The sequence below is a fragment of the Paenirhizobium selenitireducens ATCC BAA-1503 genome (genome assembly GCF_000518785.1).
Lineage (GTDB): Bacteria > Pseudomonadota > Alphaproteobacteria > Rhizobiales > Rhizobiaceae > Allorhizobium > Allorhizobium selenitireducens.
Window position 1 is genome coordinate 1 of sequence record NZ_JAEG01000017.1, and the last position, 57117, is coordinate 57117.

Consider the following 57117-nt stretch of genomic DNA (forward strand, 5'->3'; position numbering starts at 1 on the left):
TCTCATATCAAAACGTGACCGTCTGCGTATCATTCGTAGAAAAGCCCTAAAGCTCTTCCCGCGACGCCGCCGTCCACGTTTCTCTTTCTTCTCATCTTCAATTGTCAAAAAACAGACGACAATCAGCCGTCACAAAAACTCAACACCAAACCATCCGGTCCGGCAATCCATCAGCATCTCAGCCAATTTCTAGAGGTTTCCTTAGAACGAAAGACTTCGTCGCCAGCAGCGCCGCCGCCCTCGTTCAGTGAGCGGGTTATAGTTCGACCCAATATCCCAAGTCAACAGCACCAAAACAAAAAATCCGAAAAATCATGCAAGCCGTTGTTATGTAATGGATATTCAATGTCGAGACATTCCCCCGCCAGGAAATCCCCTCACGCGGCGTGAGGAACGACGCCCGCAGCCCCGCCTCCGCCATGCTTCAGTCCCGGGATCTTCACAATTGCCTGCTTTACAGGACGCGATCCGCGGGTGCTGCGCTTCGGCGCGGGCCGGCCAGCCGCCGTCGAATTGACGGGCGGGGCGGAAACATGCAGATGATGACGCGCCCGCACGCATGACGGACTAAGGGCCTATGGGAAGAACGGATGCCGGACGCATGATGACGGACCGCACCATGTTGCGATCACTGGGAACCGAACCGCCGATCCTGGCGGACGGTCACCGCGCGCCCGACCGGCGCGAGATCTCGCTGCGCTGGCTGTCCGGCACCTTCCTGACCGGCATCACCTCCTGCATCCTGATGGGCGTGGCGCTGTTTGCCGCGCTCGACGGCCGCCAGCAGCTGGCGATCCCCGCCGAGGCCTATGCGGCGACGGGCGATGCGGCCCGCGACGGTGAGGACGCCGAGGAAGTGATGCGCGGCGGCCGGCTGCTCGGCCCGAAGATCGCCGCACGCCCGGTCGACAAGGCGATCCTCGAGGTCTCGACCGTCACCCATGACGGCGAACGCGAGGTGGTGCGCCGCCAGCCGTTTGCCCATGTCAAGATGCGGCTTGCGGCCAACTACAAGACCCAGGACAATTACCCGGCCTTCGATCCGCTGGCGATCTTCGCCGCCGACGAGAAGGTCGCGCCCGCCGCCGTGCGCACGGGTACGATCTATGGTTCGGACGTCGAATCCGAGGTCAGCCTGAAGACCACGCCTTTCCCGGTTTCGGGCAATACCCGGCCCTATGCCGGCGCCATGTCCTTCGACGAGGTCGAGGAGAATGTCCGCACCAACGGCTCGGTGCTGACCGACGGCGCGACCCAGGTCGCCGCCCTCTACTATATCGACCCGCAGCGCTTCGACAGCGATGCGGGCGTCGATATCGGCGCCGGGCTCGCCGCCCGGGTCGTCGAGCAGAACATGAGCGTCGCCGAACCGCAGATCATGACGCCCGAGACGCCGGAATATGCCGACGACGTGCTTCCCGTTCGTCGCCCGCAGCCGATCGAGGCCGTGCTGGTGGCCGCCGGCTACCCGAAATCAAAGGCCGGCGACATGGCCCGCGCGCTCGTGCCCCATGCCGGTTCGCCCGACCTGTCCGAGGGCGACGTGCTGCGCATCGGTATCATCCAGCGCGGCGAGGAGGCACGCGTCGTGCGCCTCAGCCTCTATCGCCAGGGTGGCCACGTGGTGACGCTCGCGGTCAACGATGCCGGCCGCCTCATCAAGGGCGAAGAGCCGCCGCGGCTCGATGCGGTCGCCGGCGCCTTCGACGACAGTGCGCCGCAGGTGCCGAGCTCGGCCCGCGACCTGCCGCGCGTCTATGACGGCATCTACCGCGCCGCCCTCTCCTACGGCATGAACCGCGACATGACGGCACTGGTCGTGAAGCTGCTCGCCGCCAATGTCGACTTCCAGGCGCAGCTGAAGCCGACCGACACGCTCGAAGCCTTCTTCTCGGTCGAGGACGAGGCCGGCCAGGCGACCGACGAGAGCGAACTGCTCTATGTGCGCGCCCGCTTCGGCGACACGGTGACGACCTTCTACCGCTTCCAGAACCCGGACGACAATTCGGTCGACTATTTCGACGAGAACGGCAAGTCGATCCGCCAGTTCCTGCTGCGCAATCCGGTGCCGAACGGCATCTTCAAGGGCGGCTTCGGCATGCGCCGCCACCCGATCCTCGGTTATACCCGCATGCATACCGGCACCGACTGGGCCGCCCCCCGCGGAACCCCGATCATCGCCTCGGGCAACGGCACGGTGGAAAAGGCCGGCTGGGACAGCGGCGGCTACGGCAACCAGACGCTGATCCGCCATGCCAACGGCTATGTCACCTCCTACAACCACCAGAGCGCCATCGCCAAGGGCGTGACGGAGGGCGCCAAGGTGCGCCAGGGCCAGGTGATCGGCTATGTCGGCAATACGGGCCTGTCCACCGGTCCGCACCTGCACTACGAGCTGATCGTCAACGGCACCAAGGTCGATCCCTTGCGCGTCCGCCTGCCCGGCGGCAAGTCGCTGGAGGGCGAAACGCTGGCCAAGTTCGAGGCGGAGCGCCAGCGCATCGACGCCCTGCTGACCGGCGGCAAGCCGGCCGAAGTCGCCAGCAACTGACGCCGGCAGCGGAGGCGGGCCAGCGCGACCGCCCGCGGCGAAGGAAACGCCGTCTCCGATCTTGCCCCTCGAAGTCGACAGGAAAAAAGGCGGCCCCATGGGGACCGCCTTTGTCTTTTCTCGGCCTTTGGTCGCCCGGATCAGGCCGCTTCGCTGACCGTGCGCTCCGTAGCAAACAGCAGGCGGTCGGAACCGGCGCTGACGGTGACGGTCGATCCGTCCGGGATCGTCCCCGACAGGATCTGTTCGGCCATCGGGTCCTGGACGAACTTCTGGATCACCCGCTTCAGCGGCCGGGCGCCATAGACCGGGTCGTAGCCCTTGTCGGCCAGCCATTCACGTGCATCCGGCCGAAGGTCGATGGTGATCTTGCGCTCGGCGAGCAGCGCGACCAGCCGCTTCAGCTGGATGTCGACGATCGTGCCCATTTCCGCCCGGCGCAGCCGGTGGAACAGGATGATCTCGTCGACGCGGTTGAGGAATTCCGGCCGGAACGACGCCTTGACCACGTCCATCACCTGGTCGCGCACCGCCTCGCTGTCCTGGTCGTCGCGAAGACCGGTGAGGTATTCGGCGCCGAGATTCGAGGTCATGATGATGATCGTGTTCTTGAAGTCCACGGTCCGGCCCTGGCCGTCGGTCAGGCGGCCATCGTCGAGCACCTGCAACAGCACGTTGAAGACGTCCGGATGGGCCTTCTCGATCTCGTCGAACAGCACGACCTGATACGGCTTGCGGCGCACGGATTCGGTCAGCGAACCGCCCTCCTCATAGCCGACATAGCCCGGAGGCGCGCCGATCAGGCGGGCGACCGAATGCTTCTCCATGTATTCCGACATGTCGATGCGCACCAGCGCGCTCTCGTCGTCGAACAGGAAGCGGGCGAGCGTCTTGGTGAGCTCGGTCTTGCCGACGCCGGTGGGGCCGAGGAAGATGAACGAGCCGATCGGCCGGTTCGGGTCCTGCAGGCCGGCGCGCGAACGGCGAACCGCACGCGAGACCGCCTGCACGGCGTCGCCCTGGCCGACCACCGACTTCGCCAGTTCGTCTTCCATGCGCAGCAACTTGTCGCGTTCGCCTTCAAGCATCTTGTCGACCGGAATGCCGGTCCAGCGCGACACGACATGGGCGATGTTGTCGGGGGTGACGACCTCCTGCACCATGGAATCGCGGGCATTGCCGTCCTGGGCTTCCGCCTCGACCAGCTGCTTCTCGAGCTTCGGGATCTCGCCATAGGCAAGCTCGCCTGCGCGCTGGAATTCGCCCTTGCGCTGGGCGATCGCCAGTTCGTTGCGGGCCTCGTCGAGCTGCTTCTTCAGGTCGGCGGCAAGGCCGAGCTTCTGCTTTTCCGCCTGCCAGCGGGCGGTCAGCGCATCGGCCTCCTCCTCGAGCGAGGCGAGTTCGGATTCAAGCCGCTTCAGCCGGTCGGCCGAAGACACGTCGGTTTCCTTCTTCAGCGCCTCGCGCTCGATCTTCAGCTGCATGATGCGGCGATCGAGCTCGTCCAGCTCCTCGGGCTTCGAATCCACCTGCATGCGCAACCGCGAGGCGGCCTCGTCCATCAGGTCGATCGCCTTGTCGGGCAGGAAGCGGTCGGTGATGTAGCGGTTCGACAGGGTGGCAGCCGCGACCAGCGCCGAGTCGGAGATCCGCACCTTGTGATGCTGCTCGTATTTTTCCTTGAGGCCGCGCAGGATCGAGATCGTGTCCTCGACATTCGGCTCGTTGACCATGACCGGCTGGAACCGGCGGGCAAGGGCCGCGTCCTTCTCGACATGCTTGCGGTATTCGTCGAGCGTGGTCGCGCCGACGCAGTGCAGCTCGCCGCGGGCAAGCGCCGGCTTCAACAGGTTGGACGCATCCATCGCGCCGTCGGCCTTGCCGGCGCCGACCAGCGTGTGCATCTCGTCGATGAACAGGATGATCTCGCCGCTTTCCGACTGCACTTCGCTGAGAACCGCCTTCAGCCGCTCCTCGAACTCGCCGCGATACTTGGCGCCGGCGATGAGCGAGCCCATGTCGAGCGCCATCAGCTTCTTGTCTTTCAGGCTTTCCGGCACGTCGCCATTGACGATGCGGAGCGCCAGGCCTTCGGCGATCGCCGTCTTGCCGACGCCCGGCTCGCCGATCAGCACCGGATTGTTCTTGGTGCGACGCGACAGAACCTGGATCGTGCGGCGGATTTCGTCGTCACGGCCGATCACCGGATCGAGCTTGCCCTCGCGGGCTTCCGCCGTCAGGTCGCGGGCATATTTCTTCAGCGCGTCGAAACCCGCTTCGGCATTGGCGCCGTCGGCCGTGCGGCCCTTGCGCACCTCGTTGATCACCTGGTTCAGCGCCTGCGCTGTCACGCCGGCCTTCTTCAGCGTCGCAGAGGTCGAGGCCGAGGTCTCGATCGCCAGCGCCAGCAGCAGGCGTTCGACGGTGACGAAGCTGTCGCCGGCCTTCTTGGCCGCGTCTTCGGCTGTGGTGAAGACCTTGGCGAGCGGCTGCGACAGGTAGACCTGGCCGCCGCCGCCGGACACCTTGGGCAGCTTGGCGAGTGCAGCGTCATTGGCGATGCGCGCTTCCTTCGCGTCGCCGCCGGCGCGCGAAATCAGCGACGAGGCCATGCCCTGATCGTCGTCGAGCAGGACCTTCAGCACATGCTCGGGGGTGAATTGCTGGTGCCCTTCGGACAGCGCATGGGTCTGGGCGGATTGCAGAAAGCCGCGGACGCGCTCGGAATATTTTTCGATGTTCATCGTGCCTGTCTCCGGTAGCCGCCCTGCCCGTTCGGCACAGCGCGGCGGTTGAGATGGGGCCCCCTGACAAGGCGAACCCCGTGGGACGTCGCCGTCCCTCTAACCGAGATATGGGGACGGATTTTCGCTGTTTAAAGAGCGATTTGGGGCAAAAGTTCAGGGATTGACGAACGGCAAGACCAGCGGGGGTCGGGCATGAACCCACACGCCGGAACGGAGGGCGATCACCGCCCGTATTCCCGTCCCCTGAAAGCAGAAAACCCCTCCTTCCGGAAGGAAGAAGGGGTCTTTGACGAATGGTCGCCTTTTCCGATCACTCGGAAGGGGCAAGCACCGGTTCCGGCGCATCGGCAGCGGCTTCGCCGCCTTCCGCACCCTCTTCGCCGGCAGCGCGGCGCGGCTGGCGACGCGGGCGACCCGCGGCATTGCGACGGCGTGGCAGGCGCTCGCCCGAACCGTCGGCAGCGCTTTCGGCGGCAGCGACAACGGCTTCGGCGGGCATCTCCTCCAGCACCGGCTGGGGACCGGAACCAGCGATCTCGACTTCGCGGCGCGGCCGCGGCTGAGCCTGGGGCCGCTGCGGTTGCTGCTGCGGTTGCGGCTGGGGCCGCGGTTGCGGCCGCTGCTGTTGCTGCGGCTGGGCAGCCTGGGCACCGACCGTCGGCTCGTCCATGCCGTCCATGTCGTCGCCATCGCGGTCGTTGTAATCGTTGCGGTCGTCCCGCTCGTCGCGGTCGTCGCGCTCGTCACGATCGTCGCGCTGGAAGCGTTCCTGCATCTGCGCCTGGGCGGCCGCGATGATGCGGTTGTAGTGCTCGGCGTGCTGCAGGTAGTTTTCCGCCATGACCCGGTCGCCGGCGCTCTGTGCGTCACGGGCCAGGGTCGTATATTTCTCGGCGATATGCTGGGCCGTGCCGCGGATCTTCACGTCGGGGCCGGAGCTGTCATACGTCCGCGTCAGCGGGTTGGCACCCTTGCGGTTGAAATTACCGCTATTACCGCCACCACCACCGCCGCCGCCACTGTTACGCCCGCGACCACGCTTGTTCTGCTGTCCTGGCCTCATCGATACTTCACCTGAATTCTTCTGTTGTGCTGATAGATGGCAACGCTGTTGGTTCTGGTTTGGACCGGACCAAGGCTGTGCGCGCCGCGGGCATACTGCGCCATCGCTTTCGTGCCGCTGGTGATAGTCAAGTTTACTGAGTTACGCACCGGGGTTTGCTCGTCCCGTGAAGCCCAGTCACGAGCCTAAATCGCGGCAAACCCAGACCCGAACGAATCTCGTTCATTCCCTGCTGCCCGTTGCGTGCCCGCAAACTATTACGCTTCATTGGGAAAACCAAGCCTTTTCTTTCAACAGCCCGAATATCCTGAGCATACGCAGCAAATCGCAGACTAGCCGGCAAATCTGAACAACAGGACCCGATCATTGCCGCCATAGTCGCGATGCTGCTCGAGAAGAGAAAAACCACTGTGTTCAAAGAGTTGCGTGACGCTTTGTCTCTGGTCATAGCCGATTTCGACTCCCACCAGCCCCTCTGCAAGCAGATGTTGCGCTGCATTTTCCGCGATCGCGCGATAGGCGACAAGGCCGCCCTCGCCGCCGTCGAGCGCCGCGCGGGGGTCGTAATCGCGAACGTCGGGCGCCAGAGCATCGACCACTTCTGTGGGTATATAGGGCGGATTTGACACGATGATGTCGAAGCGCTCTTCGATCGCTGCGAACCAGGCGCTTTCGCGCGTGTCGAATCTGTCGGCCACGCCATTGAGATGGGCATTGGCGGCCGCGGTTTTGAGGGCTCCCGGCGAAATATCGCTGCCAAGCGCCTGCGCCTTCGGGCATTCCTTCAGCAAGGCGAGCGCGATCGCCCCGGTCCCCGTGCCCAGGTCGAGGATCCGGGCGCTGCCCTTTTCCGCCACGATGCGCTGCAGGTGCGGGAGAACCGTGTCGACGAGGATTTCGGTATCGGGCCGCGGCTCCAGCGTATCCGGCGACAGCGTGAGATCGAGCCCGTGGAATTCGCGGTGGCCGAGAATGCGGTGCACGGGTTCGTGTCTCAGCCTCCGCGCCACGGCATCGGCAATCTTCGCGCGCTCGCTCTCCGTCACCGGCCGGTCGGCCTGGGTGAACACTTCGGTGGTGGACAGCCCAAGCAGGCCGCCGAGCAGGATCCGCGTCTCGATCGCCGCATCGGCAAAGCCCGCATCATGAAGCGCTGCCCGCGTCTCGGCGACGACCGCACCGAGCGTTAGGGCCCCGCTCACGTCTGCTCGCCGAGCTGGGCGAGCTGGCCCGCCTGGTAGTCGGCGATCAGCGCATCGACCATCTCGTCGATGTCGCCCTCCATCATCCGGTCCAGCTTGTAGAGCGTCAGGTTGATGCGGTGATCGGTAACGCGGCCCTGCGGGAAGTTGTAGGTGCGGATGCGCTCGGAGCGGTCGCCCGAGCCTACCTGGCTCTTGCGGTCGGCCGAACGTTCGCTGTCGGTGCGCTGCCGCTCCATGTCGTAGAGCCTGGAGCGCAGCACCTGCATCGCCTTGGCGCGGTTCTGGTGCTGCGATTTTTCCGACGAGGTGACGACCAGCCCGGTCGGCAGATGGGTGATGCGCACCGCCGAGTCGGTGGTGTTGACGTGCTGGCCGCCGGCGCCCGACGAACGCATGGTGTCGATGCGGATGTCTTCCGCGCGCACCTCGATGTCGATCTCCTCGGCCTCCGGCAGCACGGCGACGGTGGCAGCCGAGGTGTGGATGCGGCCGCTCGCCTCGGTTTCCGGCACGCGCTGCACGCGGTGCACGCCGGATTCGAACTTGAGCTTGGAGAACACGCCGCGCCCGGAAATCGTCGCGATGATTTCCTTGTAGCCGCCGGCCTCCCCTTCGCTGGCCGACAGAACCTCGACCTTCCAGCCCTTGGTCGAGGCGAAGCGCTCGTACATGCGGAACAGGTCGCCGGCGAAAAGGGCCGCTTCCGATCCGCCGGTACCGGCGCGGATTTCCAGGATCGCGCTTTTCTCGTCGGCGGCGTCCTTCGGCAGGAGCAGGATCTGCATGTCCTTTTCCAGGCCCTCGATACGCGCCTCGACCTCCGGCATCTCCATCTCGGCCAGGTCGCGCATCTCGCGGTCGGTGCCCTTGTCGGACAGGAGCGCCTTCAGGCCCGCCAGCTCGGCGATCGCCGCCTCGTATTCGCGGATCTTCTTCACCACCGGCTGCAGCTCGGAATATTCCGAGGCCAGCTTGACATAGACGTCGGCCGCCGGCCCCGCCGACATGCGTGCCTCTATCTCGCCAAACCGGCGTTCGAGTTCACGCATTTTCTCGACAGGAAGCTTCGCCACCCTTTACTCCACATAAGATTCGGTCAGAGGGGAATATTGTTGTCTTCGGCAAAGCCGACCAGGATGTCCCGGAGCGGCAGGTGCGAATGATGATCGTCCAGCGCCGCGTTGAGCTCCCGGCTGAGCTGCTCCACGTCGAGCCCCAGCAGCATCGCCTTGACCGGACCGATCGAGGTCGGCGACATCGAGATCGAGCGGAAGCCGATGCCGAGCAGCGCCATGGCAGGGAGCGGCTTGCCGGCCATCTCGCCACACAGCGTCACCGATGTCTCGTGCCGATCGGCAGCCCTGACGATATCGCGCAGGATCCTGAGGAACGGCCGGCCCAGCACGTCGAAACGATCGGAAACGCGCGCATTGCCGCGATCGACCGCCATGGTGAACTGGAAAAGGTCGTTGGAACCGACGGAAACGAAGTCGACCTCCTGCATCAGCTCGTCGAGCTGCCACATCAGCGCCGGCACTTCCAGCATGGCGCCGAACTGCAGCTTCTTCGGCAGCGGATGGCCGAACTTCGAGAGGTGCTGGACCTCCTTCTGCATCAGCTCGCGCACCGCCCGGATTTCGCCGACCTCGGTTACCATCGGCAGCATCATCTTGAGTTCCGCGCCGGCGGCCGCCTTCAGCAGCGCACGCAGCTGGGTGCGCAACAGGCCGGGCCGGTCGAGCGACAGGCGGATCGCCCGCCAGCCGAGAGCCGGGTTTTCCTCTTCATGACCGCGGAAATAGGAGACCACCTTGTCGCCGCCAATGTCGAGCGTGCGGAAGGTCACCGGGCGCCCGCCGGACTGGCGAAGCACGCTGCGGTAGAAGCTCTCCTGCTCCTCACCCTTGGGCATGGTCGAGGAGATCATGAACTGCAGTTCGGTGCGGAACAGGCCGATACCCTCGGCGCCCGATTCGGCAAGCTGCGGCAGATCGACCAGCAGGCCGGCATTCATCTGCAGGGTGATGCGCTTGCCGTCCTTGGTGATCGGCTCGACGTCGCGCAGCGCGCGGAACTGTTCCTGCCGGCGGGCCCGGAGCTTGACCTTTTCCTCATAGGCCTTCTGCAGGTCGGCCACCGGGCGGACATGCACCTTGCCGTCGTCTCCGTCGATGATCACCGGATCGCCGTTTTCGGCGAGCGCCACGGCACCGGTCGCCTGGCCGACCACGGCAATGCCCATGGCGCGCGCCACGATCACCACATGGCTGGTCACCGCGCCTTCTTCCAGCACCAGACCGCGCAGGTTGGCGCGCGGATAATCGAGCAGCTCGGCCGCCCCCATGGCGCGGGCAAAGACGATCGCGTCGGCCGGAAAGCCCTCGGTCTGGCTGTGCGGCGAAAAGCCGGTCAGCTGGCGCAGCAGGCGGTTGGCCAGGTCGTCGAAATCATGCATCCGCTCGCGCAGATAGGGATCCGTCAGGCGGATCATGCGCGCCTTGGTGTCGCTCTGAACCTTCTCGACCGCGGCTTCCGCAGTAAGCCCGTTGTGGATCGCCTCTTCCATGCGCCGGACCCAGCCCTGGTCGTGGGCAAACATCCGGTAGGTCTCGAGCACGTCGCGGTGCTCGCCCTCCATCGACACTTCACGCCGCGACAGCATGTCGTCGATCGAAATGCGCAGCGAACCGAGCGCGTCGGCAAGCCGGCGGATTTCCGTCTCGGTGTCTTCGTTCAGCAGGTTGGTGACGACGATGCGCGGCTCGTGCAGCACGACATAACCGAGCCCGATGCCTTCATTGTATCCGTCGCCGTCGATCGACACCGCCCGCGTCAGGTCGAGTTCGAGACCGGGACGGGTGATCTTCTTCAGTTCGCCGGTCGCAATCATCTCGGCCAGCACCATGGCGGTGGTTTCGAGCGCTTCAAGCTCGTCCTCCCGATAGTTGCGCTGCGCCTTGTTCTGCACGACGAGAACGCCCAAACTGCGACCGGCGCGCAGGATCGGCACGCCGAGGAAGGAATGATAGATTTCCTCGCCCGTTTCCGGCAGGTAGCGGAAGGCCGGGTGCGCCTGGGCGTCGGAGAGGTTGAGCGGCTGGGCGGAGGCCGCGATGGTGCCGACCAGGCCCTGGCCCATCTTCAGCTGGGCGAGGTGGACGGCATCCTTGTTGAGGCCTTCGGTGGCGTAGAGTTCGAGCACGCCGTCGGCGCGCAGCACGTAGGCCGAGCACACTTCCGCGACCATGTTGCTCGCGATCTGGCGAACGATCTGGTCAAGGCGCTCCTGTGGCTCGAGCGGCTCCGCCATCAATTCGCGCAACCGCTTGAGGAGGACGCGCGGACCCGCGGAAAGGTCTCTCATGCGTGCATTCTCCCGAAGTCGTCATTGGGTCGGGCGGCCTCGCCGCCCGTGTCACAAACGACGAGGAGGGCGAATTCCGCTTTAGAGAATCAATTCTTATCGAGGCCGTAGCAGGAATGCAAAGTCCGAACGGCGAGTTCGGCATAAGGCCCGTCGATCAGGATCGAAATCTTGATTTCCGAGGTGGTGATCGCCTTGATGTTGATGCCCTTCTCGGCGAGCGCCTTGAAGGCCGTGGCAGCGACGCCGGCATGGCTGCGCATGCCGATGCCGATGACCGAGACCTTCACCAGGCCCTTTTCGCTCTGCACGACGTCGTAGCCGATCTTGTCCTTGTTGTCGCCGAGCACGGAAAGCGCCTTGTCGACGTCGCCCGACGGAACGGTAAACGTCATGTCGGTGCGGGTGCCGTCTTCCGAGATGTTCTGGACGATCATGTCGACATTGATATGTGCCTCGGCCAGCGGCCCGAAGATCGCCGCGGAAACGCCCGGCCGGTCGGCGAGCCGACGCAGCGAGATCTGCGCTTCATCCTTGGCATAGGCAATACCGGTGACTACTTCCTGTTCCACGATCTCTTCCTCATCGCAAATCAACGTACCGGGCGGGTTCAACAGATCGCCCATGCCCGGTGCATCGGGATCTTCGAAGCTCGAGCGCACGAAGGTGCGCACCTTGTGGACCATGGCAAGCTCCACCGAGCGCACCTGCAGCACCTTGGCGCCGAGCGAGGCCATTTCCAGCATTTCCTCGAAGGCGATCTTCTTCAGCCGCCGCGCCTTCGGCTCGATGCGCGGGTCGGTCGTGTAGACGCCGTCGACGTCGGTGTAGATGTCGCAGCGGTCGGCCTTGATGCCGGCGGCGATCGCCACGGCCGAAGTGTCGGAGCCGCCGCGGCCGAGCGTGGCGATGCGGTTGTCCGGGCCGATGCCCTGGAAGCCGGCGACGACAGCCACCTGGCCCTCGCCCATGCGGCGGATGATGTCGGCGCCGTCGATTTCCTGGATGCGGGCCGCCCCATGCGCATTGTCCGTCTTGATGGCGATCTGCCAGCCCTGCCAGGAGCGGGCATTGATGCCCATCGACTGCAGCGCGATGGCGAGAAGCCCGGAGGTCACCTGTTCGCCCGAGGCAACGATCGCGTCATATTCGCGCGCGTCATAAAACGGCGAATCCGCGCCGGCCACCTTCGGCATGGTCTGCACCCAGTCGACCAGCTCATTGGTCTTGCCGGACATGGCCGAGACGACGACAGCCACCTCGTGGCCCGCATCGACCTCGCGTTTGACATGCCGGGCAACATTGTAGATGCGTTCGAGATTGGCGACGGAGGTTCCGCCGAATTTCATCACGATGCGAGCCATGCCTTCGATACCGTCACGCTGATGGACGCCCGCCGGCGTCCTTTTTGAGAACCGCCCGAAAACATCTGACCGGGCGAAGTTGCGGTCTCATATCGAAAACGGCGGGCAAGTTCAATGGGCGCGGCGGCATGGCCTTTCGGGGAGCGGCGCGCGGCAGCCATCACCGCTTGTGCGCGCATCGGCAGCGGGCCCGACGCAAATAGCCGGACGCAAGAACGGCGGCCTTACAGCCGCCGTTCGCTCTTCTGACGTCACCCCCGGCTCAGCGCGGCGGCGGGCATTCCCGGCCCTCGGGGCACACGGGCAACCGGCGGAGCGGATTGCGATCGCGATCGGAATCAACCGAACCGGGGCGAAACTGCTCGCGATCTTCGCGACGCGGCGGACGGCGCACTTCCGGATCGCGCGGCGCCGGTGGGCGGCGGATTTCCAGCTCCTGCTCGCGGTCACGGGCCCGGCGGATTTCCCGCTCGCGATCCCGGTCACGGCGCAGCTCGAGTTCCCGCTCGCGCTCCCGGCGCAATTGGATTTCGCGCTCCCGGTCACGATCGCGCCAGCTCGGCTCGGACGGCGGACGGCGCCAGTCGTCAACGTTGTCGCGCACGGGAGGGCGGCGCCACTCGTCATCGGGCTGCGGCCGCGGACGATAATATCCGTCCCGCCAGCTGTCGCGATCCCGGTAGAAATCGCGGTCGCGGTAGTGGCGGTCCCAGTAGCTGCCGATCGAAAACGTGATCGTCGGGATGCCGAGCGGGCGGTAGTATTCCGGATCGACATAGACCTGGCGCTGCGAATAGGTCGTCTGCAGGTAACGGCCGGACACCCAGCCGCGATAGCCGGCATAGGCCACGTCGCACCAGTTGGCCGCCCGCATGCAGCCCTGGATGTCGACACGCACGCCGGCGGGGATGACGAGCACCGGTGGATACTGCGTGCTCGGGCCGGAACGCATGTTCACATTGGCCGTCGAATAGGCGTTCGCCGCGGCTGCAAGGCCTGGAAGCACGGCGACAAACGCCGCGCTCAGGGCGAATATCCTGAGCTTTTTCATAGAGATATCTCCTCGGTATTCCGTTGTGCGCTTTGTCTACGCCTCTGCGAATGAACCGCCCATGAACGTTCGGTTCATGCAAATTGTTCCGTCGCGACGATTTTCATGCGTCCCTCGTTTTCCCCGCGCTCTGCAGCCATGCGATACTTGTCCTGCCCTGCCACGGATACACCGGATAGCGTTGCCGGCGAGGCGGGGACGGTGCTGCGAAGGGTCCTTCTGAAACGCGGGAGGATGTCGCAGGCTGCCCTAAGTCGGTCCCCCTCCCTGAAAAGGGACGTGCCTGTGCGGCACCCAAGGCGTCGGTTTCGATGCTGTAGAGGGACAAGGAACTGGGTGGCAAAAATCATCGAAACGGGGCGCCCTGCGTGTCACTGTTTTCATTTTGTCCGGCATGCCGGGCGCCCCGGCCGGATGGCCGGAAAAGCAAGAAGACAGCAAGACACGGGGTTTCGACCCGCGTGAACGATCACCCATGCGCGAAATGAGGAAAGCCATGGCAAAGAACGACTATCCGGAACTGGAACGCGCCCGCGAGGAGCACCACGAGGCCCGCTGGCGGATCGTGGGCACGCTCACCCTGCGCTATCGCTGCGAAGCGCTCAACCGCCCTTTGTGCCGCTATCGGTCCTGTCGTCGCAACCGCATATGCAGCGGCCCGATGCTCGCCACGCCACGCCAGGGTCCGGCGATCGCCAGGGAGCGCGAACTCGGCCTGAGCGGCGCCGCCGTCGCCTGCCTTCCGCTCTGCATCGTGAATGCCGAAGAGAAAATCTTCGACTATCTCGTCGGGACGACACTGCCGCAGATCGACGCCATGCTGGGCGAGGACGATCCGCTCACCATGGAATACTATCTCAGGAAGCCGAATCGGCGGCAGCGCCGCCTTGACGCACGCTTCGCCCGCGACGAGCCGGACCCTTGACTTTGCGGCCCGATCGGCCGACTTGAACAGCAATATCCGTGCAGAGAGGATCCGATAATGAGCGCTGAAGCACGCACCACGATCGATCAGGTCGAAGTCGACCGTTTTTCCGCCATGGCGGCGGAATGGTGGGACCCGACCGGCAAGTTCAAGCCCCTGCACAAGATCAATCCCGTCCGCCTCGCCTATATCCGCGATCATGTCGCAACCCATTTCGGCCGTGACCCCAAGGCTCATCACCCGCTCGAAGGCCTGCGCATCCTCGACATCGGCTGCGGCGGCGGGCTGCTCTCCGAGCCGGTCGCCCGGATGGGCGCCGACGTGCTCGGCGCGGACGCCTCCGAGCGCAATATCGGCATTGCCAGCACCCATGCCGCCCAGACAGGGGTCAAGGTCGACTATCGCGCCGTGACCGCGGAATCGCTCGCAGCCGCCGGCGAAACCTTCGACGTCGTCCTCAACATGGAAGTCGTCGAGCATGTCGCCGACGTGGAATTCTTCATCTCCACCTGCGCCTCCATGGTGCGGCCCGGTGGCCTGATGCTGGTCTCCACCATCAACCGCACCTTCAAGGCCGCCGCGCTTGCCATCGTCGGCGCCGAATACGTGCTCGGCTGGCTGCCGCGCGGCACGCACCAGTACGAGAAGCTGGTCCGCCCGGAAGAGCTCGAGGCCCCGCTGAAGACGAGCGGCATGGAGGTCGTCGAGATGAAGGGCGTGTTCTTCAATCCGCTCCACAACCAGTGGAATCTCTCGCCCGACATCGACGTCAACTACATGGTGCTGGCCCGCCGGCCGGCAGCCGCCGCATGACGGCCCCTGCGGACGTCGTTTCCTTCTGGCTCGGGGCCGGACCGGAAAAGTGGTTCGCCAAGGACGACGGTTTCGACGCGGCGATCCGCGACGGCTTTCTCGACACGCATTTCGCCGCGGCCCGCGGCGATCTCGCCGACTGGGGCCAGACGGCCGAAGGCACGCCGGCGCTTCTGATCCTGCTTGACCAGTTCCCCCGCAATCTCTTCCGCGACAGCGGCCATGCCTTCGCAACCGACGGCCTTGCCCGCCGGATCGCCCGCGAGGCGCTGGCGCGGGGTTTCGACCGCGCGGTCGAGCCGAAGCTGCGCCCCTTCCTCTATCTGCCCTTCGAGCATTCGGAGGACCCGGCCGACCAGGCGCTGAGCCTGCAACTCTTCACCGCCCATCGCGACGAGACCGGCGATGCCGAGAGCCTGCGCTGGGCGGTCGAGCACCGCGACATCATCGCCAAATTCGGCCGCTTTCCCCACCGCAACGCCGCCCTCGGACGCGAGACGACAGCAGAAGAGCAAACCTATCTCGACGGCGGCGGCTTCAAGGGGTGAGGTCTTGGGTCGGCGGCAGATAAGTCATCCGGCCAGAATCGAGACATTTCCCCCACATCCCCGGTCATGATATGCTGACTTTCTGACGGATGAGGAAGTCGTGATGGCCGGAAAGACAGAGATTGCTGTCCATGTGGACCCGCAGATCGAGGAATTCATCCTCCAGGAAATGAAGCGCGGATCATTCCCCTCCGCCAGTGCCTATGTCGAGGCGCTGCTGCATGAACGCTTCGAGGATGAGCAAGCCCTGCAGACATTGGAGCAGGAACTGGGCCGCGGCCTTTCCGACATCGAGGCCGGACGCGTGACGTCGGCCGAAGAGGCTTTTGACAGCGTTCGCGCCGAGCTCGGCCTAAAACGCCGGCGAGCATGAAGGTTGCGTTCACCCGTTCGGCCCGCGCCGATCTGACCGCCATCGGCCGTTATATCCTCGAACACAATCCGTCGCGCGCCGACGCTTTCTTGGACGAACTGCTGCAGTGCTGTCTTGAGATTGCCGACATGCCGGAGGCTTTCGCGCGTATCCATCTTACGCGCGTCGGCGCCATGAGGCGGCGCGTATTCGACCGCTATCTGATCTTCTACCAAACAGATCAGACCACGGTGACCATTGTCCGCATTCTTCACGGCGCCCGCAACTATGAGCGGATCTTGGCTCGGCAAGCCAAACGCAATTTCTGAGATTCAAACGCCTGAAGCGTCAATTCACGTCGTCCGGCAAAACCGGCAGCGGGGCGATCTCGATGCCCTCGTCGACCAGCGCCTTCACCTCGGCAAGCGACGCCTCGCCGATGATGCCGCGCGCTTCGGCTTCGCCGTAGTGGATCTTGCGGGCCTCCTCGGGAAAGCGCTCGCCGACATCCTCGCTATTGGCCCGGATCGCGGTGATCGCCTCCTTCAGCTTGACCATCGCCGTCTTCTGCGCCTCGGTGACGGCGAGTGCATGCACCGCCTCCTTCTGCCGCGCGGTCGAGACCGAAGGCGCCATCAGCACCTTCGACACCTCGAGCGAACCGCAGGCGGGGCAGCTCAGATACCCGCTCGCCTTCTGGCGGTCGAAGTCTCCGCTCTCCGAGAACCAGCCCTCGAAGTCGTGTCCCTTGTCGCAGATGAGCGAGTAGCGGATCAAACGGTGACGCCCCCTTTCGCCAGTTCGGGCTGCATGCTGAGTTCGAAGTCGCGTGCATTCTTGAGGTTCGGGATCTTGGCGCGCGCCGCAGCCACCGCCCCGACGTCGATGTCGGCCAGCACGATCGCTTCGCCCGTGCCGCCGGCCGCGGCCAGCACCTTGCCCCAGGGGTCGATGATCATCGAGTGGCCGAAGGTTTCGCGGCCGTCCTGGTGCACGCCGGCCTGGGCCGCGGAAATGACGAAGGCGCCGTTCTCGATCGCCCGGGCGCGCAGCAGCACTTCCCAATGCGCCTCGCCGGTCTGGCGGGTAAAGGCCGCGGGCGTCGTCAGGATCTGCGCACCGGCCAGCGCCTCGGCGCGGAAAAGCTGCGGGAAGCGCACGTCGTAGCAGATGCCGAAGCCGAGCTTGGCGAACGGCAGATCGGCGACCATCGCCTTCTCGCCCGGCCGGTAGACGGCGCTCTCGCGCCAGCTTTCGCCATTGTCGAGATCGACGTCGAACATGTGGATCTTGTCGTAAGCGCAGATCTTGCGGCCGTCGGGTCCGAACAGGAAGGCCCGGTTGGCGATCTTGCCGTCCGGCAACAGGATGGCGGTCGAGCCGACATGCAGATGGATGGAAAGTTCGCGCGCCAGATCCCCGGCGGTCTTGACGATGTTATCATGCTCTTCGTCGCGCAGGACGGCCATCAGGCCCGGACGGTCCTTCTGCACGGCACCGGTCATTTCCGGCGTCTGCACATAGATCGCCCCGTGGCCGGCGGCTTCACGCACGAGACGGGCCATGGAAGCGGCGTTCTTTTCCGGGTCCACGCCCGAGCACATCTGGATGGCAGCAGCCTTGAAGGTCATGATCTACTTTTCCTTAAGCCGTCAGAAGGGCGTCGAGCTTGCCGGCCCGGTCGAGTGCATGCAGGTCGTCGCAGCCGCCGACATGGCGCTCGCCGATGAAGATCTGCGGGAAGGTCATGCCGCCGTTGGACTTGGCGATCATTTCCTGGCGTAGCTCCGGATTGCCGGTCGCGTCATGCTCGAGATAGGAAACGCCCTTCGAGGCGAGCAGCGTCTTGGCGCGCGAGCAGTAGCCGCAGCCCTGGCGGGTGTAGATGGTCACGGATGCCATATGTGTCTCCGGTCGGATGGGGCCGGCAAGAGCCGGAAAGAATACGTTTGTCCTTGTCATATAGGACCGGAGAATGCCCTTGCAAAGGTTAAAACTGTGACCTCCCGGGCGCCTGCCCGCTTCAGCGCGCGGGTGGCGGCGCTGACCGTCGCCCCAGTGGTGAAGACGTCGTCTATGAGCACGATGCGCCGGCCGAACACCTGCGGCGACATCGCCTCCGGCACGCCGAAGGCGCCGCGCACGTTGATTGCGCGGGCATTGGCGGTCAGCCCCACCTGCTGGGCGGTCTTCTTGTTGCGCACCAGCGCGAGCGGCAGGAAGGGCTTACCCGAGAGCCGCGCCACATGCCGGCCGAGTTCGGCCGACTGGTTGAACTTGCGGGAAAACAGCCGCGTCCGGTGCAGCGGCACGCAGACCACCGCATCGCAGTCGGACAGCGCCTCGCCGCCGGCCCGCGCCATCCAGCCGGCCATCATCGGCGCGAGATCGGTGCGGTCGCGATATTTCAGGTCGTGCACCAGGTCGCGGGCGATGCCCTCGTGGATCGCGACGCTGCGCAGCCGGTCGAACACCGGCGGATTTGCGATCGCCTCCGCCGACAGCATGCCGGGACCGGGATCATGGCCGAACGGCGTGCCGAGCACCTCGCAGAACGGCCGCTCGATGAAACGCATGGACGACCAGCAGCGCGGGCAAAGCCCGCCATGCCGGCCGGTGCGGCAATGGCAGTGGGCGCAGCTCGGCGGAAAGACGATGTCGCGCAGGAAAGCCGCGATGCCGATCGGCACGGCGACACTGACGGACACGGCTTTTTGCACTATTTGACCCGGCATGTGATTGACATTAGGCGCTTGCCGGCGCCTTTGCCAGACCGAGTTTTTGACTGGAGCGGACAGGATGGAACGGATTTTCGATCAGGATCTGGTGACGGCGAACCGCCTGCGCGCCAGGCGCCGGCTGGAAACGGGCACCGATTTTCTGCTGGAGATCGCCGCGCGCGAACTGTCCGAACGCCTCTCGCTGGTCGAGCGCCGGTTCGAGCATGCGGTCGAGCTGCACGGTGGTACCGGTGCCACGGCCCTCCTGGCGCTCCAGACCGGCAAGATCGACACGCTCGACCGCATCGAGACCCATCAGGATTTCTCAGCCGATGGTGAAGCGCTCACCGAAGCGCCGTTCGAGGGCGTGCCGCTTGCGCCGCAATCGGTCAACCTGGTGCTCTCGCCGCTGGCGCTGCATCTGACCAACGACACGCCGGGCGTGCTGGTGCAGATCCGCCGGGCGCTGAGGCCCGACGGCCTGTTCCTCGCGGCGATCCCCGGCGCCGGCACGCTCGGCGAGCTGCGCGACGTACTCCTGACCACCGAGGTCGAACTGCATGGCGGGGCGAGCCCGCGCGTCATCCCCTTCCCCGACATTCGCGACGTCGGCGCGCTTCTGCAGCGCGCCGGCTTCACCCTGCCGGTGGTCGACGAGGAGAGCTATACGGTCCGCTACGACAACCTGTTCGCCCTGATGCGCGACCTCAAGGCCATGGGCATGGCCAACCCGCTCATCGGCCGCAGCCGCAAGCCTGTCGGGCGCGCCTTTTTCCTTAAAGCCGCCGAGCGCTATGCGGAACGTTATGCCGACCCGGACGGGCGCATCCGCGCCACCTTCTCGATCATTTATGTCTCGGGCTGGGCACCGCACGAAAGCCAGCAGAAGCCGCTGAAGCCGGGTTCGGCCAAGATGCGACTTGCCGACGCGCTCGACCCGACCAAGGGCCTGCCGCCGAAGAGCGGGGGAAACGGCTGAACTGGGGAGGTGTGCGGCCGTCCGTCAGGACACGCGAAAGGCGTCCGGCGGCAGCTTGGAGGGACGTGCCGGGAAAAGACCTGGCGTCAGGCGTTGACGATGGCGGTGCGGATCGTCTCGAAGACGCCGGCAAGCGAATCGGAAAAGGCGCCGAGACCGAGGATCAGCGCCAACCCGATGATCGCGGCGATGAGGCCGTATTCGATGGCTGTGGCCGCCTGACGGTCAGCGATGAATTTCAAGACGAGATGCATGGCCTCTCCCGAGTTCGTTCCGGCGCCGATGTCGGCGAAGTTGGCATTCCAGTATGGGGTCAGCAGCCGTCACCGACGATGCAGACCGATCCGGGTGTTTCCTGCAGCACGCTGCGACGGATCGTGTAGCGCTTGCCGCCTTCCGATTTGCCGATCGAGCCGGTGCTCATCATGTCGACCTGGTCCGATTCGAAGGCAAGGCTTCGCTTCTCGGTCCGGTCCGCCAGCATGGGTGTCAGCACGAGCGACAGCGCAATCGCCGCCATCCCGAACAGCAGGGCGATGTTGAGTACTCCGGTCTTTCCGGAGAGGTGCGAAGACCGTTCCCTCGACCTGACGGCCTTCCAGAAATCCTCGTTTGCCATGAAACGCTCCATACATGCGCTTCGAACGCATGAACAACAGCCATGAGGTTTGCCCCAGGGCCGTAAACTTTGCGTTAAGAACGTCTGCAAATTATAGAAAAGGCTAAAGAAGGTCCTGCAGGAAGGGGATCAGCGGCTCGTCGGCCGGCGGCATCGGATAGTCGCGGAGCGCATTGGCGCGAACCCATTTCACCGCCTGTCCCTCGCGGCCATGAGCGATGCCCTCGTAACGCCGGCAGATGTAGAGCGGCATCAGCAGGTGGAAGGTCTCATAGGTGTGGCTGGCAAAGGTGAGCGGCGCCAGGCACGGCACCTTGGTGACGATGCCGAGTTCTTCCTCAAGCTCGCGGATCAGCGTCTCCTCGGGCGTCTCGCCCTTCTCGACCTTGCCGCCGGGAAATTCCCAGAGGCCCGCGAGCGACTTGCCCTCGGGCCGCTGCGCCAGCAGGATCCGGTTGTCGGTGTCGATCAGCGCACAGGCCACGACGAGCAGGATGGGCTTGCCGCCGTCTGTCATGCTTTGGAAGCCTTGCGCCAGTAGGCGTAACGATAGGCCTCGGTGAAGCCGAGCTTGGAATAGAGGGCAAGGGCCGGCGCATTGTCCGCCACGACCTGCAGCCAGGCGCTCTTCGCCCCGCGCATCCGCGCCCAGCGTAGCGCCGCCGTCACGATTTCCAGCCCGAGCCCACGCTTGCGGTGATCGGGCCTCACGGAAAGCGACATGATGCCGGCGAGGTCGTTGTCCTGCACGCAGAGCGCCACGGCCACCGGTCCGGCCTCCGGATCCTCGATGACGAAGAGCCCGGTCGGCGGCTTGATGGCGCTGACCACCTCGGCCAGCGAGGGCTTGAGCGCCGGATCGGTGCCGTTGACGCAGAGATCGGCATCGACGAAGCGGCCGACGTCGTGGCTCGGCAGGTGGTCGAGCGTGTTCTCCGGCAGTTCGATCGCGGTCAGGTCGCAGGTCAGCGTGAGCACTTCCTCGAACCGCTCCCAGCCGTCGGCCTGCATCAGCGCGATCAGCGGCTTCGGCGTCAGAGGCGTCTCGCGCACCAGGATCGGCCGGCCATGGGCCTCGAACCTGCGCGCCGCCTTCTCCAGCCGGATGGCGATGTCGCGGCTGTCCGACGGATCGAGCGCGACGACGCAGTTCAGCCGCTTCGACGGGTGGCCGCCGGTAAGACGGATCTGCCAGCTGCCGTCATACTGCACGGATGTCGCGGGCCAGGCCCTAAATCCGACGGCTTCGAGGCGCCGCACGAGCGGCAGGTTCTGATCGGTGGCGGCTTGAGGCATCGCGGCGATCAACTCCGGTAATCGCCGTTGATTGCCACATATTCCTTGGTGAGGTCGCAGGTCCAGACCGTCGCCTTGCCATCGCCGAGGCCGATGTCGACGCGAACCGGAATGTCCTGGCGCTGCATCACGGCGGTCGTCGCCGCCTCGGAATAGGCCGGGTCGCGCTCGCCGTTGACAGCCACGCGGATATCGCCGAACCAGATTGCCAGACGGTCGCGGTCGGCCATTTCGCCGGACTTGCCGACCGCCATGACGATGCGGCCCCAATTGGCGTCTTCGCCGGCAACCGCCGTCTTGACCAGCGGCGAATTGGCGATAGACAGCGCGATCTTCTTGGCGGCGAGATCGCTCTCGGCACCGGTCACCGTGATCTCGACCATCTTGCGGGCGCCCTCGCCGTCGCGGACCACTTGCAGCGCCAGGTCCTTGAGCAGGTCGTTGAGCGCCAGGCGGAAGCCCGAGAGCGCCGGATCGTCGGCCGTCTCGATCGTCTTCTGGCCGTCGGCGCCGGCTGCGCCGGTGGCAAACAGCAGAAGCGTGTCGGAGGTCGAGGTATCGCTGTCGACGGTGATGGAATTGAAGGTCGGATCGACGCCGGCCGAAAGCAGGCCCTGCAGCGCGGGGGCGGCAATATCGGCGTCGGTGACGACGAAGGAGAGCATGGTCGCCATGTCGGGGGCGATCATGCCCGCGCCCTTGGCGATGCCGTTGATCGTCACCTTGACGCCGCCGATCTCGGTCGTACGCGTCGCCACCTTCGGATAGGTGTCGGTGGTCATGATCGCCTTTGCCGCTTCCAGCCAGAAGTCGCCGGTGGCGCCGGCCGCCATGTCGCCCAGCACGCCGGAAAACTTGGTGGCGTCGAGCGGTTCGCCGATCACGCCGGTGGAGGCCAGGTAGATTTCGTTCTCGCCGCAGCCGAGCGCGGCCGCCGCCGACTTCGCCGTCAGCTCGGTCGCCGTCTTGCCCTTGAGGCCGGTGAATGCGTTGGCATTGCCGGAATTGACGACGACGCCGCGCGCCACGCCATTGGCAAGGTTCGAGCGGCAGAAATCGACCGGCGCCGAGGGGCACTTCGACTTGGTGAACACGCCGGCGACCGTCGCCGGACGGTCAAACGCCATCAGCAGCACGTCGGTGCGGTTCTTGTACTTGATGCCGGCGGCGGCGGTCGCCATACGGACGCCGCGAATGGACGGCATGTCCGGGTAGGACGTGGGAGCAAGGGGAGAAACGGTTGCGGACATGTTCTCTGCCTGGAATGAGAGGACCCGCAAAAGCGCGGGTCCGCGTTTCAATCGGAGGTGCCGCGGATTACTGCTGCGGCTTGTTCACGTCCTCGTAGCCCTTGCGCAGGGCCTCGTCGAGGATCTCGACGGTCTGGTCGGCCTTGGCCTTCTCGATGATGGCGAGATACTTGTCGCGCATCACCAGCTGGCGGACCTGCTGGGCAACCGTCTCATAGGCCGGCGGAGCGGCATCGCGCTTGTCCTCGACCTTGATGACGTGGAAGCCGAACTGGGTCTTGACCGGGGTCTTGGAGTAGGTGCCCTTCTCCATGGCGAAGGCCACTTCCTCGAATTCCGGAACCATGCGGCCCTTGGTGAAGTAGCCGAGATCGCCGCCTTCCGACTTGTTCGGATCGGTCGACTTGGCCTTGGCCAGCTCGATGAAATCCTTGCCGGCGTCGAGATCGGCGATGATCGCCTTGGCCTCTTCCTCGGTCTTCACCAGGATGTGGCGGGCGCTGACTTCGACCTGCTTCGGCAGCGCGGCGATTTCCTTGTCGTAGCGTGCCTTGACCTCGTCTTCGGTGACGGCGTCGACGACGTGCTTCTTGAAGTAGATGTTGTGCAGCTCGCGGTCGGCGATGAACTGCATGCGCTTCTTGAACTCGGCATCGTCCTTCAGGCCTTCGCCATCGGCATTGCCGGCGAGCAGCTTGACGTCGATTGCGCCGGACAGCGCGGCAATCTTCTTCTGCTCGTCCGGAAGCTGGGCGAGCTGCGGATCGAGATTGGCGATCGCCAGATCGAGTTCGGACTGGGTAATCTCCAGCTTGCCGACCTTGGCGACGACGGCGTCCTCGGCGGAAGCCTGATTCTGGAGCCCGATGAACGCCACACAAGCGACGAGGGCGATTTTATGAAGACGAAGCATAAGAAACCTTTCGGAAGATGAACCGTTTCAAGACCGTTCGAATCGGGCGAAAAATTGTCAAACGCGCGCCAGGGCAGGCTTTTCCGGCCACCCTGTGGCGTTGACATCATTCGACCCCCCTCTTATCTGTCACGCAACCGCGCGTCCAGAGCCGTTTCCCGCTGCTCTGCGCCTAAACGCCGAATTTCGGCGGTCGGCAGGGACACGCTACGAATATGACGAAGGTCAGAAAGGACCATCGAATGGTCAGTCTTGGTGGGCTCGCCCGCAAACTCTTCGGATCGGCCAACGAACGCCGCGTTCGCTCCTATCAGCCGAAGGTCGCCGCAATCAACGCTCTCGAAGAGAGCATGAAGGCGCTGTCCGACGAGGCTCTCGCCGGCAAGACGCAGGAGTTCCGCAAGATGCTGGCCGACGGCAAGTCGGTCGAAGACCTGCTCGTGCCGGCCTTTGCCGTTGCCCGCGAAGCCGCGCACCGCGCGCTCGGCATGCGGCCCTTCGACGTGCAGCTGGTCGGCGCCATGATCCTCAACGACAACTGCATCGCCGAGATGAAGACGGGTGAAGGCAAGACGCTGGTGGCAACGCTTGCCGTCTACCTGAACGCGCTCGCCGGCAAGGGCGTGCATGTCGTTACCGTCAACGACTACCTCGCCAAGCGCGACTCGATGACGATGGGCAAGCTCTACAGCTTCCTCGGCCTCACCACCGGCGTCATCGTCCACGGCATCACCGACGAGGAACGCCGCGCGGCCTATGCCTGCGACATCACCTACGCCACCAACAACGAACTCGGCTTCGACTATCTGCGCGACAACATGAAGTACGAGCGCGGCCAGATGGTGCAGCGCGGACACAATTACGCGATCGTCGACGAAGTGGACTCGATCCTGGTCGACGAAGCGCGCACGCCGCTGATCATTTCCGGTCCGCTGGACGACCGCTCCGATCTCTACACCACGATCGACGCCTTCATCCCGCTTCTGTCGGAGGAAGACTACGAAATCGACGAGAAGCAGCGTTCGGCCAACTTCTCGGAAGTCGGCACCGAAAAGCTCGAGAACCTGCTGCGCGAGGCGAACCTCCTGAAGGGCGTCTCGCTCTACGACGTCGAGAACGTGGCGATCGTCCACCACATCAACAACGCGCTGAAGGCCCACAAGCTGTTCTCGCGTGACAAGGACTACATCGTCCGCAACAACGAAATCGTCATCATCGACGAGTTCACCGGCCGCATGATGCCGGGACGACGTTATTCCGAAGGCCAGCACCAGGCGCTCGAAGCCAAGGAAAAGGTGCAGATCCAGCCGGAAAACCAGACGCTGGCCTCGATCACCTTCCAGAACTATTTCCGCATGTACGGCAAGCTCGCCGGCATGACCGGCACGGCCTCGACCGAAGCGGAAGAATTCCAGAACATCTACGGGCTCGACGTCATCGAGGTTCCGACCAACCTGCCGATCCAGCGTATCGACGAGGACGACGAGGTCTACCGGACGGCGGAAGAGAAGTTCAAGGCGATCATCGAGGAGATCAAGGACGCCCATAGCCGCAACCAGCCGGTTCTGGTCGGGACCACCTCGATCGAAAAGTCCGAACTGCTCGCCGCCATGCTGAAGCAGTCCGGCTTCGATAATTTCGCCGTGCTCAACGCCCGCTATCACGAACAGGAAGCCTACATCGTTTCCCAGGCCGGCGTTCCGGGCGCAGTGACGATCGCCACCAACATGGCCGGCCGAGGCACCGACATCCAGCTCGGCGGCAATCTCGACATGCGCCTCGAGCGCGAGCTCGAAGGCATGGAGCCGGGCCCCGAGCGCGACGCCAAGATCGCCGCCGCCCGCGCCGAAGTGGCCGAGCTCAAGGCCAAGGCGCTCGCCGCCGGCGGCCTCTACGTGATCGCCACCGAACGCCACGAGAGCCGGCGCATCGACAACCAGCTGCGCGGCCGTTCCGGCCGTCAGGGTGACCCGGGCCGCTCCAAGTTCTACCTGTCGCTGCAGGACGACCTGATGCGGATCTTCGGTTCCGACCGCATGGACTCGATGCTGCAGAAGCTCGGCCTGAAGGACGGCGAGGCGATCGTCCATCCGTGGATCAACAAGGCGCTGGAACGCGCCCAGAAGAAGGTCGAAGCCCGCAACTTCGACATCCGCAAGAACCTCCTGAAGTATGACGACGTGCTGAACGACCAGCGCAAGGTCATCTTCGAGCAGCGCATCGAGCTGATGGATGCGACCGACGTATCCGGCACGATCGAGGACATGCGCCACGAGGTCATCGAGACCATGGTGCGCACCCATATCCCCGAGCGCGCCTATGTCGAGCAGTGGGACGTGGCCGGCCTCAAGCAGCAGGTCGCCATAACCCTCAACCTCGACCTGCCGATCGACGCCTGGGCCGAAGAGGAAGGCATTGCCGAAGACGACATGGTCGCCCGGATCACCGAAGCGGCCGACAAGGCGATGGCCGACAAGGCCGAGCGTTTCGGCGACGAGATCATGGCCTATGTCGAGCGCTCCGTCGTGCTGCAGACCATCGACAACCTGTGGCGCGAGCACATCGTCAACCTCGACCACCTGCGCTCGGTCGTCGGCTTCCGCGGCTATGCCCAGCGCGACCCGCTGCAGGAATACAAGGCCGAGGCCTTCGAACTGTTCCAGGCGCTGCTCGCCAATCTGCGCGACGCCGTGACCACGCAAATGATGCGCGTCGAACTGGTGCGCGAGGCGCCGCCGGCCCCGGCCGTGCCGGAAATGGAAGGCCATCACGTCGACGCCACCACCGGCGAAGACGACTTCGGCGAAGGCTCGGCCTTTGCCGCGCTTCCCTTCGTCGCGCCGGAAAATCGCGACCCGAACGATCCCTCGACCTGGGGTCGGGTCGGCCGCAACGACGCCTGCCCCTGCGGCTCGGGCAAGAAGTACAAGCACTGCCACGGCGCCTACGAAACCGCCTGACCGTCGGGCATTCTCGGCAATCAACCCAGAAAAGGCGACCTCCCGGTCGCCTTTTTTCTTCGATGGCCTCGCCGGCGGACAGGCCGGCGGAACCGTTTCTTAACCGTGATCTGACAAGGTCGCTGCTGTTGTAATTGCGTCACCAGCGGGCCCTTGTTGTCGATCATGGCGGTCATCCACACAGCGGAGAAGATACTGCCGTCCGGCCTCCACCCGGCATTGCACAAGCTCGTCGCAGCCCTGGCCAGCAAGGACGAGACGGCGCGCGCCCAGCGCATGGCGCTGATCGCCTTTGCCATCCGCATCGTCTCCGCCGCCATCGCCTTTGTCTCCCAGATCGTCCAGGCCCGGCTGATGGGCGAGTTCGAATACGGCATCTTCGTCTTCGTCTGGGTGCTGGTCGTGCTGTTCGGCAACCTGTCGTGCCTCGGATTCCACACCGCCGTCATCCGCTTCCTGCCGCAATACGACGCCCGCGACGAACGCGACGAGATCCGCGGACTGACGATGACGGCGCGGGTCTTCGCCATCAGTTCGGCCAGCACGCTCGCCCTGATCGGCTTCCTCGTCCTGCATTTCTTCGGCGAAGCGATCCAGGCCTATTACATGGTTCCCCTGTTCCTCGGCCTGCTGGCCCTGCCGATGATCGCGCTGGGCGACGTGCTCGATGGCACGGCGCGGGCCAACAGCTGGCCGGTGGCGGCGCTGAGCCCGACCTATATCGTGCGCCCGCTGCTGATCCTCGGTTTCATGCTCGCCGCCGTCGCCTTCGGCGCGCCGCAGACCGCGACGACGGCGATGCAGGCGGCGCTGGCCGCAACCTATGTGACGAGTCTGGGCCAGTTCCTGACGATCGACCGCAGGCTGCAGGAACGCTTCGTCGCCGGACCGCGCAAGATCGATTTCCTCGCCTGGTTCAAGGTGGCGATCCCGATCTTCCTGATCGAGGGTTTTGGCTTCCTCCTCACCAATTCCGACGTCGTCGTGGTCGGGCTCTATCTCGAGCCGGACCAGGTGGCGATCTATTTCGCCGCCGCCAAGACCATGGCGCTGGTGCAGTTCGTCTTCTTCGCCGTCAAGGCCGCCGCCGCACCGCGTTTCTCGGCGATGATGGCCGACGACGACCTGCGTCCGCTCGCTGTCTTTGCCGGCACCACCGCCCGGTGGAGCTTCTGGCCGTCGCTGATGGTCGGCCTGGCCGTGTTGCTGGCCGGCAATCTTCTGCTGTCGCTGTTCGGCAATGCGTTTACCGCCGGCTACTGGCTGATGGCGATCCTGTTTGCCGGCAGCCTGTCGAAGGCGCTGGTCGGCCCGGGCGAAGTGCTGCTCACCATGGCCGGCAAACAGCAGCTGTGCGTGGCGGTCTATGTCGTGGCCCTCACCGCGAATATCGGTCTCAACATCACGCTGATCCCGCTCTACGGCCTGACCGGTGCGGCAACCGCCACCGCCGCCGCGATGATGATCGAGGCGATCCTGCTGCATGTCGCGGTGCGTTCGTCGCTCGGCATCGTGCTCTTTGCCTTCGCCGACCCGCTGGCGATCCTGAACAAGACGAGGATGTCCTGATCATGGGAGAACCACCGATCTACAACGAGAGCATGAACAGCAGCGCCAACCGCCTGGTCGGCAGCCTTGCAAGCGAGACGGAAGGCCGGCCCGCCGCCGACATCCGCCTCGACGTCGGCCGTCCCGGCCGGCAGCTCAGCCTTTATCCGGGCCGGGTCGGCTACGACCTGCAGGAGGAGCTCGACTTCCTCACCTACCGGGTGATGGAGGCGAACGTCTTCTTCGCGCCGCGTTTCCTCGCTCCCGCCATGCCGCGTCTCGACGACCGGCAGATCCGCTTCGCCGTCATCCGCGACGAGGATGCGCGCCGCAGCCGGGTGCGGCTGATGATGCCGTTCTCTGTCGAAAAGCCCGGCTTCTCCGTCGGCCCGTCGATCCTGCGCGTCTGGTCCAATCCGTTCGGGCCCCTCGGGACCCCACTGGTCGACGCGGAGGGCGCGGCCGAAACCATCGACAACATGCTGGAAGCGCTGGCCCGCCCGGACGCCAAGCTGCCCGGCATCCTCGTCCTGCCCGACTTGAGGCTCAACGGCCGCTTCACCCAGCTGATCAAGGCCGTGGCGATCGGCCGCGACCTGCCGCTGACGATCACCAATACCTTCGACCGGCCGATGCTTGAGAGCCAGGAGGACGGCGACACCTATCTCAAGACGACGATCTCGAAGAACCACCTGCGCGACATGCGCCGGCAGTTCCGCCTGCTGGGGGAACAGGGGCGCGTAAGCTACAATGTCGCCCGCCAGCCGGAGGAGATCCGCCGGCGCATGGAAGAGTTCCTGGCGCTGGAAGCGAGCGGCTGGAAGGGGCGCAAGCGCTCCGCCATGGTCATGGACCGTTTCCGCGCCGCCTTTGCCCGCGAGGCGATCACCAATCTGGCCGAAGTGGACGCCGTGCGCATCCACACGCTCGACCTGGACGGCCGGGCGATCGCCTCGATGGTCGTCTTCATCATGGCCGGCGAGGCCTATACGTGGAAGACCGCCTATGACGAGCGCTATGCCCGCTTTTCGCCCGGCAAGCTTCTGCTCGCCGACCTCACCGACTGGCATCTCGACGACCCGAACATCGAGCGCACCGACAGCTGCGCCGTGCCGGACCATCCGATCATGAGCCGCTTCTGGAAGGAGCGCGAGGAGATGGGAACGCTGCTGATCGGCTTGAGACCCAATGCCGACCGCGACATGCGCCAGGCCGCAACCCAGTTGCACATGTACCGCAACACCCGCAACCTCGCCCGCATCCTGCGCGACAAGATCCTGTCGCGCCGGTTCAACGACTGAGGCGACCGCCCTTGAGGATCATTCGGCGGCGATGGCCGGTTCGCGGTCGCGCAGCAGCCGGCGGATGACCTTGCCGCTGGTGGTGAGCGGCATCTCGGCGATGAACTCCACCTCGCGCGGATATTCGTGCATGGACAGCCGCTGCTTCACCCAGTTGCTGATTTCGACGGCGAGCGCCGGCGTCGGCAGATAGCCGTCGGCGACGACGACGAAAGCCTTGACGATTTCGGTGCGCAGCGGATCGGGCTTGCCGATCGCGGCCGCCAGCCTGACCGCCGGATGGCCGACCAGACAGTCCTCGATCTCGGCCGGGCCGATGCGGTAACCCGACGAGGTGATGACGTCGTCGTCGCGGCCGAAGAACTCGACATAACCCTCGGCATCCTGGCGCCCGAGGTCGCCGGTCTTCATCCAGTCGCCGACGAATTTTCGCGCGGTCGCCGGCTCGTCGTTCCAGTAGCCGAGGAACATCACCGGATCGGGCGTGGCGATCGCCACCTGGCCGGTGACGCCGGCCGGCACTTCACGGCCTTCGTCGTCGATGATCGCTACGCGATGGCCCGGTACGGCGCGGCCGATCGCCCCGCCCCTGGTGACGCCCAGATGGGCGGCGGAGCCGAGGACGAAATTGCATTCGGTCTGGCCGTAGAACTCGTTGGGCACGATGCCGAGCGTCGCCTTCACCCATTCATAGGTCTCGCGACCGAGCGATTCCCCGGCCGAGCCGATGCTGCGGAGCACGAGGTCGTATTTCTCCAGCGGCCGCTCGACCGACTTCAAGAGGCGCAGCGCGGTCGGCGGGATGAAGGCGTTCTTCACCTTCATCTCGGCCATGATGCGGAAGGCCATGTCAGGATCGAACTTCTGCGCCGGCGAGGAGACCACCGGCACACCGAGCATCAGCGCCGGAAGGAGCGCGTTGAGAAGCCCGCCCGCCCAGGCCCAGTCGGATGGCGTCCAGACCTTGTCGCCGGGCTTGGGCAGGAAATCATGCACCATCTGGAAGCCGGGAATGTGGCCCGGCAGAACCCGGTGGCCATGCAGCGCGCCCTTGGGCGGACCGGTGGTGCCCGAGGTGAAGATCATCAGCGCCGGCGTGTCCGGGCCCGTCTCGGCGACCTCGAAGACGGAGGGGTGGGCCTCGACGAGAGACGCGAAGGAATGCACGGCGCCGGGCGCGGCCCCGGTCGAGATCACGTGTTCGAGGGCCGGCAGGCGCGGACGGATTTCCTCCAGGCGCGAAAGACCGAAATCATTGGTGACGACGGCGCGGGCGCCGGCGGCGGAAAGCCGGTATTCCAAGGCCTCGACGCCAAACAGCAGCGCCAGCGGCAAGGCGATGGCCCCCATCTTGTAGATCGCCACATGGGCAATCACCGTCTCGAACGATTGCGGCAGGAGAAGCGCCACCCGGTCGCCGCGGGCGATGCCGAGCGCGGTCAGCGCATGGGCGAAGGCCGCCGATTTTGCCGAGAGTTGACCATAGGTCATCGACAGGTGCCGGCCGTCGGCCGAGAAATGCTCGAGGCAGACGCGGTCGGCATGCTGCACCGCCCAATCGTCGCTGACGGCACGGCCGATGTTGAAATCCGGCGGAATCTGCCACGAAAATCCGCTATAGATGGCTTCGTACGAACCTAATTCGGGCAGAAACATGCCGATTTCCCGCTAAATGACGAAGATTCTAGGTATCATTCCTTTCGCACATGCACAATGGACGTGAACGTGACCTGCCATCGCATCGGCTGGACAGTTTTTCCGGCCGCGTGCTAACGTCGTTTGGCGGGATATGCGGTAGGCGAAACAGCCGTCGCCGTCACCCCCGCCATATTCGAAATCGCATCCGACGAGCATGGAACGGGCAGAGATCATGACCAAAACGCCGACCGGCAAGAGCGTTCGACTGGCCCAGCCCGTCAAGCAGGTGACCATGGATGCGGGTCTTGTGCCGCAGAAGGCCGGACGCAAGCCAAGGCAGCCATCCGCCGAGGCGGATCCGACCAAGACCACGGTCAACATCTTCGCCCCCGTCCACCCTTCGGTGGCGGCGACGCGGCAGAAGATGAAGCAGCAGGCGGCCAAGACCGCAGCGGTCAGGCTCGGCGCGGCGATCGACGCCGGAGCGCTGCCGGCAGCGGAGGCCAAACATCTCTTGCTCGCGCGCATCGTCAAGAGCTTAGGCTCGGCCGAGGCGGCGGAAAAGTGGTATCGCAGCCACCGCTTAAGCGAACTCGGCGGCCGAACCCCGGCGCAGATGGTGCGCGCCGGCGAACTGAAGACTCTGCTCGAACACCTCGGCAAGGCGGCCGCGGCGAAGGCCTGAGGCGACCGATCCCGGCGGGACCGGGATCATTCGCCCCTCACCCGCACGGCCTGCGGCTGTCACGCCGCATCGAGCCGACCCTTGATATAGCGATATTCCTGCGTGATGCCGCCGAAGCCATAGGCTGCGGCCGAAACCTCGTGGACATGGACATAGCTCTCGGCATGCACGCCCCCTAAGGCTTCCCCCATGGCCGAAAACACCGCCGCCATGTAGTCGGCCAGTTCGCCCTTGGTGTTGGTGCCGTCGACCACCTTGATGTCGAGAAAGAAGCTCTCGACGCCTTGCGCGGCGAGCGACGGCCCGCCCGCGAACCAGTGGCTGGGATCGATATGGGAAATTGCGACCGCCGTCACCGTGGGATCCTTGCGCAAATGCTGACGGCTCAGCTCGGTGATCTTTCCGGCGATCCGGGCCGAGCGATCGGCGTTGGGAGCGGTAGAGACGGCAATGTTGATGATCGGCATAGTTCTTATCCTCTCTTGTCGGTGGCAGGGGCCAGCGGTCTGGCAAGCCAAGGAATGACAGAAGAGACGGATCGAAAAAATCGAATTGTTCTTTATTCACGTTTCGATAATATCGAAACATGGAAACGATCGACCCGGAACTGCTGCGTACCTTCCTTGCCTTCGCCGACACCGGATCGCTGACGCGGGCCGCGGCGATCGTCGGGCGTTCGCCATCGGCGATCACCGCGCAGATGCAGCGCCTGGAGGCGGTGATAGGCGATGCGCTCCTCGAACAGGCCGGCCGCGGCCGGACCCTGACGCCGACCGGCGAGGCGCTGGTCGGTCATGCGCGGCGGATCATCGCCGCCCATCGCGAAGCCCTGCTGAGCCTGAAAGGCGCACGGGCCGATGGCCGGATCGCCTTGGGATGCACTCAGGATTTCGCCGAAAGTGGCCTGCCGGACATCCTGCGGCTGTTTGCCGACACCCATCCGCGGCTGCGCCTTGATCTCAGGATCGGCCGGTCGGCGGAACTGGCCAGCGCCTTCGAGCGCGGCGAACTCGACCTGGCGCTGACCATGCGCAGCGGCGCATCGCCCGACGAACGCCTGGTGCTGCGCGAGCCCATGCTCTGGCTCGGCGCGGCCGAGTGCCTTAAGCGTGCCGGCGGCGAAGTACCGCTCGCCCTGCTCGACGCGCCGTGCGGCTTTCGCAATGCTGCCATTGCCGCCCTCGATGGTGCCGGCCGCCGCTACCGGATTGCCGCGACGAGCGCCAGCCTGTCGGGACTGGCGGCCGCCGTGAAGGCCGGAATTGCGGTCACCGCACGGACCGCGCGCATGGCGGGCGACGGGATCGCCCGGCTCGACGGCGCCTTCGACCTGCCGGCACTGCCGGAGGCGGAGTTTGCGCTGCGGCTGCGCCCGGACGCAGCAACGCCGGCGCGCGACCTGGCCGACCTGCTCATGGACATGCTGCCAAGTTTCGATCTGGGATAGGCCGGAGCAGCGGACCAGCGCGAGCGGAGACCGTCACCGCTCCCTCGCTTGACGATCGCAATCATGAGCACCCGAAATAGATCGAACCTACTTCGGGGCACGCCCCAAATAGGTGCCTAAGCACGGTCCCCGCGAACGCCCCCGCGTCGACCGCCTCCCGCGCCGCGCGAACTCGCTGGAATACCACTGCATTCAATCCAACTCTTTCTCCGCGTCAAACACCTTATACGTCACCGAAGGATCATCTTTTCGGCTACCACTCAGTTCTTCATAGAGATGGTGCGCAAACATCGCCCCCGCTCAGAACACCACCCAAAGCGGAACCCCAATTGCGCCGCCCAACGCTGCAATGCCGGCGTTGGCGCCTCCGAAGAGCGCAAAGGCCGCGCCCGCAGCGCCCAAACCGAGACGTTGCGGTGTGGATCGATTGTCCCATCCATATTTCTTGATTTGCGTATAGACGACCTTCAAGATCGGCCAAGTCACGCTCGCTCTATGGGTTATCAGAATGGCTTCCTTGGTCTTTCGCGCGACAGACATGTCCTTCTGGCGAAGCTCAAGCAGAGAACCGGCCCACATACGCAACGCCTCTCTCTCGGATGGCGGCGTGTTTTGCGCGAGTTGCACGGCGAGCTGCCGCTGACGGTCATTTTGCTCTGACATTCCCGTTCTCCTAAGGTGTTAGACCTATCGCCACAACAATGACCGCAGACAGCCCCCAAAACGATCGTCACGACGCCTTAGGTTTGATGGAGAAATCGCAGAGTGGTGCGGCCCCTAACGAATTTCCCTGCAGGACCATGGCGACTGTAAAGATTGAACAATTTCGGATTCGTGTCCTCTAGCGGCCTCGTAAAAATGCTCTGAGGAAAATACAGCATAAAAAAAGCCCGCCGAAGCGGGCCCTGAGACAAAAAGCTGAAACTGCCTTTTTAGAAACCGACGCGTTTGATGTCGCTTCGATGGTAGACCTTGCTCGCATTGCGGCTCCCCTCATGCGCAGGCTGCACACCGAGCTTTTCCAGGTCAAACCTCACTTTAATCGACCGCACTTGACGGGTTTTCGACAGATCGTCCAACACAACATATTTTTCGCGGAACTCGTTCAGCTCTTCGAGCAGCATCATGTCCATAGGCAAATTTGTTTTCTTGTGACGAACAATCGTCGCGGAAAGCACGCCAAGGTCGATAAGGTCTTTGATCGTCTCAACGCTCGTTCTCAGGAAAGCGGCGGCGTCCTTGCGGCCAAGATAATCTTCCTCGACACCTGTATCTGAGAGACCGTCAATTTCGTCCGGATCGACCGTGATATTGCACAACCCAAAAGCGGACCCATTCATATGGACCCGCTTCAATGTCCCGTCTAAAATTAAGGCGATGATCTCAGGGAAAATGCGGCGACACACTTTCGTTGCAGTAAGAATTGGAACGAGATTATATTTCGCCGATGGCTCGGTCACACGCGACCGGATGCGTTGGATGAAGTTGTTCACCTCAAGCTCAGATACCCATCTATATACTCTTGTCGAGGATGCGCCATTTGACGTGAAGGGCAGCATTCCCCCAATGAGCAGCGCTTCCATCTGAGTCATCGCGCACCCGAGACGCTCTGCAGCCTGTTTCGTCGTCAACTGCTGCGAGGCGGCTTCCAAAAGTGGATGCGCCTCATCTCGGTGGAAAACGATGCCCCGGCCCTTGAACGTGGCGATCACGCTCTTTCCGTCGTCCTGATTGACCAAAATGTCTCTGATCCGACCTTCCGAAATCCCGTACTCTTTGGCAGCAGTATAGGTTGTATGGACACGTCTTCTTGGAACGGGCTCCAGGAATGATTCACCTGGTGCCATGGGAAGATGGCACTCAGCGTGTTCCTGAAAAATTGCCCTAACCGAGCCAAAATCTCCGTCCGCCGACTCGTCGCGCAACCATCGAAGGGGCAGTGAGAACACCATAGGGTACTTAGTCGCGCGACCAATGACCTTCACGACGTAGGCGGTCAAGAACTTCCAAATTGATTCCCGCCCCTCGCACGCGATGCTGTAGCCTGAAGCAAGGCACTCAGGGTTCGCCATTCCGAGCGGGACGTGCTCAGAAATTTTGTTATCTACCATTTTCTGCTTGAGCGCACCCAAAACCGAACAAAGTTCCGCAGCGACGTAAAGTGGCAAGCTATCGAGATATGATCCGCTGGTCCGCCCAAGCAAACGGTCAGAAAAGTATTTGCTGTGAGGTGAGGGATTATTCTCTTCTTGCTTAGGCTTGGTTGTTGCCACGAAATCGCGGAGGTCTAGCAGGTCGAAATCCACTGGAAGCTCAGCAAGGCGTACACCGTGGTCCGGGCAGTCCGAGATCATGTTGAAGCGCCACGTTGCCCGCATATAGATGCGGGCGTTGGGCTGATCGGTTCCTTGTTCCAGATCATGTGCGAAGCAATGAGGGCAGTATCTGCGGCTGCTGCCCCGCAGTTGCGTTTTTCTGACTTGATCAAAGCCAAACTCAACTACCGATGCCGAACGGCTAGCGAATTTCATCAAGTCAGCAGACCCGACGCCGGTCCAATCTACGAGCCGATCCAGATGCTGTTCGTTCATGGTGGCGATTGCGGCGCGAGGTACACCGGTGAACCCGCAGAATTCTGCGAGAGAATAGAAACTGTTGGCTCGTGCGGTTCGTGCCATCAGACTTTCAGGCGTTTCGTCCTTGTGAAACAGCACGCAGGTCGGGAGACATCGGGTATCACTCATTTACGCCTCCCACGACCAGAACCGGCACCGATATGAGATGTAGAATTCTCTCGAACTATCGATTTCCAATCATCCGTCGTGAATGGATTGTCCCGCTTCAGATTGGCATTTCGGGCTTTGTAAACCACCGCCAAGTCGTCCATGGTGACCGCCTCTCTCTTCTGATCCAGAGCCCTGAAGCAAGCTTCGCGGACAAGGAGAATCAAAGTTGCAAACTCTCCCCCTGCTGCGACGATCAGTCGTCCAGGGACCTCATCGTCGTTGGACCATTCACAACGGAGGCCAGCGTGGTCGCAAACGATCATTGACACGACCTTCTCCATCGCAGTCACCGTTTTTGCCTGCACCTCCATCAGGTTAAGGTACTGCACCTGAGACCGATTCTTGACCTCTTTGCTTTCCAGGAAGTCGACGACGTCCGGCATCCCTGAAACAATTAAGTGCAGCGGCCAGCCGTCAATTTGTGTGAGACTCTTAACGGCATCCTGCACCTTACCAATCGCGAGGTCGGTATCTCCCACGGTTACATGTTGCATCTCATCAAGGTGAAGGTAGAGAATCTCTTGGTGACGCAATTGCCGTTTCACCATTCTCCAGAGTGTGGGGGCGTTCGGTCTACCTCCAACCGTAATGTTCCAGTTGTCGAGGATGGCTTCAGCCAATGCTTTCGGTGAGCAATCACTCTCGCAATCCATACTCAACAAGCGCGGCCGCACCTTGCCGTTGACATCGATACGGGGCTGGAACGCATCCATCGTTGAAAAAAGGCGCTTGAGAGAATGACTTTTTCCAGTATTAGATTCCCCAATTACGAAAAGAATTGGCATCTTGGAGCCACCTCCTTTCAGCGCGCGTTCCGCATTTTCCGTGAATCGCGTCATGAGGTCTTCCAGCTCTCGGTCCTTTGGCTGCAAGATGTACTGTAGCTCGATGTAGAGCTTGCGGTCCTCAATGGACATGTCGCTGAAATCGGTCATTAGTTGTAATCTCCGAACTGGGAATCGTCGTCGTCTTCGTCAAATTCAGCCGCGAGATCGTCGACTTTGGGTTCGGCTGACGGTGTAGCCTCAGGCTCGTTCTTCTTCTTCTTCTTTTTCTTGGCTTCTTTGACGGGCAACACACCAGCAGGAAGTTCGTCAACACGGCCTTGGAGAAGAGGCGTTTCCTGGCGCGCAGGAGTAGCCAGAAGTGCCAGTTCACCAGCTTCTGCCTTCGTGATGGCGCGGCCTTCGAAGAGCCTCGCAGTGGCGCGAGACATGTCTTCGGCACTGCGCGTATGTGGGGAAATACCGCCACGCATAGCAGCAGCATCTACGACGCTGTTTACCCAGTTGATGCCGTCATACATGGTGGGCGTGGAGCGCGCTGATCGCTCTTCGTTTAGCCGCTCAAGTTCCTTTTTCGCCAAGTACCATTCTTCGAGGCAAATATACGGAGGTACTCCAATGCAATTTCCGACCGTCAACCATCCATCCTCAGTGTGGACGGAAATCGATTCCAAGTCGCGAGGATGGAAGCGGACGGGGAAGAGCTTCTTCGAACCGTGCTTACGGCGGTACGACTGGAGTTCATCGGAGTTGTATGGAATGCCGTGAAGGACGATGCCTTCGCTGCGGATAATCTTGTCCTTCTTCACTCCGAAGATGTGACGTTTTTCGTGTCGACCAGGAACTGGGCGCATCGGATAGGTACGCTTCTTCAATTCCCACGCCTCATAGGGCGTCAATCCGTTCAGGCGGGCACTAGGAGTGTTCATGAACACATCGCAAAGCCAGCGATAAACGATCACCATGAACTCGTCGACGATGAGGGTTGCATTGGCGACGGAATCGTAGTCGCGTCGTTCGACAACGTTGGAAAACGTGCGACCATCGAAATACGACATCAAGTCTTTCGCAAATGTCTTGAACAGCGATTCGATGAATGGTCGTTTCCATGCTTGCCCCGCTGGTGGTCGGGTCAGACATACGCTGCTCATGAGGAAGGCATCGCGTGTGATGTCAGCGATGTAAGGCGTCCCGTTGTCGGTGAATACGTTCTCCGGTCGCACTTTTGCGGCCCAATGCGTCTTTGCACCCACCAGGTTCGAAATGTGCGTCTTGTCCGACATCACCATTTCGAGGGCCTCAACTACGGCGGAAGCACAAGGCTTTCGGGTTGCCTTCAGCGCCAAAGGCATGCCGGTCGCGGCGTCAATTGCGCCCACGAACCAAATGCGCTGGGGTTTGTCTGCTGCGGCTTTTTCCAGGGCGGTCTGAAATTTGGCAGGAAGACGCAACCAGACGCCGGTTTCCTTCATCAGGGTAATGCAATCGACATTCCAGTCGTCGAATTCGACCCGCTCACCAGGGCGCACTACGTCATAAGAATCCACTTTCGGCTTGTAGACTGCATGAGCGTAAGGCTCGCCTTCGTGAGCAGCGAGAATGTCGAAGGCCCTCAGCTGTTTAATCATATTCTCAAAGCGCTTACGCTCGACAAAGATCAGTTTGGATTGGTCTTCAGTTCGCGCCTTGTTGGCTTCGTGGATGCGGGCGTTCGCGATTTTCCGTGCCTTGGACATCGGTACTTTGCGTTTCGAAGCAAATTCGGCAGCAGCCTGCCGCCAGATCGCATAGCTTTCGGCGCATTCGACCTGCAGGTGACGGCGTTTCGGCCCCTTCTGCTGGGGAATGAGTGCACGCACATCGTCTCCACAGCTTTCATATTTGCTAACGTAAGAGTTGAAGCTGCGAACTGTTGGCACTTCAAAGCCGTTGGTCTTCTTACCGGCACGTTTCTTTCGTACTTTCCCGGTCTCTTCGTTTTCTTCCTTCTGAAGCAGCTGATATTCGATGGTCCACCTCAGCAACAGCTCTTCCAATGAACGCCCGCCAGGCATTTCCGCTGCTGGTTTCAGACTGCGGGGCACATACTCCCCTACCTCGGCGCACCAGGCACGGTGCTCCAAGATGAGGAATTCGTGGTAGCGAGCAATAGCGACAGCGTCAGGTTTGAAGTCATCGACGCTTTTGTTCCCGAAACGCTCGTAAGCCTTCGAACCCACCTTGGTATGAAACCCAGGGTAAAACTGCGCACGACCCTCATCGATTGCGAGTTCGATTTCGGTATGTTTGATGCGCCTGTGCGTCATCGGATCGTTCTCGTGAAAGAACAATGTATCCGTCGCGCGGTACGAAATCGCGATGAGGGGTGTGCCCTCATAAACGAAACGGTCGCTCGGCGTCATGAGGGGGATTGAAGGTGTGCTTTCCGGAACGGGACGCAGTTCAAGCTTGCCGTTGGCGTCAGAGTTGTCAGTCATGTTGTCCTCCTTGGACATAGCTTCGCCGTGCTCCGAAAGGGGCTCGAAGTGGCTGGGATGGAATGGGTTGTTGGCTAAGGGGCGATTAGATTTCGACCGTGAACCAGGTCAGCTCGTTGATGAGACCCGGGTCGGGCTTTAGGTACCCGAGATCGATCAGCCGCCATATCGCTGCGGTGCGAGACGGGCGGTCCATGCCAGGCGTGTACATCTGGTAGAAGCACACCTTGGTCTTGGCTCGCTGCTGAAGCTCATCCAGCAGGGTTTGAACGTGATGGTCGTCGTGCAACTCTCGATAAAACAGGATGCTATCGGCGTTGCGCACGACCCACCAAGGAACATCCTGCTCGGTCATGATCGTCAGTTTATGAAAACGATCACGATACGCGGGCAGCATACCCTTAAAGACGGCCTCGACTTCTGCCCTCTTCTTCTCCTGTTTGACGGCAACGGCCTCCCAACGGCCGCGTTTATCACGGACGCAATAGTCGATGGTGTGTTTGTGAAGCACGCCTTCCTCGTCATGATACTCAACTGTCATGAACTGCGAGCGCACCTCGACAACGCCGGGCTGGGCTTTCAGGAACGAGGCAACCTTTTTCTCAGTGCCGCTTTCGTGCTGCACCTCGCGATTGTTGAACACGGACGAACCGTTCGTGTTCAACAGATGCTTAGGAGTAACGTTACGCACACCCTCGTGGCGCAGCGGCTCAACCCACAGCATCGGTTCGCCGTCAATCAGAGTGGGGGAATGGGGATTGCTTACCATCGCGTCGTACGCATCCCGACGATTGCATCCTTGTCCGCGTCCGATCCGGTGTCCTGGAACACCTCAAATCGAGAGCGAATGTCGGCTCCAGCACCGGAGCGCAATTCGGTCAGAATGGCACGACGCACCAACACGTGGTGCAGCACATTTTTGGATGGGCGCATAGATACCTCCTGGGCGCACATGGGTGGCAGCCCATCCGGAGGTAGAGGACACGGTGTCCTTACTTCAGATGGAGCTGAGGAAGGTCTTTCCTAGATTGGCGATGCGTATCATCGTGGGGCTCCGTGTTTTAAACTGGGGCAGAAGATAGTCAGAAGCGGTACCGCGAGTCTAGCGGGGGAAAATCACCAGCTCAACTTATGGTTAATAAAACTGTAAAAAGCTGTGATAGCTGTGAAATCCATTTGATCGGTGGCGCTTTTATTGTTGTGCCAGTGGCTGAGGCGATATATTCTTCAGATGACGCGAGCCAAGTTGCTCAATTGCGCTGAAGAGAAGAGCGAAACGCTACGTTAGCGATTATCTGCGAAATGCTCATCCTCGGAATTACGCGAGGGTCCTATGGCGCAACAATCTCAATCGCAGATCAAACACTATTCCGCTGGTGTATATGAGCACGACGGGAAGATTTGGTATTTTTTCCGAGTCGATGGCGCGCTAAGTGGACCTTACGTTACCCTTGAGGAGATGCAAAAATATCTGTTACAGAAAGTGCCGATGGGGAACCTTTCCGTGTTCGATACGATTGCTCAGGTCAAAGGGTTGCTGCCTGCGGGTGCCGCCGTATGGGCCGAGTTCCTGGAGGGTGTATACGATGGCTTTCGATGGGGCGAATCAAACCCCGGCGGACGAACGAAGCGGATCGATGACTCTACCAAGCTTATCGCACAGCTGCAGAAAGCCAATGCCAGTCCGACCCCATGATTGATTTATAGCATATGGCGTTTTGGATTTGGTATTTGAACTCGCCTGCGGGTAGGCAGAGGAGACCTGACAGAACTTCAGGGTCATCAATATTCAGTGCAGCGCCTTTTCCATGGGCGATTTCGATACGTGTCCAGGTCTCGACAAGAGAACGCATGTTGTCCCTCTCTCGCTTTTCCTCATCGGTCGCTGTTGTCTCGAACCACTCCGAATGCTGATCCAACCAGTAGTTTAGTACCCTGACGTCTCCCGTAGATGCATGGCATCTTAACTGCTCAATAGGGGAGTTTTCGCGGTAAGAGTGGTCGTTCGACATGCCAGTTCCTCATTTTTTCGCACATTGTAAGCGTGAGTCGAGTTCTCGTCGGCGGCAAGTTGAATTGGCGGGGCGACATGTTGGAGCCTAGCCCTCCCAAGAGTACATGAAATTTTACAGGTCTTTGCGGCAGCCCCAAGAGCACTTCGCGGAGTGGGGCCCTCGGCATTCGCGATCCCTTGTATTATTCAACGAACCCAAGGCAGATCGCAATTTCAGTATGACGGGTCGGCCTGGGAATGTCTTGTTCCAGCAGAAATGCGACAGGCAAATGCATGGGACTCGTTCGCTTGAGCGCTAGCTTCTCGTCAACGTAAATCCATTGCTCGCGCGATGCGCTTTCTCTGCCCTATTATATCAATCGGCGATTGATTCGGGGTGTCGCGTGCTGGAAGTCGACAAGAAACGTGAGGCAACGGCCTCGATCCGGGGATATTTCTACCAGCTCGATGCTGCGTTGCTCGATATTCTGGCTGCTGGCTTGGATGACAAGGTTGTTATTGAGGGTATCGAGGATTTCGACCGCTATTCTGCCGACGGGGTCACCTACAATCAGGTGAAGTATTACGAAGCTCAATGCTTGACCGATTCCATTTTGCGGGACCCCCTCCACAAGCTTTTCCAGCATTTTCACGGGTTGAAGAAGGGAGCGAGAGCCGGTCGGAAATACGTACTCTACGGCCACTACAAGGAGATAAAAATCGCGCTCGACCCTTTGACCGTCGAGCGGTTTAAGGAGGTAATGACCTATTTGAAGGTCGAGGAAGACAAATCTAGAACGAAGAAGTCTCACCTTGATGGCCTCGACGTCGCTGACGATGTTATTGAGTCATTCTGTCGGATTTTCGAGATCAGGCCCGCAAAAGAATTCGGGGCACAACGAGCCGAGGTCGTTTCTCAACTCCGAACCAATCAAAGAGTAACAGAGGTCGAGGCTAGTGGTTTTCACTATCCCAGAGCCTTCGATTTTGTCGCAACGCTGGCGACGAAAAAAAATCATCTTGATCGCTCGACCAGTCTTCGGGAGCTGCAAGACCACCTCAAAGGCACGCAGGCCGTCCACCACAGCTGGTTGCTACGTGAGAAGGAGACCGCAGCGTATGGGCGGTTCATGCGTGATCTTTATTTCTCGCAGCAGAACACGGCTGGCGTCATTCGAGTATTCATTCTCGAAGTTGATAAAAATACTGGTGGGCAAATGGTCGCTGATCAGGTGCTTGAGATCGCGAAGAAGTGGAGTTCCGCCGATAGTCCGAGAACCCCGAATAATGATCGCCATGCACCGTTTGTGATGTTGCGCAATGCCGGGGAAGAATTAATTCAAGAAGTGAAAAACTCGTTTTACGAGCAAGGTGTGGAGTTCGTCGACGGTCACCCGTACCGTGGCTCGCCATTCCGTGTAGAGCACGCGCAAACGCCCCAGACCAAGGAAAGAGCGGTAGCGGTTAGATTCGTCGACAATCTCGATCAGTTAACCGCCTCGCTGGACGGCATGGGTCGAAAGCCACGTCGTATCTACGATTTCTTCATTAGCACACCGATGCCATTGAATCTGGTTGGGGCAAATGTTCGAGGTTTCTCGATCCCCATCAGTGACCTTTCGTTTATCAAGAAGATTGTTTGAGGAGGGATAAGTGACTGAAGAGATTGCCAACGCAGAGGTAATTGCCGTTTATCCGAACAAGGTCAGGGTTTCGGTCGACAACCTTCTGGATTTTCAGAAGGCCGTGGACTCCCTTCGGGTGGGCTCGTTTCTAAAGGTTTCCGACAACGATAATGTTTCGCTGATCTGTATCATCGAAAGCTTTTCTATTGAAATGAGAGCGGTCGATGGCGGAGCGGATTCCAAACGTGTCTACATGATTGACGCCTATCCCCTTGGCACCCTTAAAGACGGGAGATTCAATCGCGGGGGTGATGAATTAGCCATTCCGCCCAAAAAGGTCGTTCCGGCAACGAAGGCCGAGATCGCAGCAATATATGCCGATGCCTTCAAAGCCGAGGATCGTTTCTGTTTTTCATCGTTGACCAGGCAGCGCGACATCAACGTTCCAGTCCATGGCGACCGGTTCTTCAATAAGCACATCGCCGTCGTGGGGGCGTCGGGCTCAGGCAAATCGTCGAGCGTGTCTTCGATCTTGCAGAAGGCCATATCTGCGAAGAATGGAGAATATCAGGGCCTCAATAATTCCCATATCCTCATCTTCGACCTTCACTCAGAATACGCGGCCGCGTTTCCCAACGCCCAGGTGATTACCGTCGATGATCTCGTTCTGCCATATTGGCTCCTCAACGAAGAAGAGATGGAGGATATGTTCCTGGAGTCCGGGGACAACAACAATTACAACCAAGAGGCCTTACTGCGCGCGATCATCACTGTGGCGAAGCGGGTTGCCAATCCAACAGTGGCAAAGGTTAATTTTGACAGCCCACTTCGGTACGATATCGATCATCTGGCAAACGCGCTACGAACACTGACGCGCGAAAAGATCGATAGCGATAATTCCCTGATCATCAAGCTCAAGGATGGCACGCAGAAAGAATTCGTCGACACTGACGACCAACTCACTCACTACTGCACGGAGAAATACGAGTTTGCGATCAAGGCAACTGGCGTAAAAAAGGGGCACTATGCGGACGGAAGCATCGACAAATTCGAGAGACGCGTAAGATCGAAAATCACCAACTCCCGCTTAGGGTTCCTTTTTGGTGACAAGGCGAAGAACGCCAGCTTAGAGGATGTCCTTAGGCAGTTTACCGGCTACAGAGAAAAGCTCGAAACAAACGTCACCATCATCGACCTCAGCGGCATACCATTCGAATTGTTGAGCATCACCGTCTCACTGATCTCCCGACTGATGTTTGATTTCTGCTATTTCGCGCGGCGAGCTGAGAGCTTGACCGAGCAGCCGTTCCTGATGGTGTATGAGGAGGCGCACAAATACGCACCCAAGAGCGGTCTTGCCCGCTACAAGGCGTCGCTCGCGGCAATCGAGCGGATTGCTAAGGAGGGACGCAAATACGGGATCAGCCTTCTGATTTCGAGCCAACGCCCCTCTGAAATTTCCGAAACCATATTTTCGCAGTGCAGCAACTTCCTGGCGATGCGCCTCACGAATCCCGACGACCAAGCCTATGTGCGGCGACTGCTACCGGACACCCTCGGCAATCTTACTGAGGGCATGCCCGCGCTTGAGCAAGGGGAAGCTCTTCTGATTGGCGATGCCGTCATCATGCCTTGCGTCGTGTACGTTGAGAAATGTGACCCTGAACCAGCTTCGAGCGACGTGAAATATCTGACGCTTTGGAAGGAGCAGTGGAACGGCATTGATTTCAGTAAGCGGGCGAACAACTGGCGTGGATGAGGGCTGAGACTGACAGTTCTGAGACGGAACCAGGTCCTACGAGACTGATAGCCGTACACGTCCAAAGGACAACGCAGTTATATTGGAAATCCTGTTCGTTGGCGGCTTGGAAATTCGAGTGCGTTGCTGGCAAGCAAGATGGACCGAAGGCCTCCGCGCGGTTAGGTCTCGTCCCTGTCGCGGTCGAGAAGAATGTTCTTATTTCTTGATCTTCCCGTTTTCAGACGGAACCGGTTTGGATTAGCTCGCAGAAACTCCTCGACCATCGTCCTGATAAGTTCCGCCTTGCTCTTTTGTGTATGTGAAGACAAGCGCTCTAGAATTTCGAACTCTGCGTCAGCAAAGGACACTGAGATGCGATTTTTTACGCTCATTTCTGCCCCCGGATGAGATCAACAATTTCCGATGTGACGAAAGCAAAGCCAAGTATGATGGCCATCTGGGTAGATTCGTTTCCCCCAAGTGGAAGATACCGGTCTAGGCCGAGAGGCGTAATTTTCAGAAGCGTCAGAATCATCAGAAAAATGCCTGCAATGCGCATCAACGTCGTGGTCGTCATGATCATACTCCGGTTGATGAGCATAACGTATACGAACGGACTTAATTTTTAGTTAAGAGTGCACCACTTTGGCTGTGCTGTTGTGCTCCTACGAAATCAGCTCGGTAATCGAGTAGCTTACCGTTCTCTTGGGGCACAGTCCCTAGGTTCCTGATAGCAACCCCCAGTGAACTAGTCATACGCCTGCGATGGTTACGGTCGATCCTTCAGGAAAAAAACAGATACCGCAACTCCGGCATCAGGAAACTAAACTGGCGGCTCGAACCCAAAGCGCATTGGCATCTGGTACAAAGAAATTCACATCAAACAGTCCACCCCCGGCACCGTGAGAGAATTCCCATCGCGTAACATCAGGAGACATGCCGAACACCGCGCCCGCGTGGACTTCAGAATGTACCTCACTGTCCGGACCTTCTATTCCATACCGATGTGACAACGCGGGGTGAGACTGCGCTTCCTCAATTCTAGAAATTGGTAACACCGATACAAGCAAAGTGTGCGAACCGTCGCATTCCGAGTGGCCGCAGGGAAAAGTAACTCGGAAATCCGGTGACCAATTGAAGACAGGGACAGGATTGACTTTCCAATCCCAGCCCGCAAGCTCGAAAAATGCAGCCCAGCACGCTTCGAGGGGCGTCTTAAATTGGATTCCATTGTAGACGGCAGGCATCGTGGTTTCCCTATTGCTTCTTTCATAGCCATACCCGGCGTGGCTAGGTGCTCCAAGTCTGAAAATTCGTAGTTCACATCGATATCCCAGGGTCCGGCTTTTGTTAGCCCACGTATCGTGAATTTACTCGTCATCCTGGGATTTTCTTACTGCTTGCAAGCGTTTTCTCATTCGGACGCGTGCTGCGCAAAGCCGGGATCGATAGCTGAGGTTTGACAGGGCATCTATGATCCACACACGGCGGCCTGCACCATCGGGATGGTGGCATCTAGGAAGATGACAAATGGTTTCCTTAAGACCGCAATCAGTAGAAGGATCGCGAATGCTACGAAGGTCCTCAGCAAGAATGCGTGGGCCATTTTGATGAAGGCGACTTTTGCATTCACTCCATCGCGGTTCATCCGCGTCGTAACCAGCAAATCGCGTATCAGGGCGCTGTTGGCGTTGGGCTCGCCCCAGAGGTGAACAATGTCTGTCGCATCGATGCGGTTATGGGTTGAGACAGCCAAGGTGCGGAAGGCCCATATTCCACTTCTCACGAGGTATACAACGCCCAAAACGAAGAACCCTAAAAGCACAGTCTGCCAACCAGCGCTCATGTCGGGAAGTTCGTCTCCGTAGAGGTCTTTTGGCAACGAAACCAGGACGGGGAAGATTGCTGCAATCACCGCCAGGTAAATCGAGGCTTTACTTTCGGACGACCTCTTCCGTTCGGTTTCTTGTTCGTGCAGCGCTCGTGCGCACTCAAGCGCTATGTCGGTGTGCGTATCCCACTTCGCGTCTTTGATAAGTTGCAGGTCGTGCCTTTGCTTGCTGGCTTGGTCTTCAAGCTGCAAGGTGGTCGGCGTCGAAAGCCGTGGCCAAAAGAACTCAATGACACCGATCATTCTGCTGCAATCCTTTCCAGTTCATCTACGATTGCTGCCGCTATAGGGAGCCCAGTGCGATTTTCGATCCAGGCCCACTGACCATTTGGATTGCATTCAAGAAACCAAAACTTACCATCCTCACCTAGCACGAGGTCTATGGCACCGAAGCGCAGCTTCTGCTGCCGAACAAGTTCTGTGCAGGCCGACTGTATGTCGTCGGGAAGGTTTATTACCTCATGCTTGATTTTCGGGTTTGCGCCACGCCGCCAATCCAAAGTCGACTCTTCATACTCTTGCGAATGGATTGCCACGGGAAACACTCGTTCGCCGACGACGGTTACCCTAATGTCGAACTGTTTGGGTATGAGCCTCTGAAAAATCACCGGGGCGTATTGAAGAGATTCACGATCCTCCTCCGTCAGCGCGTCGATCCGACTGGTGAACATCACATGCTCGACCCCTTCGATTTCGACGACAGCTTGCCGATGAGGTTTTCCGACGACGGGTCCTTTGGCGAACAATGTGCGAGCAGCATCCAGATCGTTCGTGATGACTGTATCCGGGACATTGAATCCTAGCCGTTTGGCCAGATACATTTGCGATGGCTTATCTTCAGCGATGAGGATGTCGCGTGGATGGCTGAACCATCTGCTCCCGATCAATAAATAGAGTGATTTCAGCAGAGCTGACCATTCGGTCGACGCGTACGCTCGCTGTCCCAAGTGGTTCAGTTTGTTTAAGTCTGCGAGTTCCGGCCTGCGAAAGTACGCTGCTCTTACCTGATCAAGTTGGACCCTTCTCTCTTGCGAGGACACCAGCAGCGACATGGTGGTTGGGTCGAGCACAAATGACATGTCGGCGATTGCGTTCGTGTTAAGCCGGAAATGATCCCGGCCTCGCCGCTTTAACTCCCTAATAACGAAGTCAGTTGTTAGGTCCCTTTCATTTGTGATGATCAATATCATTGACAGTCAGGGCCGTCATAGAAAGCCATGAACGCGCGGTGACGTATCATCGCTTTCCATCTGCGCATCAGTCTTTGTCGTGATTTCAAGCAGGTGGGTTGCACTATGCTGAACCTGATCGTCTCCTTCGACGTTGGTTTCAGTTTTCGTCTGTATTTCAAGGAAGGGCGCAGGCGTGTCATCACTCTCTTGCTCCACCTTGGTCTTCGTCGTGATTTCGATCAAATCAGACTTGGTATCGATGAGCGGGACACTTCCGTCGAGGCTTGCAACCACCCACATTCCAAAGTCATGAGAGTATTGACCAGGGATGGCCTCACCTGCAGTTCTCGGAGAAGCGAACCGCGTCAGAAACGCGCGTTGACCTACGGTCTCATTATGCACGAGGGAACTCCAGGATGTTTTCGTTAGACGGCATTCAACTAGAATGACGCAAGAAATACAATGGGAAGCGGTTGTAGATGGGGGTTCGTCAACAGGCGAACGCGCAATGCCCCGAGAAAGAAATGCCTTAGCAACATTGTATAGGAGACATAAGGATTATAGATCAGGGCCAATTGAAATATGCCACGCCAATCACGCCAATAAAGATAAGCAGGAGGAAGCCCACCGTTCTCGTTGTTGTCCAAGGCTTTGGTGCATAATCATTGTCTGGACCTGGGTGTTTATCCCACCCGCTAGCCATAAAATCGACCTCCCATTCCGACGAACTGGCGCAGGTTGAATTCCGCCGCTAATCGTCACCGGCCATGTCGTCCAAGTTATTGGACTTCTTTCCGTCCGGGTTGGTTCGCAAGTGCGGCTTAGCATTGCTGCGGCGAACGGAATGACCATTGGAAATCTCGCCACGATCCGCCAACTCCATCGCCTTCTTCAGCGGTGTGAAATTTTTGTTTCCATCGAGCTTTACGTGCGTAATGTCGCCCTCGCGATCTGCGCGAGCATCGACTACCTTCCTTGGTGCCATTTGAAATCTCCTGTCGCCTGATTGGTCAATCGCGGTCCGAAGTGCCTGGATTGCCGAGTGCGTCCGCTTCTCCACCACGTCATCTCGCTCTGTGGTGACGCGAATTTCTTCGCGGCCACACCTTAAGCTTGTCGGAAATTGCCTTCTACGTCAAAGTCTTTGTGGGGGGCTGAGACATGCGGAAACGTTACTGGATTATAGGGGCGTTTGTTTTCTACGCTTTCGGTCGAATGCTGGGTGACAACCCTAACGAGGACGATATCCGTGTTGCGAATGTACCGAATATCGCTGAACAGCGAAAACGGCCGCAGTCCGTCAGCGCCGAAACGGCAAAATCGACCACCGAGACCACCGTCTCCGAAACCAACCCTGCAGATGGGCAAGAAATCGCGCGACAAGAGCCAGCTCACAACTATCCGGCGCGATTTGTCACTGGCAACCGCGTGGCGTTTCGGTCGGGACCGTCCACCGGGAGCGGAATCATTAATCGCTTCGACAACGGGCAGCAAGTTCACTTGATCGAGGAGTCGGGCGAATGGTCCCACGTCAGAGACCAACTCACCCAGCGGGACGGTTGGATAGCTTCGCGGTTTCTCGCTGTGAGACCGAAGTCGCGTGATGAAACACCTTCAAAAAAGGAAGTGAAAGAGACCGCGCAGGAGAAGCCGGTGCCCTCAGTGCCCGATTCAACGATCATCCAGCGCATCATCGCTGAATCTCTTGCGAGTTATCCCGGCTCCTGCGCGTGCCCGTATAATACAGACCGTGGTGGTCGACGCTGCGGGAAAAGGAGCGCCTATTCCAAGCCGGGCGGTTATGCGCCGATCTGTTATCCGCAGGACGTGACCAAGGCTATGATCGATGCGTTTCGCCCACAATAACGTTTATGGACGCCTAGGCAGGTAAGAGAGCACCAGTGGAGAAAACTTCGAGATTTCTCAGCTGAGTAACTCACCACGGAATTACCGGACCGTGATGCATGAATTCAATCGCTTTTTTTAACTGGTGACTGATGACTGCGTCCATTAATAGTTGCAAGTTGTAATTCTGGGGGCGCAGGGCATTTGCAATGGCAACACGTTTTGAGGCGTTGAATCGGCTGTGGGGATCGGTTCGCGAGTCGAACCATGATTTTCGGGCTTCGACGGATATATTTCCGGTTTTCGATACACAGAAGGTGAGCGAGAGCCTTGATCTTGCTGGGAGCGGCCAGACGAACGGGGCCCAAAACCGTCCCGCAAAATCAGCTCGTGCGCTTGATGAGATCGAGCAGCGGATCGTCTCGAAAGTGGAAGAAGAGAAGAAAACTTCCTATCAGGTGCTGGAGGATCAATTCCACACATTCGCGGATCGTTTGCGCAACCTGGACTTTGAAGGTCAGTTCGGCCTGATCCGGCAAGCCAACATCACAAGCCTCTCCGATTTCAAGGCGGAAGTTACCATGGGTGAGGATGAACTCCATGGACTTCGCCGCGATTTGAAGACGGCAGAAGATGAGCTGACCCACTTTAAAGAGATACATGGCCTCAAGCGCGCGGCCAAAGAGACCGCGTCATCCTACATGTTCCTCAAAGTGAGCTTTCTGATCTTCATCCTCCTGTTCGAAACCATCGTGAACGGGGTGTTCCTCGCGAAAGGCAGCCAACAGGGGCTGGTTGGCGGTGTCGTGGAAGCATTTGCCTTCGCTTTCCTGAACGTTGGCGTCGCAGTGTTGCTCGCGATCCTCATGGTTCGAAACATAGTCAAGCGGTCATGGCTTTCCAAACTCGCCGGAATTGTTGGCGTATGTGTTTATGTCGTGGGAGCTGTCGCCATTAATCTGGCTTTGGCACATTACCGAGAGTTATCGGAAGCAGCGTTTTCGGATGTCGGTCGAGAAGTCATAATTCGCCTTAAGGCCCAGCCATTCGGCCTTGAAGACGTGAAGTCCTGGACGTTGTTTGGTGTGGGATTGTTGTTTTCAGTGGGCGCGTTTGTGGACGGCTACTATATGACCGACCCCTATCCCGGGTTTTCGTCGACCCAAAAGAGGGTTCGTCTTGCCCGTCAACACTATATTGAGCGGAAGCAAGAGTTGATCGACGGTCTTAAGGACGTACGGGATGAATACAATGAGAAGGTTGATTTGATCATTCGCGATCTCAGTCAGCGCAGGGCCGAACACCAGGCGATCATCGCACATCGGGCCCGCAATACAGACCTGTTTCGTGAGCACCAGAACCAACTTGAGCGTTCAGCAAACACGCTGCTTACGATCTATCGAGACGCCAACAGGGCCGCTCGAACAGAACCGGAGCCCAAATATTTCTCGATGCCCTACAAGATGGACCGGTTGAAGCCAACCGAGGTTGTCGCAGAATGGAACGACAAAGACCTGGCAGAGCGCATTGCGCAGGCCCAGGAAGAATTAACCAGGCAGATGGAGAAGATTGGCGAGGAATTCTCGACTGCCGCAAATCGCTACCGTCAGCTTGATAGCCTTTTCCCGGAGACGTGACATGGCTCGACGCAGACGACGCAAGACGAACGGGTCTACCGGGGCCATCGTGCTTGGCATCTTGTTGTTGGTACTTACGGTGGCAATTGCAGGCGGTTTTGGATTTCTCTATTTCAAAGCCAACAACCAGGTCGTCCTTGATGAAACGACACTTTGCCCAGTAACAAGCCCAACCTCGATCACAGCCGTACTCATTGATGTTAGCGACCCCATCTCGCCGGTCACCGAGAAAGACCTGCGAAACCGGTTTGAGGAGCTGAAGGACAACATTCCTGTCGGCGGGCAGATCGTCATCTATGAGTTGACGGATAAGGCCGGAAAACTGAACCGGGTATTCATCCGATGCAATCCGGGCAGCGGGGAGCAGGCCGACGAGTTGATCAGCAATCCCCGTTTCGTTCAGAAGCGATGGGAAGATGGCTTTGACGCTCCCCTACAACAGATTGCCGAACGTATCGGCACCGGTAACTCTGGCGATCAGTCTCCGATCCTTGGAGGCATCCAGACCATCAACCTGGAAGCCTTCGGAATGCACGACTATGCCAAACTGCCAAAACGCCTGATCGTTGCGTCCGACATGATCGAGCACACGTCGATCTTCTCGATGTATAGAACGGGTATTGCGTATGACAAGTTCGAAGCCTCGTCTGCGCCCCAGGAGTTCCGGACACCGCTCGACAACGTTGCTGTGGAAGTCTGGGAGTTCGCCCGGCCTGGGGCGTCTTTCTCAGCAACCGATCTCTCCGTGTTCTGGGCAAGGTGGCTGAAAGCCAATGGGGCAAGTTCCACACGCTTCATCCAGCTGCAAGGGGTCGAATAATGAAGATGGCAGAAAAGACTTCGACGTGGCTGGCGCAGCATGGCCCAATGGCTTTGTTCGGCTTGCTAACCTTTGTTGGCATCATTTTTATCTGGTCGGCAAAGCTGTTGGGATGGAATATCTACCTGGTCACTGCGGTACCCGTAGCCACTATGGTGATCTACCTTGCGATCTCGCTGGTCTTCAACGGTATGCGGCTTCATAACGAGCAGGCTGGCGACAATCTCTACTACATGGGGTTCCTGTTCACGCTCTCCAGCTTGGGCGTATCCCTATACCGTTTCACAGGTGCTGCTTCTATCGATGAGATCGTACGCAACTTCGGCATCGCCGTTTCGTCGACCATCTGCGGTATCGCTTTCCGCATATTGTTCAATCAGATGCGCCGTGACCCCGTCGATATCGAGCGATCCGTTCGTCATGAACTGGCCGAAATGACCCGTCGAGTTCGTTCAGAACTCGATTCATCGGCCCGTGAATTTTCCAGCTATCGGCGTACAAGCAGCCAGATGCTGCTTGAAGGTTTTGAAGAGATTGCGACTCAGGCGGAAAAGACCGGTGCCGCAATCCAATCCGCCATCGAGACATTGTCTCGGGAATCGATCAAACCAATCGAAGAGGCATCGGCGAAATTGGCTGATATCAGCCAACAGAATCTGAAGGTGTTTGAAGATCGATCCGCTGTGCTTAATGCCTCAGCTGACAAAGCAGCCAATGACTTGTTGGGGACATCCCAGCGTATCGCGGGGCTGGTCGACGGTTTCGAGGCATCCATCAAGTCGATGTCGGATACCATAAGCAAGATGACGCCTCCAGATGAAATGTTGAAGCTGGAGATGAGGCCCGCAATTGACGCATTGCGGGAAATGGGAGCCCAGCAGAAAAAAGCGCAGGAAGCGAGCGCTATGCGCGGTGATGAACAGGCCAAGCAGATCGCCGATGTCGTCAAGGCGCTCGGAGGCCTACCGCAATTGTTCACGGCAGCGCTTGAACCGGTACAGCGTCTTCCAGAACAGCTCACGAGAAGCCTGACGCCAATCCAGGAGGCAGCACGGGACATCAAGGGATCGGTTGAAGCCCTGAACAAGAAGATCGCTGACCTCTCCAAGCCACCCATACCGCAGCCGGAGCGAACGCTGCCTGTGTACTCGCAGCCCGTAAGTCCGCAACTATCGCTTGGCCTCAATCCGGAGCCAGTTGCGGCTATTTACAACGGCAACGCCGCTTCGACCGATATCGAGACACCCACGTCATCTGGCGACGGTGCTGCAGCACCATTACCGTCCTCAGCCCCGACCACGGCATCCGTTTCTGGCAGGGAGCCCACAGATGAGCCATCCGGGATCAGACGATTCCTGCGGTGGCAATAATGAACGAGCCTGCCGCCAAATCGGAACAGAAGGGGTATAATCGGGGTCTCATTCTCGGACTGACGATGGCTGAGTCAATGTTGCTCCTCGTGTTTTGCCTCCTTCTGGTCGCGGCCGCCATCATTTCGGCCGAACGTCAAAAGACGGAAGATGCACTTCGAAAATTGGAGAGCGTTCAGGCTGAATTAAAAACTGTGAAAGACGATCTCGCGTCTGAACTGCGGAAGAAGTCCGACCTGGAAAAGCAGGTAGATGCATTGTTAGCCCGGATAGCCGCGATAACAGGGTCTGCTTCACAGGCGACCGAGATCGAGAAGGAATGGCGAGAACTAGTAGATGCCCGTGACGCTCTTGGGCGTTACAAGGAACAGGGACTGAGCCCTGACCAGATCGCGGAATTGAAGCGGATGGTCGAGGTCCTGGAGAAGGCCGGATTGCCGTTAAAAGACATTGCAGCGCTCCAGCATCGCCTCGACCAGCTTCTGGCTGTTGAGGTGGCGCGAGACACGTCCAAACCGCATGAATGGCCACCGATTATCAATCTCAGTGAGGCCGGTGGTTATTTCTTCCGTTCTGGCAGTGCCGAACTCGCCCCTGAGTTCGAGGCAAAGTTAAGCGGTTCAATTACGGATCAGATTGCGGAAAGTCTGGAGCGATATCAGGTCGACATCATCGAGGTTATTGGACACACAGATGAGCAACCGATTTCACGCACCGGTTCCAACTTCGACCAGTCCGTCATCGATGTTGTCGATGGCAGGAAGCCGGTTACAGCGATTATACCGGCTGACAATGCAGGGCTTGGCATGGCACGTGCCATCGCTGTGGCGAAGGTCTTAAAGAGCGATCCAAAACTCGCCGGTGCATCCATCCTTCCGATGTCTGGTGCGCAACTCGTTTTACCTGGCGATACCATGACAACAGGCCAGGCTGGTGACGTGGAAAGCAGGCGGAGGATCGAAATCCGCATCCGTCGAAAGGAGGCCCCTGCTACGCCGCTATAGCGCATTGTTGGTCTTGTGACCCTCATTCCGTCGTTGGAGGCTGCCGGATGAGATCGGAATATCGGTCAGACTGGAGAATTGCAGATGAAGGAAAGCGATTTGCAACGGGACAAGCCAAGTCTCGCGTCCGGCAAGTCAATTGTATCGGTCGCTTTGCTATCTCAGGAGTTAAGTCGTGGAGACTGCCTGAACTACTTACCCCAATAGGGTGCTCGCCATCCAGCTTCGATGGCCTCGGCCTCGGTGCAAAACCACCGTTCACCCTTGTTCACATTGACCTTCGTGCGCTTGTACCAAGGTGACCAAGGAGTGTGGTAGATGTGCCCATTGCCCGAGATATTGCCCTTGATAGGGCACCCTTTGGTTGGAGAATCCTGCTCAGCCTCGTTCCATCGTTCCGCACGATAATCCCAGGCTGTCACCGTGTCGGCTTGCCAAATTCCAAGGTGACGTTGACGCGCTTCGTTCTCAAGGCCCGTGTAGTCAGTCGAATATTTCCGAAAAGACCAGGCCAAGCCCAGTGACACCATCTCTTCGTTCAGGTCTTTGCCGTCGGCCTTGCAAACGCCGATAATTCGGCCATAGCCGTCACTTCCCCGGTCGTCGCAGAAAACCATACGACCTGCGACCAATTTTTCCATTTGGGCGATAGCGGCCTGACCGCATTGCCAGCTCCCGCCGTTCTCTGCCTTACACTTCTGACCGGCTTCAGGTGCGTCGATGCCGTGGAGACGATATTTGATGCCACCGACTTCAAGTGTATCTCCATCGACCACTCTGACTGGAACTGTATCGGCATTCGCAATATTGCTTGAAGTGACATAATACGAGAATACTTGGATGAGCGCAAAGATATATACTTTTGATTTTGAAAACTTCACGATCATCAAAAATCCAGTTCCAGATCAATATTTTCTATGTAGGTGACTACTGGCATCATCCTGAGATGTTTGGCTTTTAAAGCGGAATCTCTCCGATTCAGGCTATATCAACAATTAATTCCCCATAGGAAATGGCCTATGAACGTGGGGGCGATGGGTACGTTTCGCCGACAGCAAATTCATCCAGTCGCTTGACCTTTGCCCGATGGAGAGAAAAAACCACCGTACAGCAACCTAAAGTATGTGCTTTCCCCCATCGGCCGTGGGAACGATCAACCGGACGAACCGGTCGAACAGAGCCGTTTTTCGGATCAGGCGCTCTTCGAGCCGAACGTGGGGCTTCTGCTTGAGGTGCGCATCATCGACGAGCCCAAGCCAATTCATTGGCCGCACAATCTCGTGCGCCACGAACAGGCAGGCTTCAAAGCGACCGCTAATGCTTCCACGTGAAGGAAACAGGTCCACCGGAATGACTAGTTCCGAAAATTCTGCGACAGTAATCCAGTCGCCCATCCGATTGCTGATGCCGCTCATGATATGTTCCAGGTTCCAGAACAACGAGCTGGCCTGAGGATCGTCGCCTATTGGGGAGCGCAGCATGTATTCTGTCAGGACAACCTGCAGGTCGCCATAGCGCCCGATCATGGCGGTTCCCGCTCTGGTCAGCTTTGCTTGCCCCTTATAATGCCGGATCAGCCGAGTGTGCAGCAGGATTTCGTGGATCAGGAAGAGTGGTGGAAAATCCGGCTCATTCAGGACTTTGTTTACAGCGTAAAGCTCCGCCGGTTCATATCCAGGCCACTGAAATTCCTCGGCAGCCCACTCAACGCACTTCCTGTAGAAGTTGCCGAGTTTCGTGATCTGAATGCCACCATGCTGCTCCGCATATCGTAGGAGCTTCATGGTGTTGATGCACATGGGGGAAGCTTGAAGCTCTCGCTCTGTCAGTGAGGCCTCAAGAAACAACACAGGAGAAAGCGCTGAAGCTTTTAGCAAACGAGTCTCCGATCAAGTGGGGGTGCTGAGTTGGAAAAACGCGCGGAGCAACTCCGTCAAAAACTCTTTCCTCGGGCATCGAAAACATAGGCGAAGAACAATAAGACTACGATTAATATTGCTGACAAAAGTGAATCATCCGGCGTTAGAGGGATGCCGCGTCTGCGCTTCCTGGTCCAATAGCCGGACGGTGCTTCCTTCTTTCCTTAGCCCTGAGATGATCTGCTCGACATTTTCCCTTGTGAACCATTCTTCAGGATCAAAGCTGGCCCCACCCCAAACGTCCAGGATCGGCACACAAAGACGCTTCAGCGTGCCAAAATAGTCCTCCAACAACTCGGCTCGATGGACTACCAGCCTACTAAAGTACCTGTCTTCGACCGCCTTGAGATGCGTATGCACACGCAGGCCGTAGTCCATGCCCCAGCCAAGGATGCGGTCCTTCAGTCCTCGATGATCGGTGAACAGCGCAATCTTTGCAGCATCAGGAACATTGGCCGTCGTAATCGCGGCATGAGCCAGCAAGCAGTGCATCCTGATGAAAATGTTAACAGACGTGAGAAATGAATGACCAACTCGACCCTTAAGGCGATGATAATCCTCTCTGTAACTCTTGGCCGTGACGAAGACGGAATTCCCATGAGCGCGCCAATAGTCGTACTCACCAAAATAGACGGTCCTGCTGTCGACCCGCATACCCTCAACCCCGGTAAAATCCTTACCGTCGATGTTCCACAGTCCAGTACGAGGTGACA

At 60.1% G+C, this 57117-nt stretch carries 54 protein-coding genes (1 of these 54 only partly in view); 21 read left to right on the forward strand and 33 right to left on the reverse strand.

Translation table 11 applies throughout. The annotated features are described in order from the left end of the window. Both L867_RS27840 and L867_RS0118440 read left to right on the forward strand, forming a co-directional pair. A partial coding sequence (locus L867_RS27840) for a hypothetical protein (protein ID WP_210163652.1) occupies positions 1–193 on the forward strand: 193 nt, incomplete at its 5' end. Positions 194–601: 408 nt separating this feature from the next. Further along, positions 602–2551 carry a M23 family metallopeptidase gene (locus tag L867_RS0118440; RefSeq protein WP_028738242.1) on the forward strand — a complete coding sequence of 650 codons (1950 nt, stop codon included), beginning with the start codon at positions 602–604 and terminating at the stop codon, positions 2549–2551. Between the two features lie 140 nt (positions 2552–2691). Here L867_RS0118440 and clpB read toward each other — a convergent pair whose 3' ends face one another. From clpB to L867_RS25715, 7 genes are all read right to left on the reverse strand, one after another. Beyond that, on the reverse strand, positions 2692–5295 hold the full coding sequence (gene clpB / locus L867_RS0118445; RefSeq protein WP_028738243.1) for an ATP-dependent chaperone ClpB: 2604 nt from the start codon (positions 5293–5295) through the stop codon (positions 2692–2694). A 313-nt stretch (positions 5296–5608) separates the two neighbouring features. After that, positions 5609–6361 carry a DUF4167 domain-containing protein gene (locus L867_RS0118450; protein ID WP_028738244.1) on the reverse strand — a complete coding sequence of 251 codons (753 nt, stop codon included), beginning with the start codon at positions 6359–6361 and terminating at the stop codon, positions 5609–5611. A 332-nt stretch (positions 6362–6693) separates the two neighbouring features. After that, positions 6694–7563 carry a peptide chain release factor N(5)-glutamine methyltransferase gene (gene prmC / locus L867_RS0118455; protein ID WP_028738245.1) on the reverse strand — a complete coding sequence of 290 codons (870 nt, stop codon included), beginning with the start codon at positions 7561–7563 and terminating at the stop codon, positions 6694–6696. Beyond that, positions 7560–8639, reverse strand: coding sequence for a peptide chain release factor 1 (gene prfA / locus L867_RS0118460; RefSeq protein ID WP_028738246.1), 1080 nt, complete (start codon positions 8637–8639; stop codon positions 7560–7562). The genes prmC and prfA overlap by 4 nt, the downstream gene beginning before the upstream one ends. Before the next feature lie 23 nt (positions 8640–8662). Continuing rightward, positions 8663–10930, reverse strand: a complete 2268-nt coding sequence (gene ptsP, locus L867_RS0118465) for a phosphoenolpyruvate--protein phosphotransferase (protein ID WP_028738247.1) — start codon at positions 10928–10930, stop codon at positions 8663–8665. An 89-nt stretch (positions 10931–11019) separates the two neighbouring features. Beyond that, positions 11020–12294 (reverse strand): aspartate kinase, encoded by a 1275-nt coding sequence (locus L867_RS0118470; RefSeq protein ID WP_028738248.1) that lies wholly within the window; start codon positions 12292–12294, stop codon positions 11020–11022. A gap of 262 nt (positions 12295–12556) precedes the next feature. Then, a complete protein-coding gene (locus tag L867_RS25715; RefSeq protein WP_084638626.1) occupies positions 12557–13345 on the reverse strand; it encodes an SH3 domain-containing protein in 789 nt (262 codons plus the stop codon). 496 nt (positions 13346–13841) lie between these two features. On the opposite strand from L867_RS25715, the gene L867_RS0118480 reads away from it, so the two are divergent. The 5 genes from L867_RS0118480 to L867_RS0118500 all read left to right on the forward strand — a co-directional run bounded on the left by L867_RS0118480 (position 13842) and on the right by L867_RS0118500 (position 16312). After that, entirely contained in the window at positions 13842–14270 is a 429-nt protein-coding gene (locus tag L867_RS0118480; protein WP_028738249.1) for a hypothetical protein, read from the forward strand. A gap of 57 nt (positions 14271–14327) precedes the next feature. Next, the gene (gene ubiG / locus L867_RS0118485; protein ID WP_028738250.1) at positions 14328–15083 is read left to right on the forward strand and encodes a bifunctional 2-polyprenyl-6-hydroxyphenol methylase/3-demethylubiquinol 3-O-methyltransferase UbiG; all 756 of its coding nucleotides are present in this window, start codon (positions 14328–14330) and stop codon (positions 15081–15083) included. Beyond that, positions 15080–15631, forward strand: coding sequence for a DUF924 family protein (locus L867_RS0118490; protein WP_028738251.1), 552 nt, complete (start codon positions 15080–15082; stop codon positions 15629–15631). Before ubiG ends, L867_RS0118490 begins: the two co-directional genes overlap by 4 nt. 103 nt (positions 15632–15734) lie before the next feature. Continuing rightward, positions 15735–16004, forward strand: a complete 270-nt coding sequence (locus tag L867_RS0118495) for a hypothetical protein (protein ID WP_028738252.1) — start codon at positions 15735–15737, stop codon at positions 16002–16004. Beyond that, a complete protein-coding gene (locus tag L867_RS0118500; RefSeq protein WP_028738253.1) occupies positions 16001–16312 on the forward strand; it encodes a type II toxin-antitoxin system RelE/ParE family toxin in 312 nt (103 codons plus the stop codon). The genes L867_RS0118495 and L867_RS0118500 overlap by 4 nt, the downstream gene beginning before the upstream one ends. Before the next feature lie 19 nt (positions 16313–16331). On the opposite strand, the gene L867_RS0118505 is transcribed toward L867_RS0118500, so the two are convergent. The 4 genes from L867_RS0118505 to L867_RS0118520 are packed head-to-tail and all read right to left on the reverse strand — an operon-like array spanning position 16332 to position 18718. Then, positions 16332–16760, reverse strand: a complete 429-nt coding sequence (locus L867_RS0118505; RefSeq protein ID WP_028738254.1) for a DUF1178 family protein — start codon at positions 16758–16760, stop codon at positions 16332–16334. Then, positions 16757–17614 (reverse strand): carbon-nitrogen hydrolase family protein, encoded by an 858-nt coding sequence (locus tag L867_RS0118510; RefSeq protein ID WP_028738255.1) that lies wholly within the window; start codon positions 17612–17614, stop codon positions 16757–16759. Before L867_RS0118510 ends, L867_RS0118505 begins: the two co-directional genes overlap by 4 nt. Positions 17615–17627: 13 nt before the next feature. Next, complete coding sequence (gene grxC / locus L867_RS0118515) at positions 17628–17885, reverse strand: glutaredoxin 3 (protein WP_028738256.1); 258 nt, start codon at positions 17883–17885, stop codon at positions 17628–17630. A gap of 56 nt (positions 17886–17941) precedes the next feature. Beyond that, on the reverse strand, positions 17942–18718 hold the full coding sequence (locus tag L867_RS0118520; RefSeq protein ID WP_028738257.1) for a ComF family protein: 777 nt from the start codon (positions 18716–18718) through the stop codon (positions 17942–17944). 64 nt (positions 18719–18782) lie between these two features. Here L867_RS0118520 and L867_RS0118525 point away from each other — a divergent pair, with 64 nt between their 5' ends. Continuing rightward, entirely contained in the window at positions 18783–19682 is a 900-nt protein-coding gene (locus L867_RS0118525; RefSeq protein ID WP_028738258.1) for a methyltransferase domain-containing protein, read from the forward strand. 86 nt (positions 19683–19768) lie between these two features. Here the strand turns inward: L867_RS0118525 and L867_RS27070 are convergent, their stop codons facing one another. From L867_RS27070 to L867_RS0118555, 6 genes are all read right to left on the reverse strand, one after another. Beyond that, positions 19769–19936, reverse strand: coding sequence for a Flp family type IVb pilin (locus L867_RS27070; RefSeq protein WP_084638627.1), 168 nt, complete (start codon positions 19934–19936; stop codon positions 19769–19771). Between the two features lie 59 nt (positions 19937–19995). Next, positions 19996–20301, reverse strand: a complete 306-nt coding sequence (locus L867_RS0118535) for a hypothetical protein (RefSeq protein WP_028738259.1) — start codon at positions 20299–20301, stop codon at positions 19996–19998. Between the two features lie 103 nt (positions 20302–20404). After that, a complete protein-coding gene (mutT, locus tag L867_RS0118540) occupies positions 20405–20818 on the reverse strand; it encodes an 8-oxo-dGTP diphosphatase MutT (protein ID WP_028738260.1) in 414 nt (137 codons plus the stop codon). Continuing rightward, entirely contained in the window at positions 20815–21597 is a 783-nt protein-coding gene (locus L867_RS0118545) for a GNAT family N-acetyltransferase (RefSeq protein WP_028738261.1), read from the reverse strand. Before L867_RS0118545 ends, mutT begins: the two co-directional genes overlap by 4 nt. 8 nt (positions 21598–21605) lie before the next feature. Beyond that, positions 21606–22847: a bifunctional glutamate N-acetyltransferase/amino-acid acetyltransferase ArgJ gene (gene argJ / locus L867_RS0118550; protein WP_028738262.1), complete on the reverse strand. Its 1242-nt coding sequence runs from the start codon at positions 22845–22847 to the stop codon at positions 21606–21608. A gap of 67 nt (positions 22848–22914) precedes the next feature. Beyond that, the gene (locus tag L867_RS0118555; RefSeq protein WP_028738263.1) at positions 22915–23760 is read right to left on the reverse strand and encodes a peptidylprolyl isomerase; all 846 of its coding nucleotides are present in this window, start codon (positions 23758–23760) and stop codon (positions 22915–22917) included. A 242-nt stretch (positions 23761–24002) separates the two neighbouring features. On the opposite strand from L867_RS0118555, the gene secA reads away from it, so the two are divergent. The 3 genes from secA (at position 24003) to L867_RS0118570 (ending at position 29569) form a co-directional block, all read left to right on the forward strand. Beyond that, positions 24003–26720: a preprotein translocase subunit SecA gene (gene secA / locus L867_RS0118560; RefSeq protein ID WP_028738264.1), complete on the forward strand. Its 2718-nt coding sequence runs from the start codon at positions 24003–24005 to the stop codon at positions 26718–26720. Between the two features lie 165 nt (positions 26721–26885). Beyond that, positions 26886–28289, forward strand: a complete 1404-nt coding sequence (locus tag L867_RS0118565) for a lipopolysaccharide biosynthesis protein (protein WP_028738265.1) — start codon at positions 26886–26888, stop codon at positions 28287–28289. Between the two features lie 2 nt (positions 28290–28291). Next, the gene (locus tag L867_RS0118570; protein WP_104367995.1) at positions 28292–29569 is read left to right on the forward strand and encodes a GNAT family N-acetyltransferase; all 1278 of its coding nucleotides are present in this window, start codon (positions 28292–28294) and stop codon (positions 29567–29569) included. Between the two features lie 18 nt (positions 29570–29587). Here the strand turns inward: L867_RS0118570 and L867_RS0118575 are convergent, their stop codons facing one another. Further along, entirely contained in the window at positions 29588–31225 is a 1638-nt protein-coding gene (locus L867_RS0118575) for an AMP-binding protein (protein WP_028738267.1), read from the reverse strand. Positions 31226–31439: 214 nt separating this feature from the next. Here L867_RS0118575 and L867_RS0118580 point away from each other — a divergent pair, with 214 nt between their 5' ends. After that, positions 31440–31892 carry a hypothetical protein gene (locus tag L867_RS0118580; protein WP_146086564.1) on the forward strand — a complete coding sequence of 151 codons (453 nt, stop codon included), beginning with the start codon at positions 31440–31442 and terminating at the stop codon, positions 31890–31892. A 59-nt stretch (positions 31893–31951) separates the two neighbouring features. On the opposite strand, the gene L867_RS0118585 is transcribed toward L867_RS0118580, so the two are convergent. After that, positions 31952–32359, reverse strand: a complete 408-nt coding sequence (locus tag L867_RS0118585; RefSeq protein ID WP_028738269.1) for a tautomerase family protein — start codon at positions 32357–32359, stop codon at positions 31952–31954. Positions 32360–32478: 119 nt separating this feature from the next. Between L867_RS0118585 and L867_RS0118590 the strand changes: the two genes are divergently transcribed. Then, positions 32479–33339 carry a LysR substrate-binding domain-containing protein gene (locus L867_RS0118590; RefSeq protein ID WP_028738270.1) on the forward strand — a complete coding sequence of 287 codons (861 nt, stop codon included), beginning with the start codon at positions 32479–32481 and terminating at the stop codon, positions 33337–33339. Between the two features lie 300 nt (positions 33340–33639). On the opposite strand, the gene L867_RS0118595 is transcribed toward L867_RS0118590, so the two are convergent. The 5 genes from L867_RS0118595 to L867_RS0118615 all read right to left on the reverse strand — a co-directional run bounded on the left by L867_RS0118595 (position 33640) and on the right by L867_RS0118615 (position 40156). Then, positions 33640–34002: a hypothetical protein gene (locus L867_RS0118595; protein ID WP_028738271.1), complete on the reverse strand. Its 363-nt coding sequence runs from the start codon at positions 34000–34002 to the stop codon at positions 33640–33642. Positions 34003–34271: 269 nt separating this feature from the next. Beyond that, complete coding sequence (locus L867_RS0118600) at positions 34272–36083, reverse strand: TniQ family protein (RefSeq protein ID WP_084638628.1); 1812 nt, start codon at positions 36081–36083, stop codon at positions 34272–34274. Next, on the reverse strand, positions 36080–37060 hold the full coding sequence (locus L867_RS0118605) for an ATP-binding protein (protein ID WP_028738273.1): 981 nt from the start codon (positions 37058–37060) through the stop codon (positions 36080–36082). Before L867_RS0118605 ends, L867_RS0118600 begins: the two co-directional genes overlap by 4 nt. After that, positions 37060–39387, reverse strand: a complete 2328-nt coding sequence (locus tag L867_RS0118610; RefSeq protein ID WP_028738274.1) for a Mu transposase C-terminal domain-containing protein — start codon at positions 39385–39387, stop codon at positions 37060–37062. Before L867_RS0118610 ends, L867_RS0118605 begins: the two co-directional genes overlap by 1 nt. 85 nt (positions 39388–39472) lie before the next feature. After that, positions 39473–40156, reverse strand: coding sequence for a PDDEXK family nuclease (locus L867_RS0118615; protein WP_028738275.1), 684 nt, complete (start codon positions 40154–40156; stop codon positions 39473–39475). A gap of 564 nt (positions 40157–40720) precedes the next feature. On the opposite strand from L867_RS0118615, the gene L867_RS0118625 reads away from it, so the two are divergent. From L867_RS0118625 to herA, 3 genes are all read left to right on the forward strand, one after another. After that, the gene (locus tag L867_RS0118625) at positions 40721–41083 is read left to right on the forward strand and encodes a hypothetical protein (RefSeq protein WP_028738276.1); all 363 of its coding nucleotides are present in this window, start codon (positions 40721–40723) and stop codon (positions 41081–41083) included. Between the two features lie 701 nt (positions 41084–41784). After that, positions 41785–43023 carry a DUF4297 family anti-phage-associated protein gene (locus L867_RS0118630; RefSeq protein WP_028738277.1) on the forward strand — a complete coding sequence of 413 codons (1239 nt, stop codon included), beginning with the start codon at positions 41785–41787 and terminating at the stop codon, positions 43021–43023. A 10-nt stretch (positions 43024–43033) separates the two neighbouring features. Further along, complete coding sequence (gene herA, locus L867_RS0118635) at positions 43034–44764, forward strand: anti-phage-associated helicase HerA (protein WP_028738278.1); 1731 nt, start codon at positions 43034–43036, stop codon at positions 44762–44764. 370 nt (positions 44765–45134) lie between these two features. Here herA and L867_RS0118640 read toward each other — a convergent pair whose 3' ends face one another. From L867_RS0118640 to L867_RS0118660, 6 genes are all read right to left on the reverse strand, one after another. Beyond that, positions 45135–45323, reverse strand: coding sequence for a hypothetical protein (locus L867_RS0118640; RefSeq protein WP_146086563.1), 189 nt, complete (start codon positions 45321–45323; stop codon positions 45135–45137). Positions 45324–45561: 238 nt separating this feature from the next. Further along, a complete protein-coding gene (locus L867_RS27075; RefSeq protein ID WP_084638630.1) occupies positions 45562–45993 on the reverse strand; it encodes a hypothetical protein in 432 nt (143 codons plus the stop codon). 224 nt (positions 45994–46217) lie between these two features. Next, the gene (locus tag L867_RS25720; RefSeq protein WP_051439087.1) at positions 46218–46880 is read right to left on the reverse strand and encodes a hypothetical protein; all 663 of its coding nucleotides are present in this window, start codon (positions 46878–46880) and stop codon (positions 46218–46220) included. Further along, entirely contained in the window at positions 46877–47827 is a 951-nt protein-coding gene (locus L867_RS0118650; RefSeq protein ID WP_028738280.1) for an MvdC/MvdD family ATP grasp protein, read from the reverse strand. The genes L867_RS25720 and L867_RS0118650 overlap by 4 nt, the downstream gene beginning before the upstream one ends. A 15-nt stretch (positions 47828–47842) precedes the next feature. Then, positions 47843–48211 carry a hypothetical protein gene (locus L867_RS0118655; protein ID WP_028738281.1) on the reverse strand — a complete coding sequence of 123 codons (369 nt, stop codon included), beginning with the start codon at positions 48209–48211 and terminating at the stop codon, positions 47843–47845. Between the two features lie 349 nt (positions 48212–48560). Further along, a complete protein-coding gene (locus tag L867_RS0118660; protein ID WP_028738282.1) occupies positions 48561–48794 on the reverse strand; it encodes a DUF3892 domain-containing protein in 234 nt (77 codons plus the stop codon). A gap of 176 nt (positions 48795–48970) precedes the next feature. On the opposite strand from L867_RS0118660, the gene L867_RS27080 reads away from it, so the two are divergent. The 5 genes from L867_RS27080 (at position 48971) to L867_RS0118680 (ending at position 54485) form a co-directional block, all read left to right on the forward strand. Continuing rightward, on the forward strand, positions 48971–49675 hold the full coding sequence (locus L867_RS27080) for an SH3 domain-containing protein (protein WP_084638631.1): 705 nt from the start codon (positions 48971–48973) through the stop codon (positions 49673–49675). A 188-nt stretch (positions 49676–49863) separates the two neighbouring features. Next, positions 49864–51291 carry a membrane protein gene (locus L867_RS0118665; RefSeq protein ID WP_028738283.1) on the forward strand — a complete coding sequence of 476 codons (1428 nt, stop codon included), beginning with the start codon at positions 49864–49866 and terminating at the stop codon, positions 51289–51291. Between the two features lies 1 nt (position 51292). After that, a complete protein-coding gene (locus L867_RS0118670; protein WP_028738284.1) occupies positions 51293–52111 on the forward strand; it encodes a hypothetical protein in 819 nt (272 codons plus the stop codon). Continuing rightward, complete coding sequence (locus tag L867_RS25725) at positions 52111–53481, forward strand: hypothetical protein (protein ID WP_051439089.1); 1371 nt, start codon at positions 52111–52113, stop codon at positions 53479–53481. Before L867_RS0118670 ends, L867_RS25725 begins: the two co-directional genes overlap by 1 nt. After that, the gene (locus tag L867_RS0118680) at positions 53481–54485 is read left to right on the forward strand and encodes an OmpA family protein (RefSeq protein WP_028738285.1); all 1005 of its coding nucleotides are present in this window, start codon (positions 53481–53483) and stop codon (positions 54483–54485) included. The genes L867_RS25725 and L867_RS0118680 overlap by 1 nt, the downstream gene beginning before the upstream one ends. Before the next feature lie 191 nt (positions 54486–54676). Here L867_RS0118680 and L867_RS0118685 read toward each other — a convergent pair whose 3' ends face one another. The 3 genes from L867_RS0118685 to L867_RS0118695 form a co-directional block, all read right to left on the reverse strand. Next, a complete protein-coding gene (locus L867_RS0118685; RefSeq protein ID WP_084638632.1) occupies positions 54677–55372 on the reverse strand; it encodes a thermonuclease family protein in 696 nt (231 codons plus the stop codon). Positions 55373–55600: 228 nt separating this feature from the next. Then, the gene (locus L867_RS26560) at positions 55601–56284 is read right to left on the reverse strand and encodes a hypothetical protein (RefSeq protein WP_051439090.1); all 684 of its coding nucleotides are present in this window, start codon (positions 56282–56284) and stop codon (positions 55601–55603) included. A gap of 213 nt (positions 56285–56497) precedes the next feature. Beyond that, positions 56498–57117 carry the end of an AlbA family DNA-binding domain-containing protein gene (locus tag L867_RS0118695; RefSeq protein ID WP_028738287.1) on the reverse strand. It continues 910 nt past the right edge of the window, so 620 of the gene's 1530 nt are visible here — the last part of the coding sequence; the start codon falls outside the window, past its right edge; it ends in the stop codon at positions 56498–56500.

What these genes read in the sequence shown, in the direction of transcription:
- L867_RS0118440 (WP_028738242.1), top strand. Translation starts at nt 602, where the DNA reads ATGATGACGGACCGCACCATGTTGCGATCACTGGGAACCGAACCGCCG.
- clpB (WP_028738243.1), bottom strand. Translation starts at nt 5,295, where the DNA reads ATGAACATCGAAAAATATTCCGAGCGCGTCCGCGGCTTTCTGCAATCC.
- L867_RS0118450 (WP_028738244.1), bottom strand. Translation starts at nt 6,361, where the DNA reads ATGAGGCCAGGACAGCAGAACAAGCGTGGTCGCGGGCGTAACAGTGGC.
- ptsP (WP_028738247.1), bottom strand. Translation starts at nt 10,930, where the DNA reads ATGAGAGACCTTTCCGCGGGTCCGCGCGTCCTCCTCAAGCGGTTGCGC.
- L867_RS0118470 (WP_028738248.1), bottom strand. Translation starts at nt 12,294, where the DNA reads ATGGCTCGCATCGTGATGAAATTCGGCGGAACCTCCGTCGCCAATCTC.
- L867_RS25715 (WP_084638626.1), bottom strand. Translation starts at nt 13,345, where the DNA reads ATGAAAAAGCTCAGGATATTCGCCCTGAGCGCGGCGTTTGTCGCCGTG.
- L867_RS0118480 (WP_028738249.1), top strand. Translation starts at nt 13,842, where the DNA reads ATGGCAAAGAACGACTATCCGGAACTGGAACGCGCCCGCGAGGAGCAC.
- ubiG (WP_028738250.1), top strand. Translation starts at nt 14,328, where the DNA reads ATGAGCGCTGAAGCACGCACCACGATCGATCAGGTCGAAGTCGACCGT.
- L867_RS0118490 (WP_028738251.1), top strand. Translation starts at nt 15,080, where the DNA reads ATGACGGCCCCTGCGGACGTCGTTTCCTTCTGGCTCGGGGCCGGACCG.
- L867_RS0118495 (WP_028738252.1), top strand. Translation starts at nt 15,735, where the DNA reads ATGGCCGGAAAGACAGAGATTGCTGTCCATGTGGACCCGCAGATCGAG.
- L867_RS0118500 (WP_028738253.1), top strand. Translation starts at nt 16,001, where the DNA reads ATGAAGGTTGCGTTCACCCGTTCGGCCCGCGCCGATCTGACCGCCATC.
- L867_RS0118510 (WP_028738255.1), bottom strand. Translation starts at nt 17,614, where the DNA reads ATGACCTTCAAGGCTGCTGCCATCCAGATGTGCTCGGGCGTGGACCCG.
- grxC (WP_028738256.1), bottom strand. Translation starts at nt 17,885, where the DNA reads ATGGCATCCGTGACCATCTACACCCGCCAGGGCTGCGGCTACTGCTCG.
- L867_RS0118520 (WP_028738257.1), bottom strand. Translation starts at nt 18,718, where the DNA reads ATGCCGGGTCAAATAGTGCAAAAAGCCGTGTCCGTCAGTGTCGCCGTG.
- L867_RS0118525 (WP_028738258.1), top strand. Translation starts at nt 18,783, where the DNA reads ATGGAACGGATTTTCGATCAGGATCTGGTGACGGCGAACCGCCTGCGC.
- L867_RS27070 (WP_084638627.1), bottom strand. Translation starts at nt 19,936, where the DNA reads ATGCATCTCGTCTTGAAATTCATCGCTGACCGTCAGGCGGCCACAGCC.
- L867_RS0118535 (WP_028738259.1), bottom strand. Translation starts at nt 20,301, where the DNA reads ATGGCAAACGAGGATTTCTGGAAGGCCGTCAGGTCGAGGGAACGGTCT.
- mutT (WP_028738260.1), bottom strand. Translation starts at nt 20,818, where the DNA reads ATGACAGACGGCGGCAAGCCCATCCTGCTCGTCGTGGCCTGTGCGCTG.
- L867_RS0118545 (WP_028738261.1), bottom strand. Translation starts at nt 21,597, where the DNA reads ATGCCTCAAGCCGCCACCGATCAGAACCTGCCGCTCGTGCGGCGCCTC.
- argJ (WP_028738262.1), bottom strand. Translation starts at nt 22,847, where the DNA reads ATGTCCGCAACCGTTTCTCCCCTTGCTCCCACGTCCTACCCGGACATG.
- L867_RS0118555 (WP_028738263.1), bottom strand. Translation starts at nt 23,760, where the DNA reads ATGCTTCGTCTTCATAAAATCGCCCTCGTCGCTTGTGTGGCGTTCATC.
- secA (WP_028738264.1), top strand. Translation starts at nt 24,003, where the DNA reads ATGGTCAGTCTTGGTGGGCTCGCCCGCAAACTCTTCGGATCGGCCAAC.
- L867_RS0118565 (WP_028738265.1), top strand. Translation starts at nt 26,886, where the DNA reads ATGGCGGTCATCCACACAGCGGAGAAGATACTGCCGTCCGGCCTCCAC.
- L867_RS0118570 (WP_104367995.1), top strand. Translation starts at nt 28,292, where the DNA reads ATGGGAGAACCACCGATCTACAACGAGAGCATGAACAGCAGCGCCAAC.
- L867_RS0118575 (WP_028738267.1), bottom strand. Translation starts at nt 31,225, where the DNA reads ATGTTTCTGCCCGAATTAGGTTCGTACGAAGCCATCTATAGCGGATTT.
- L867_RS0118580 (WP_146086564.1), top strand. Translation starts at nt 31,440, where the DNA reads ATGACCAAAACGCCGACCGGCAAGAGCGTTCGACTGGCCCAGCCCGTC.
- L867_RS0118585 (WP_028738269.1), bottom strand. Translation starts at nt 32,359, where the DNA reads ATGCCGATCATCAACATTGCCGTCTCTACCGCTCCCAACGCCGATCGC.
- L867_RS0118590 (WP_028738270.1), top strand. Translation starts at nt 32,479, where the DNA reads ATGGAAACGATCGACCCGGAACTGCTGCGTACCTTCCTTGCCTTCGCC.
- L867_RS0118595 (WP_028738271.1), bottom strand. Translation starts at nt 34,002, where the DNA reads ATGTCAGAGCAAAATGACCGTCAGCGGCAGCTCGCCGTGCAACTCGCG.
- L867_RS0118600 (WP_084638628.1), bottom strand. Translation starts at nt 36,083, where the DNA reads ATGAGTGATACCCGATGTCTCCCGACCTGCGTGCTGTTTCACAAGGAC.
- L867_RS0118605 (WP_028738273.1), bottom strand. Translation starts at nt 37,060, where the DNA reads ATGACCGATTTCAGCGACATGTCCATTGAGGACCGCAAGCTCTACATC.
- L867_RS0118610 (WP_028738274.1), bottom strand. Translation starts at nt 39,387, where the DNA reads ATGACTGACAACTCTGACGCCAACGGCAAGCTTGAACTGCGTCCCGTT.
- L867_RS0118615 (WP_028738275.1), bottom strand. Translation starts at nt 40,156, where the DNA reads ATGGTAAGCAATCCCCATTCCCCCACTCTGATTGACGGCGAACCGATG.
- L867_RS0118625 (WP_028738276.1), top strand. Translation starts at nt 40,721, where the DNA reads ATGGCGCAACAATCTCAATCGCAGATCAAACACTATTCCGCTGGTGTA.
- L867_RS0118640 (WP_146086563.1), bottom strand. Translation starts at nt 45,323, where the DNA reads ATGACGACCACGACGTTGATGCGCATTGCAGGCATTTTTCTGATGATT.
- L867_RS27075 (WP_084638630.1), bottom strand. Translation starts at nt 45,993, where the DNA reads ATGCCTGCCGTCTACAATGGAATCCAATTTAAGACGCCCCTCGAAGCG.
- L867_RS25720 (WP_051439087.1), bottom strand. Translation starts at nt 46,880, where the DNA reads ATGATCGGTGTCATTGAGTTCTTTTGGCCACGGCTTTCGACGCCGACC.
- L867_RS0118650 (WP_028738280.1), bottom strand. Translation starts at nt 47,827, where the DNA reads ATGATATTGATCATCACAAATGAAAGGGACCTAACAACTGACTTCGTT.
- L867_RS0118660 (WP_028738282.1), bottom strand. Translation starts at nt 48,794, where the DNA reads ATGGCACCAAGGAAGGTAGTCGATGCTCGCGCAGATCGCGAGGGCGAC.
- L867_RS27080 (WP_084638631.1), top strand. Translation starts at nt 48,971, where the DNA reads ATGCGGAAACGTTACTGGATTATAGGGGCGTTTGTTTTCTACGCTTTC.
- L867_RS0118665 (WP_028738283.1), top strand. Translation starts at nt 49,864, where the DNA reads ATGGCAACACGTTTTGAGGCGTTGAATCGGCTGTGGGGATCGGTTCGC.
- L867_RS0118670 (WP_028738284.1), top strand. Translation starts at nt 51,293, where the DNA reads ATGGCTCGACGCAGACGACGCAAGACGAACGGGTCTACCGGGGCCATC.
- L867_RS25725 (WP_051439089.1), top strand. Translation starts at nt 52,111, where the DNA reads ATGAAGATGGCAGAAAAGACTTCGACGTGGCTGGCGCAGCATGGCCCA.
- L867_RS0118680 (WP_028738285.1), top strand. Translation starts at nt 53,481, where the DNA reads ATGAACGAGCCTGCCGCCAAATCGGAACAGAAGGGGTATAATCGGGGT.
- L867_RS0118685 (WP_084638632.1), bottom strand. Translation starts at nt 55,372, where the DNA reads ATGATCGTGAAGTTTTCAAAATCAAAAGTATATATCTTTGCGCTCATC.
- L867_RS26560 (WP_051439090.1), bottom strand. Translation starts at nt 56,284, where the DNA reads ATGTGCATCAACACCATGAAGCTCCTACGATATGCGGAGCAGCATGGT.